Raw genomic sequence first — 55,429 nt, forward strand, 5'->3', positions numbered from 1 at the left:
AGTCCAGGCGAAGGATCGCATCGTCGAAGCCGGATACGCCGACGTTACGGATCTGAAGCTCGACGAGAAGGGTGTCTGGCAAGGCAAGGCCACCAAGGACGGCAAGGCCGTGATGGTATCGTTGGACTACCAGGGCAACATTGTCGCCAACTAATTTGCAGCCAAGAACAATAACAAGGAGACACCAAATGACTAAGACAGTCACAGGACTATTCGATCACTATTACCATGCAACTTCCGCAGTCGACCAGCTCAAGGCGGCGGGCATTTCGGAGGACGATATCAGCATTGTTTCGAACAATGCGGATGGCCGCTACAAGGACAGCGATGTCGGTGAAGATGCAGGTACGGGCGCTGGCATCGGCGCGGCCGTCGGCGGCGTCGGAGGCCTGCTGACGGGGCTGGGCATTATGGCAATTCCAGGTGTGGGCCCGGTCGTTGCTGCTGGCTGGGGCTCGCTGCCACGGCTGCTGGCGCAGTCACTGGTGCCGTTGTCGGCGGTGCTGCTGGCGGCCTCATCGGCGCGCTGACTGATTCAGGCGTCGATGAGCGCGACGCCCATGTTTACGCCGAAGGCGTGCGACGCGGCGGCACGCTGGTCACCGCCAAGGTTGACGAAGGGCGCGCCGCCGAGGCCGAGGCAATCCTGCAGCGCTCGAACTGGGTCGATCTGCCGACGCGCCGGACCGCGTACGAAGGACAGGGCTGGGCCGGCTTCGATGATGCGTCCGAACCGTATAGCCAAGCGGAGATCGACGCAGAGCGCGCTCGTTACGCAGGTCGCGCTTCAGCGCTGTAGTCGGAAACTTCGCCAATGGAATAAATGGTGTCGGGGTCGTCGAGAGACGGCCCCGAAATCTCTAAAGGCGGTGATTCCCAGCATGGTCATTCCCCTTTTTTGGTTTGATGAGGCATCTTCGCGCGTGGTCGCTATTCCCGGCCTTTGGAGAAAATGTAGGGCCGCTCGAGGGTCTTGCTCCATTTGCCCATGGCAAAGCAGAAGACGAAGTTGACCGCAATGAACACGTAGACCTCGATGAAGTGCGTCCGCCAGACCGGTATCGACACCGCCTGGTGTGCTGTCATCAACCCGCCGAGTGCCAGCCGGAATGCTCGTTGAAGAAGGCGTCTTTCAGGCCGTCGGTCAACATGCTGTCGAGGACCTGGGCCGGTCCCATGCGATAGCCTCATCGGCCACCGTCCATCAAATACGGCGCGCGGTCTGCGGCTCTAGCGATTGAACCAGCCTCACCCACTGCGACAAAGTATTCGAGCTGCCTCAAAGTGAAGCGCAGCGGCATGCGTTCCCAATCTCCATTGGCAGTAAATCGAACGGGCTCGGACGAGTTGATCGCCAACAGGCTACACAACGCGAGACATAGTCTCAGCACATTCACCGCCCCTTCGAGCGCTAATCCCAGTATCAGTTAAGGCAGGATGGTACCGTCGAAGGCACCACCACCAAAAAAATCCATATCCGTAATCTTTGCCGACCCGCGTCAGCAGCATCTGATGCATTTTCTTCCATGGGTTCAAGGATTGCGTAGTTTAGCTTTTCTAAACAAAAACCCATCGATGGCAGGATTGTCTCCTCGTGCTGTCGCGCGAATAATCTCCTGTATCAAAGGAGAAATTGCGAAACACTTCTGGCATCAGGCCTGAAAACTCAGCGCCGGCTGATTTTCAACCGTTTCTCCCCCCACGGATGTCAAAGCGGTGTTGGCGCATCGGCCGAGCACGTGCAATCAAAAGGATGATCGATTTATGCCGAATACCCTCGACCCACGCTTCCGACCCTTTACGGTCCTCAGGAAGGTGCGCGAAAGCACGACGATCACATCCTTTTATCTGGAACCTATCGATCCCGCAGCGTGGCGCCCCTTCGAAGCAGGCCAGTTTCTCACGATCCAGATGCCCCATCCGAAAGGCGGGGAACCTATGATCCGGAACTACACGGTGTCTTCTGCCCCAAGTGATGAGGGCGTGTATCGAATTACGGTCAAACGGGAGACCGGCTTAACGCCAGACATGCCCAACGGGATTGCTTCTTGCTGGCTCCATGACTCGGTAGAGGAAGGAACGATCGTCCACATCGACGGACCGCGCGGCGCTTTCAAGCTCAACAAAGTCAGCCACAAACCGGTCATTCTTCTTTCGGGCGGGGTCGGGCTGACGCCGACCGTTTCTATGCTGAAGGTGTTGGTCAGGGAAAGCGATCGACCTGTATGGTTCATACATGCCTGTGACCAAGGAAGCACCCACGCGCTACACGAAGAGGTCCAGGCACTCGCTCAAGAACGGAGCGGTGTTTACGTCCATTACTGTTATCGCTTTCCGACGGCTGATGATAAAAAAGCGGGCCTGCACCACTCGACCGGCTTTGTCACACGAGAGACACTACAGTCGCTCCTGCCGCTAGACGATTATGAAACTTATATGTGCGGACCACCGCCGTTCATGCAGGCGATGTATGACCTGCTTCTCTCTCTCGGCGTAGAAAAGAGCAAGATCGCATACGAGTTTTTCGGTCCTGCATCTCTGCTCACGCCATCGAAGCCAAAGGTGGACACAACTCCTGGCGCGAGTATCGCTCCTCCATCCGCGGAAACAAGGAGCGGAGGCATCGAAATCACGCTCGGAAAGTCAAATGCCAAATTCGCGTGGGATCCAACCTCGGAATCGATTTTGAGCTTCTTGGAAAGCAATGGAATCGAGCCAGAATTCTCCTGTCGGGCTGGCGTTTGCGGAAGTTGTGTCCAGGCCCTCGTTTCAGGCAACGTGGAATATGTGGAGGAGCCGCTGGATGACGTGCCCGCCGGGCGAGTTCTGCTCTGTTGTTCCAAGCCCGTGAATTCGGTCGTTCTCGACCTCTGAATCCAGTTTCCAGCATCCACTCGAATGAACGGGATCGATCTATGGCCGATACACTCAGACTGAATCCAAACGTTGCGGAACTCCCCCCGTACAACGCCGGAATGAACATCGCTGTGGCGCGTAGTAAGAGCGGTTTGAATGAAATTGCGGCTCTTGCCAGCAATGAGAATCCGTATGGTTGTTCGCCCAACGTATCCGCAGCATTGGCAGAACTTAATCCCTCCCGTTATGCGGACCCTGCCTGTGTGATATTGCGCGATGCGCTCAGCAAAAAGCTCGACGTTGCCGGAGACAGAATTGTTGTCGGGAACGGTTCCGAGGAGATGATCGCAGCGGTTTGCCGCGCAGTATTGCGTCCATTTTCTACCGTGGCCACGATTACACCCGGCTTTGGTCTCCACGAAATCGAGCCCCGTGCAAACGGTGCGAAGGTCGTCAAAATCCCCATGACAAAAGATCTTGGATTTGATCTTGAGGCCATGGCGATTGCACTGCGCAAGAAACCATCAATATTCTTCATCTCCTCGCCTTCCAACCCCGTTGGCCCAGCGCTCGACCAAGATCAACTCGCACGCCTAATCACGGCTGTCCCGAAGGAAACACTGCTTGTTTTTGACGAAGCATATTTTGAATTCGGCGATGATCAGACGCCTGACGGGCTCAAGGCGCTGGCTGACAGCGCCATCTCCTACGTCGTGTTGCGAACGTTCTCAAAGGCCTATGGCTTGGCAGGATTGCGCGTAGGCTATGCCGTTGCCTCCGATGCGCGCTTGGCACAAGCCATGTCATCGGCAAGGACGCCGTTCAACGTCAATGCTGCCGCGCAATTGGCTGCCGTCGCCGCGCTAAACGACGAAACGTGGATGCGTGTTTCGGTCGCCAGCGTCGTCGCCGAACGAAATCGCATGGCTGGCGAGATTGCTTCCCTTGACCTGTTCGCTCCTGAATCCCAGACAAACTTTCTGTTCATCGATGTCGGTTGTGACAGCTCAATCGCTTTCGATCATTTCCTCTCTCACGGCGTGATCGTCAAACCCTGGAAAGAACCGGCATTTGCTTCTTTTATCCGTGTGACCGTTGGTCTCCCAATGGAAAACGATCGCTTTCTTGAAACACTCCGCCTGCTGAGGGCCAAGCTCGCTGAGGCAAAAGTCGCGTCATGATCGACCAGAATGCTGGCGCAGTCGGAATTCTTTCCAAGTCCTTTCTGAACGAGATCGTTCAGATCATTGGCCCTTCGAACCTGAAGCAAGGCGATGCGATTGCCAATCTTGACTATGGCGTAACGCCGGCAAATTTCGGTGCCACCGCGTTGGCTTTCCCGTCATCCGTCCACGAAGTCGCATCGATCATACGAAGCGCCGTTGCGCATGGCGTATCGATAGTCCCACAGGGTGGACGAACCGGGCTTGTCGGCGGAAGTGTGTCAACACCTGGTCAGATCATATTATCGACCGCTCGACTGAATCAGACTGTCGCGATCTACCCGGTTGAGCGCGTTGCTGTCGTCGAGGCCGGCGTCACACTTCAATCACTACAGGCGGCCGCGTCAGAACATAATCTAGAGCCGGGCATCGATCTTCCCTCGCGTGGTTCTGCCACGATTGGCGGAATGGCCTCGACCAATGCTGGTGGTATTTCGGCTTTTCGTTACGGCGTGATGCGGAATCGCGTTCTTGGTGTGGAAGCTGTGCTGCCTGATGGCTCGATCTATTCCGATCTTACACGCGTTGTGAAGAACGCTACCGGATACGATCTCAAGCAGCTATTCATCGGGGCCGAGGGAACGCTCGGCATCGTCACCAAGATTGCCATGAAATTGGAGCCAGTTCCTGCAGCCACTGCTACGGCCCTCTTCGGCCTGCCTTCCGTCGAGGCGGCTCTTGAAGCAACCAGGCTCGGACTTACTGTTCAGTACGGTCACATGCGTGCGGCTGAAGCGATCTGGAGCTCGTTTTTTGCGTTGACGGCCAGCGAGCATCGTTGGTCGGCGATCGACTACGCCCCTGATTATCCCGTCAACCTCATCCTGTCGCTCGGCGGAGGTGACGAGGAACAGCTCCAAATGGAACTCGGCCGCATTTACGAGGAGCTATATGAAAAGTATCCGGAAATGTGCGCTGTTGTCGCAACATCGCAGGCGCAGGAAGCCGAGTTGTGGCGTCTGAGAGAGGACACGGACCTCATCTATCGCCGACACCCCGCAGCACCTTCTTTTGACGTCTCGGTCCCCTTGTCCCAAATCGATGAGTATATCGCTCGGTGCATGCCGGAACTGCGGTCAATCGATCCCGCCTTCGATCCCTACCTCTTCGGGCACATTGCTGATGGCAACCTTCATATTGTCCTGAACGCCGCAGGCGCGGATCTGGCACCTGAGAAGGCTTCCGCCGTCGAATCGGTGCTCTATGGGGGCCTGACGGAATCCGGAGGCTCGTTCTCGGCGGAACACGGGATCGGGTCCAAACGTATTCACTCTTTGCGTGAGACCGCCGACCCCGTAAAATTTGCGTTGATGATGCAGATCAAGCACGCCATCGATGGCGGACGCATCCTCAATCCCGGCAAAGTCACGGGCTGACATGGCAACGCCGCGCTCTTTGGGAGCGCGGCGCGAACAGGCGTAGCTGGTTGCGTTTCAATTCGTCAACATCGGCGGCTCTCACCTTGCCTCATGACGCATCAGGTGGCTTTCAAGCACTCGGATAAGCGCAATGAGGGTGAGGTTGATGATGAGGTAGATGGCGCCGGCCAACGCGAACACTTCGAAAATCGCAAATGTCTGACTCATCAGGCGCTTTGCATATCCCGTGACCTCAAGAACCGTGATCGTCGAGGCAAGGCTTGTGCCCTTGACGACAAGGATAAGCTCGTTGCCGTAAGCGGGCAGCGCCTGGCGAATGGCGAGCGGGAATTCGATCCGGCGAAAGCGCAGAAAGGGCGACATTCCAGTGGCCTTGGCAGCTTCCTTGAGACCTGCTGGAATCGACAGCAATCCGCCGCGCAGAATTTCGGATGTATAGGCCGCCGTGTTAAGGGCGATGGCCATGACCGCGCAACGCGCACCGTCGCTGATGATCCACCACGTTACGGCATTGTTTTTGATGAAGCCTATTTGGCCAAGCCCGTAGTAAAACAGGAACAATTGCACCAAGAGCGGCGTCCCGCGAAAGACCATGCTGTAGTATTTCGCAAACCCGGTAAGGAAGCGGTTTTCGGACAGTCTCATCAGCGCCAGGCCAAGCCCGAGATTGAAGCCGATTGCAACAGATATCGCGGTGATAGCCGCCGTTGTGGAGACGCCTTTCAACAGGAAAGGCATTGATGTTTCTAAAAATTCGATATCCATCACGCTACTTCCTTGACCTCAGTCCGACCAAGCGTTCCACCCTGTCAAATCCAGCCTGGCTGATCAGGGTGATCGCGAAATACACCAGAGCCGCGATGAGGAAGAAAATCAGGGGGTTTCGGGTGCTGCCGGCGCCAACGGAGGCGGTCCGCATCAACTCCTGCAATCCGACGACCGATACCAGCGCCGTATCCTTGATGGTTGTCTGCCAGACATTGTTCATTCCGGAAATGGCGATGCGCAGCATTTGCGGGATGATGATGCGCCTGAAGATCCGCCGTCCGGGAATTCCCAATGCCCGTGCAGCTTCGATGTGCCCCGCCGGGATAGATGCCAAGGCTCCCCTTATGACCTCTGTCGAGTAGGCACCGGAGATCGTACCCACGGCGACGACGGCAATGATGAAGGCGTATCCGCTGTCTGCAAGCGCCGCATATCCGAACGCGGTTGCGACCTGTGTGACGAATTCCACCGAGGAAAAGAACAGAAGATAGATGATCAGCAGCTCGGGCACTCCCCGCACCAGAGAGGTGTAGGCGTCGACCACCAGCGTCAGCGGGAATATCCGCGCCCATTTGATGACGCCGCACAGGGTTCCGATCAAAGCACCGGCAATCATGCTCACCGCGCCGACGGCAATCGTTATTGCAGCGCCTTGCAGAATGGCCCTTATCCAACCACCCTGCCAAACTAGGATCAGACTAGCATCCATGAGATTTGCCCTGAGTTTAGCTGCGCAATTCCATGCCTTGTCGGCAACGGGCGTTGTCAGCATGTTCGACCGTGTGCACCGTGTCGGATTACGGCGGAATGAGCGCCCCGCACGTTTGCGGCATGCGGGGCGGACGTCTTAGTTGCAGGGCCGTGAGATATCCATCTTGAACCATTTCTCGCTGGATTTTCCGATCGAACCGTCCGCGACGAGTTCACACAGCGCCTTGTCGATCTTCGCCTTCAGCTCTGTGTTCTCCTTGGCAATGCCGACGCCGATGCCTTCACCGAGGGTGGAATCGAATTTGCTCTGGACTTTGACATCGACGAACTGGAAGTCCTTGCCCTCAGGCTTGGCGAGAAAGTCCTGAAGGGCCGAGGCGTCTGCAAATGCTGCCTCGACGCGGCCGCTTGCGAGGTCAATCTGCATGTTGTCGAGTGTGTCGTAGGTCTTGAGATCGGCGGTCGGGATCCGCTTTTCGATGAAATGGGCGTGTGTCGTGCCAGTCTGAACGCCGATCGTCTTTCCGTCCAGGCCCTTCAACAGAGCGTCGATGTCCTTGATGCCGGCCAGATCGGACGTCTTGGGCACGAGGAACATGTTTGCCAGCTCCGCATATCCGACCGAAAAATCGATTTCTTTTTTGCGGTCCTGGGTAATCGACATGCCTGAAACGATCACATCGAAACGCTTCGCCTTGAGGGCAGGGATCAAGCCATCGAAGGCTTGCACGACGAACCGACATTTCACGGCCAGCTTCGTGCACAGCAGGTTGCCGACATCGGCGTCGAAACCGGTTACGTTTCCGGCAGCATCGGCCATGCTCCATGGCGGATAAGCGCCTTCGGTGCCGATCGATAGTTCACCTTCGGCGGCGTGGGCCGTGCTGACGCCAGCCAGAAGGATGGCGAGTGACAAGACTTTGAAATTCATTCTGCAAGTTCCCCTTTTTGGTTATCTTGATACATTCATCCTGCCGGGTTTTGGTCGGCAGTCGTTATCAGCAGAGATTATAAAGTCCGCGACAGGAACTGACGCAGACGTTCCGATCGCGGATTGGTGAACAACTCCGCTGGTGTACTCTCTTCCTCCACCTTCCCTTGGTGCAGGAACAGAATCTTGTGAGATACTTCGCGCGCAAACTGCATTTCATGCGTCACGAGGATCATCGTGTTACCTTCCTCCGCCAGTTGACGGATGACGCGTAGCACCTCGCCCACGAGCTCCGGGTCGAGAGCGGACGTCGGTTCATCGCAGAGAATGACTTTCGGCCGCATCGCGAGTGTTCTTGCAATCGCCGCGCGTTGCTGCTGCCCTCCGGAAAGCTGGCCGGGATACTGGGCATGCTTTTCCGACAGCCCGACCTTCTTCAAAAGCTGATGCGCGTGTTCGACCGCATCCTGGCGACGCTCGCCAAGAACATGGACGGGAGCCTCGATGATGTTCTCCAGCACCGACATGTGGGGCCAGAGATTGAAGTTCTGGAACACCATTCCCACCCGTGAGCGGATACGCTCGACCTGGCGCATATCCGCGGGATGAGATCGCCCGCCCTTCACGGGCTTCATTCGTATTTCCTCACCGTCTACGACAATCGTTCCACTGCTCGGTTGTTCGAGCAGGTTGATGCAGCGCAGAAACGTACTCTTGCCGGAGCCTGACGATCCGATCATCGAAACGACCTCACCGGGATCAGCGCTCAGGCCCACGCCGGACAGCACTTCGTGTGTGCCGAAGCTCTTGTGAAGATCATGAACTTCCACGGCTGGCCGTTCATGGCGTTTGGTGTTTAACGGAACCGCCGGGGGCCAGTCACCGACAGAGGCCGTGCTCTTTGCGATGGCGCCACCTGTTTCGGGACGGTCAATGGAGGCGAGGGCTGCCATCGCGCGGTCGAAGTATCGCAAGCTTGTCGCCAGACAGTTCTGCTGCCATTCGGGGTCTTGAGGGATGAACGCAGACCTCAATGTCTGCTTGATTTTCTGCCCCAGCGGAGATTCGAGGTTACCGAAGAGATGCAGCCAGTTATCCGCCTTTACGGCGTCCATCACCGCAGGGCCGTCAAGGGTTCCGCACTCGATCACGAGAGGCAGCACGCGGCTGTTCGGCAAGGCTTTTCGAACTGCGCCCGACACATATCCCGTGGCCGTTGCTGCAATCCCGGTATCGGTCTTTGCACCGTGACCGGTCATCACCACCTTGAGGGAATGCCCATAGATGCTCGTGCCCCATTGCAGGGCTGCATGGTCCTCTTCGGCGACCGAGAGCAGAGCGGGATATCCATAAGGTCCGGCACCGGTGTGCAGATCGAAGACGACGACATCCGACGCATCGCTGACAAATGTGCGCAAAATGTCGTTGAGGGTGCGGTTGGACCATGCCGGGCCATCTCCGCCATAAAACAAGCCATCGGGAAATTCGTACTGCCCGGCTCCCACGATCGCTGCGATCCCGGCATGCCCACCGGCTGCCTGCCTGGCTTGCGACAGCATCTGATCGGCACGATCGCGATCGGGCCCATCCCATTCTGCGCAAACGAAGGCCTCATGCAGTTTGCTATATTGATCGTTGCGCGGGGGAGCGCCCTCCCAGTCAACGAAGTTGCGATTGAGGTCGATATTGTCTTCGTTGACCCGTCGGCTCCAGGCAGTTCCCCAGGGATTGATCAGGTGAATGAAAACGATGGCCGTGTCGGCCGGAAGCTTCATAGGATTGTTGGCCGCAAGCCATGCCGCCTGACATGCCGATCCGAATTGCCCCTCTACCCCGTGTGTGCCAGACAAAATGACAAGTTTTCTCGATGCATTGCGATCACCCAGATAGGCGACATCGGTGAAGAGATTCTCGCCACCTGGGCCATGCAACGGGTGCTTGTACTCGAACAAGGCAGCATTCGCACGGCGCGCCGCGGAAAGAAAACGTTGCCGCAGCACATTGTAGTCCACAGAATAGAGCTCAGGCTGCCTGATGTGGCGCATCAAGGATACTCCCGATTTGTGGCAGGCGTCGGCTTTTGCCGATCACCAGCTATGTTCCCGATTATTATTTTTTGTCATCTCCGTCTTGCTCACTAAAGCAGGCGAAGATCGTATCGCTCAGTCATTCTAGCGGAGGCACCTATTCCGCGGCAGCGACGACATTCACGGTCTCGCTGTCGATCATCTGTGCAAGCTTGCGTCTGAAACGCAGCGGTCCGACATCGATCTTCAGATCGAGGTTAGGCGTCTTCTTGTTCGCGATACCATGATGGACCGCCTCCAGTACGACGCGATCCTCCTCGAATGCGCCGCGTACGGATGTTGCAAAGCGCGCCGAAACATCCGGGTCGTCGGGCGCGAAGTTTCGCATCTGAAACCAGTAATATTTCGTGCGGTTCTCATCGACCGGTGTCATGAAGTTGTAGCTGTCCATCAGGAACGTATTGTTCGGCAGCTCACGGCCCTCGCCACCGGCGCCTGATGGCGCAAAGATCGCCTTGATGATGGCATTGCTGGGATAGCGAACCTCGTAATGCTGCTTGCGATCGCATTTGCCTTCGAACTGCAGGAAAGGGGCGTAAAAGGGCGCAGGGTCCGAATCCAGCATCCAACGCCAGACGACGACGCCATCGCTCTTCACGGTCGTTTCCAGTGGCGTCTCTTCGCAAGCCGAACTGGCGAACGAACTCTGGTGCACCCATGCGACGTGAGACGGATCCAGCAGATTGTCCGTCATGTAAAGATAGTTGCAGTTGATCGTCATCGACTCGCCGCGGTTGATGCCCCAGGACGGGTCACCGAAATGCTCGACTTCGAAGATCTCGGCGGGATCGGCTTTTGCGGCATCGCCCATCCAGACCCAGACAAGCCCATAACGTTCTTCAACGGGGTATGACCGGACACAGGCGACATGGGGAATACGCTCTGCACCGGGAACGCGGGTGCAGGCGCCGGAACAGTCGAAGGTCAGCCCGTGATAACCGCATTCGACGTCGTCGCCCTTGAGCCTCCCCATCGACAAAGGAAGCTTGCGATGGGGACAGGCATCTTCAAGCGCTGCGAGCTTGCCATTCTGCAGACGATAAAGAACGATGTTTTCGCCGAGCATCGTTACGGGTGTCAGGTCGCGTCCAATTTCGTGATCCCACGTAGCGACGTACCAAGCATTTCTGAGAAACATCTTTTCTTCCCCGTTTTTAGCCTTGATAGGGACAGTATTTTCTTTGTTGCGCTGCGGGACAAGCTGATTTCAGTTGCGTTCTTGTTTAGAAAAACTTAACGATTGGTGGAACGGGAGACATCGTTATGGCTATGCCACCACTCCATGCCCTGCAAGCTTTCGAAGCCGTCGGACGGTGTGGCACGATGAGCACCGCTGCCAAAGAACTCGGCGTAACGCCCAGCGCTATCAGCCAACAAGTCCGCAAACTTGAGGGTCATCTCGGCGTTACGCTTCTCGAACGTATCGGACGCCGTGTGGAGCTGACATCCTGGGGTGTTATCCTTCACAAGGAAGTCGCCAAGGGGTTCCGCCAGCTCAATCACTCCGTCGATGTTCTGGAGCGGGCGCGAAGCCAGACTGGGATCGTGCTAACTGCGCTCAGCTCGGTCGTGAACAAATGGATCGGCCGTAAGATCTTCGAGTGGCAAGCCCTCTATCCTGAAGCCAATGTTCGGATCATTGGGAAGGATGACGAACCCAGCCTGTCGGATGGTCAGAGCGATTTTCGCATAACCTATGGAAAGCGCGCGGAGGTGCACGCGCATTTCGCGCCCCTTTATACGGACTGGGTGGTCCCCGCGTGCTCGCCGCGTCTGCTCGGGGGACGCACGTTATCCGCCGCTGCCGACCTTCTCAAATTCCCTTTGCTCAATATCGAGTGGGAATCCCACTACAGCCGCCCTCCACAATGGAACGAGTGGGCTCAACTCGTTGGCGCGACCGTGAATGAAAAACTTTCAAGCCTGTTTTTCGCGCTATCGAGCAATGCGATCGACGCTGCTGTCAACGGGCACGGATTCGTTTTGGGTCAGGTTTCGATGATCGAGGACGAGTTGCAGGCCGGTACTCTTCTCGTACCTTTCGACATCCGCCTTCCGCTTCCCGAGAGCTACTATCTGGCATGGGATCGTTCCGTTTTCGAAAAGCCCTATGGGAGAGAATTCCATATGTGGGTGATGGGGATCGCGAAAAAGCAGTCTATTGCATCATCCCCGAACCAAAGTGTTTGATCACCGGCATCCGCTCGGATGATCACTTTTTGACGTGTTGATACTCCCCGCGCCAGTAAAGAAGTGGTCGGGCATCGTCGTGGGTCCTTATCGACCGGAGACGGTCACGTGCTTTGGCCGGCGCGGCGCGATACGATCGAGGACATCCTTTACGCGGATATCAGGGCGATGGGCGGATCGTTCTCCGCCGAGCACGGCGTCGGCTCAAAGCGCATTCACGCTCTGCGAGCGACCTCCGACCCGACCAAGCTCGTCCTGATGGCCCAGATCAAGAAAGCGCTCGATCCGGCCAATCTTTTCAATCCTGGCAAGCTGTTCGATCGATCATAAGAGCACGGTTTCCGCCCCTCACCCTAGCCGTCTCCCCACAAGCGGGGAGACGGCTGGGGTGAGGGGCGGATCGACTCAGACCAGCATCGACGCGCCGCGGTCGAGATAGGTATCGAGAAACTGTTCGAGCCGGGAATTGCGCGGCTTGCGAAAAACATCCACCGGAGCGCCGGTGAACAGCAGCTTTCCCTGATCGAGGAAGCTGATCTGCTGGCCGACGGTGGCCGCAAAGCCGATTTCGTGCGAGACCACGATCATGGTCATGCCCTCGGCCGCCAGATCGCGCATGACGTTGAGAACCTCGCCCGTCAGTTCCGGATCGAGCGACGACGTCGGTTCATCGAACAGCATGATCTTGGGTTTCAGCGCCAGTGCGCGGGCGATTGCCACGCGCTGCTGCTGGCCGCCGGAAAGCTGGGCGGGGTAGTGACCGGCGCGGCTTTCAAGGCCGACCTTGATCAGTTGCGCCATCGCCCGGTCCTCGGCGTCCCCGCGGCTCATCTTATGGACCGTCTTCAGCGCCTCGCTGACATTGCCGAGCGCCGTCATGTGCGGCCAAAGATTGAACTGCTGGAACACCATGCCGATCCGTGAGCGGATCGCGCGGTTAGTCGCAGCGGGCAAACGTTCGCGCACGCCTTGCGCATTTTCCGAAAAGCCAAGGACCTCGCCGTCGATGGTGATCGTGCCGCGCGTCGCTTCCTCCAGAAAAGCCATGCAGCGCAACAGCGTGCTTTTGCCGGAGCCTGAAGGGCCGATCAGGCAGGAGACCTTGCCCTGCGGAATATCGAGGTCGATGCCATGAAGCACGGTGGTTTCTCCGAACTGCTTGACCAGATTTTTGACTGCGATCGCTGGAAGACTCATGATTGGGAAAACCTGTATCTGGACAATCGTGTTTCTACGAGATGGCCAAGCCACCCGGCTGCTTCGACCAGCGCCCAATAGATCAGGGCAAGCAGGAAGAGCGATTCGACGAAGGCATATTGCTGGGAGCCGATGGCGCTGACCGTGAGCGTCAGTTCCGGCACGGTGATGATCGACAGGATGGCCGTTTCCTTGAGGATGATCACCGCCATGTTGACCGACGGCGGCAGCACCAGCATCGTCATTTCCGGCAGCAGGATGCGACGGATGATCTGGCCCTGGGTGAGGCCGACGCATTGGGCTGCTTCGATATGGCCGATGGGTATGGCTGCAAATCCCGACCGGAAAATCTCGCTGAAATAGGCCGCGCCATAGACCGTCAGGCCGAGCAACCCGGCAGGGACCGGATCGAGCGAAAGTCCGATGAAGGGGCCGCCATAATAGAGCAGGAAAATCTGGATCAGGAACGGCGTTCCGCGCAAGATCTCCACGCAGAAACCGAGCGGCAGATTGATGAGCCTGCCGCCATAGCGCCGGCCGACCGCGACGAGAAAGCCGAAGAAGGCGCCGCCGATGGTCGCTGCAATCCAGAGGAGGATGGTGACACCCGCGCCTCTGAGGATTGCCGGCAACTGGTCGAAGATGACGTTGACGTCGAAGATCATCGCGGTATCCCCGGAAGCGACCGTTCGATCAGGCCGCCGGTGCGCGCCACCACCCAGTTGATCAAGAGATAGATGAGACCGGCGGAAGCGAAGATATCAAGTGGCAGGAACGTGCTGCCGGCCAGATCCTGCGCCATGCGCGTCAACTCGACGATGCCGACGACAGATACCAGCGACGAGGCTTTCAGGATGAGGATCGCTTCATTGACGAGGGCTGGAAAGGTCAGCCGAAGTGCGATCGGAACCTTGATGCGCCGGAACGCCTGACCGGGCGTGAAGCCGACCATCTCGGCGGATTCGATCAGGCCGCGCGGAACGCTGGCAAAGCCACCGCGCAGGTTTTCCGCCTGGTAGGCGGCGGTACACAGGGACAGGCCGACAATCGCCGCGACGATGCTCGGAACGTTGATGCCGATCACGGGCAGGAGATTGTAGATCAACAGAAGCTGCACCAGCAGGGGCACGCCACGAAAGAAGCTGATGAAAATCTGTGCAGGGACGCTAAAGAGTTTGCGGCCGGACAGCATCGCCCCGGACAACAGAATGGCGATAGCAAAACCGATGAGGATCGATATCAGGCTGATGCCGATGGTGTAGAGCGACGCTTTCAGGAGAAGCTCAAAGAGTTTCAGGGACATTGCATACTGTTCCGTCCGGTGGAGGCAAGCGCTTCAGCGCTGGCAAGGGATGCGCGCCGCTCCACAGGCCGGCGCGCATCGAGACTTGCAATGTCAGATCAGAATGCCGGATCCGGCACGGAATCCGGCGTATCGAAGCTGGCGCCGAACCACTTCTTCTGCGCTTCAGCCAGACGGCCGTCGCCCTTCATCTTCAGGAGGGCTGCATCAATGGCGTCCATCAGCGGGGCATGGTCCGCATCCTTGGTGCCGATGAAGCCGAAATAGGACTTCTGGCCGAAGGGTGGCAGGACTACCTCGAACGTATCCTTGCGCTGGCTGGCGACGAAGGCGATGTTCGGCAGCGAATTGGCAACACCGGCGATACGGCCGGCTGCGAGATCGGCATAGGATTCGGTAAAGGCCGGGTATTCGCGCACGTCCACCTTTGTCGGCAGCGTGTCGGAGTAGGCCGTCAGCTGGGCAAGCTGGGCGGTTGCCTTGCCGACGCCGATGGCCTTTCCGGCAATGTCTTCAGGCTTGGTGATCGTCGTGTCGCCCGCCTTTTTCAGGATCGCAACGGTTGCTTCGGCGATCGGCGGCGTAAAGCGGTAACGCTCCATGCGTGCCTTGGTGATCGTCGCCGGACCGGCGACCATATCGAATTTTCCGGCTTCCAGTCCCGGCAGCACCCCTTCCCATGGAAGGGCCACCCACTCGATGGTGACCCCGAGTTCCTTGCCGATCTCGGCAAAGAGATCAACGTTCAATCCGGCATGTTCGCCGGCGTCGATGAAGTCGAACGGCGCAAACGCGGTCTCCGTTCCGACCTTCAAAGTGCCTGCGGCCTTGACGCGCGCCAATGCATCTTCGGCATGCGCTGAAAATGTCGCGCCCAGCATAAGGGCGGCGGCGGTGAGACCCCGTACCAAGAAACCTGCTCTCATTGTCATCTCTCCAGTTTTACCCCTTCCATGATGGATCAGGGGAACGTTCCCTTTGGTTATTGAAATCTGCAGGTTTCTTTGTCCCGCATTTGACTAGACAAATAGACAGCGTCATACAGGGAGTGTCAATGCACCCTGTTTTGCAATTTTTGTGCCGGGATGTTTGATCGCTATGAAGCTCGATCGGAAAGGGCCAAAAAGCAGGTCCGATGGTCCCGCTTAAAACAGTGCACCCATACGAACGTCGAGGTGATATGTGACGCCGCTTCATCAGCGTATCTTCGAGGAGATCGAAGCAAATATCATGAGTGGCGCCTGGAAGCCCGGCCAGCGCGTTCCCACCGAGCAGGAACTGGTGGAGCAGTACCAGTGCTCGCGCATGACGGTCAGCAAGGCACTGACCGTTCTCACCCGCCGCGGCATGATTGTACGCCGCCGCCGTCACGGCACCTTCGTTAGCGCGCCGCAGATCGACAGAACCGTGATGGATATCCAGGACATCGGCGTCGAGGCGCAGCTGGCCGGCCACGAATATAGCTATTCAATCCTCACCCGGAAAATAGAGCGTTTGACGCCGCATGAGGCGATGAAGCTGGCCGAGACGCCGGATATGGAGGTGCTGCGGCTGCTGTGTCTGCACGTCGTCGACGGCAAGCCGAATGCGATCGAGCGGCGTGTGATCATGCTCGACGCCGTTCCAAGTGCTCGTGATGAAGCCTTCGCTTCCAGGCCACCGGGCGTGTGGCTGCTAGAGCAGGTCCCTTGGACCGAGGCCAAGCACATCATCCGCGCCGTTCCGGCCGATGCAGCGACAGCGCAGCTGCTGGAATTGCAAAGAGGAGAGCCCTGCCTGAGCCTGACGCGGCAAACGTGGCAGAACGGCCGCACAGTGACCCATGTCGAAGTCACGCATCCGGGCGATCGCTACCAATTCGCCGGCGTTTTCCACCCCTCGGCGCAGGATGTATGACGAGCGAGTCCAGGTGTTGCACGGGTCGAACAGCCTGATTTTTAAGCTAATTTGGCGCTTGACACTTTTTTAGGCGCTCCCTATGGTTTTTGAACCAAATGGTAAAAAGGGGAGCAAATCAATGACCAAAGACATCTTGATTTCACGCCGTGCAGTGATCGCATCGGGCATCGCCCTCGGCGTCAGCGGGTTCGCGCCGCTGGCAAGAGCCGCTACGCTGATGAAGGTTGCCGGCATTCATGCCTCTCCGGTGGAAAATGCCTGGAATTCCTGTCTGCACAAAGCCCTGCAGGATGCAGCCAAGGAAGGCGTCATTGAGTATGTTTTCTCCGAAGGAGTCTCCGGCACCGATTATCCGCGCGCCATGCGCGAATATGCCGAACAGGGCAACAAGCTGATCATCGGCGAGGCCTATGCCGTGGAAAAAGAAGCGCGGCAGGTCGCAGCAGATTATCCGGACACGGCTTTCGTGCTGGGGTCGAGCGGCGCTGAGGCCGGCGACAATTTCGGCGTCTTCGGCACCTGGAACCATGACGGCGCCTATCTTGCCGGCATGCTGGCTGGCACAATGACCAAGTCGAATATCGTCGGCTCGGTCGGCGCCATTCCGATCCCTGAGGTCAACATGCTGATCAATGCCTTTGCGGAGGGCGTCAAGGCCGTCAATCCGGATGCGAAGCATCTGGTCTCCTTCATCGGCACCTTCTTCGATCCGCCCAAGGCCCGCGAAGCCGGTCTTGCCCAGATCGACGCCGGCGCCGACATTCTGTTCGGCGAGCGCATTGGCACCGCGGACGCCGCGAAAGAACGTGGCATCAAGTCGATCGGCTCGCTGATCGACTATACGCCGCGCTACCCGGACACGGTGTTCGCCAACGCCATGTGGTACTTCCGTCCGATCCTCAACGCCGCGATCGCCGATGCCGCCGCCGGCAAGCCGGTCGGCAAGACCTACACGTCTTACGGCCTGATGAAGGAAGGCGGCAGCGATATCGTCTTCGTGAAGGGCGTGGCACCTGCCGAAGCAGAGGCTGCGATGGAAGCCAAGCGGGCGGAGATCAAGGCCGGTAACTTCGAAGTTCCGAAGATGATGGACGAACCGAAGTAGTTCAGCCCATGCGCGGTGACGCGACGGATCTGACCCAGGCGATCAAGAGCGGCCGCCTGACCGCATCGGACGCTATGCGGGCTTCGCTTGCCTTGGCGGAGGACCATAAAGCGCTCGGCACTATCGCCCATCTCGACGCAGCGATGGGCGTGGCGTCGGCGGAAGCCATGGATCGAGAACGGCGCTTGGAGCCGGGCCGCTTTGCTGCCCGGCCGTTTGCCGGCGTGCCGACGCTGGCGAAGGATCTGGGTGGACCTTTCGCCGGCTTGCCGGTGACGGCCGGTTCCCGTCTCTTCGAACGAGAGAGCAGCGAACCGGATTCGGCTTTCGCCGCTCGCTTCCGCGAAGCGGGCTTCTGCCTGTTCGGGGTGACGACGAGCCCGGAGTTCGGTCTTTCGCTGGCGAGCGAACCCGCTGCCGGACCAACTTGCAGCAATCCGCTCGATCCGGCGCGCACCCCCGGCGGCTCGTCCGGTGGCGCAGCGGCGGCGGTCGCAGCCGGCATCGTCGCAATCGCGCATGCCACGGATGCCGGTGGTTCGATCCGCGTGCCCGCGGCCTGCTGCGGCCTCGTTGGAATGAAGCCGACGCGAGGCGCAATCCCCGCCGGGCCAACCTTCGACAATCATCTCGGCGGTATTGCCAGTGAACTGGCCGTCTGCAGATCGGTAAGAGACACGGCGCTGGTTTTCGATGCTCTGAGGAGCAACGCCGGGGGACCGTTTCCGGACCCTTTTGCTGCAGACATCAAAAACGGCCATTTGCGTGTTGGCTTGTTGCTCGACACGGGAGCACAATACCCGATCGAGAATACCCGGCTGGAGGCTGTCGAAGCCGCCGCTCGCGCATTCGAGGCCGACGGACACGAGATCGTTCCGCTGAAATGGGCCAAATTCGCTGGACAAGTCGCGGCAAGCGGCCGCGCCTTCGGCGATATCATTTCCGTCAACCTTGCCGCCTTGATCGACACCTTGGCTCTCGACGGCCGGAGAGCCGAGCCTCTCACCCAAGCGTTCATAGCGCGCGGAAATGCCCTGTCCGCGACAGCGCTGTGGAATGCGCTGAACGGTGCGGTGCTGGTCAGCCGCGATTTCTGGAATCTTTTCGACAATGTCGATTGCATCCTCATGCCGATGCTGTCGACTGCGCCTCTTGCGATTGGCTCGTTTCCCTCCGATCATGCCGATACCGAGCTGCAGCTTGAGCGGATGGCTGCTTTTGCACCGCTTGCCTCTCTCGCCAATATTTCAGGATTTCCGGCCTTGACCCTGCCCTTTGGAACCGATGCGGACGGCCTGCCCTTGCCCGTGCAGATCATGGCGCCGATGGGCCACGAGCCGCTGCTGTTATCACTTGCCGCGCGTCTCGAGCGGGAAGAGCGCTGGCAACACCGTTTTCCAGTGGCGGGGCTTGCGGCATGACAGTTCCGGTTCTCGAAATAGATGGCGTCAGCAAGCGCTTCGGCAGCAACCTTGCAAATGACGATATCTCGATGACGCTTGCCAACGGCGAAGTTGTCGCCCTGCTCGGCGAAAACGGCGCGGGCAAGACCACGCTGATGAGCATCCTCTTTGGCCATTATATGCCGGACGCCGGCCGAATTCTGATCGATGGCGCCGAACTGCCGCAGGGCAATCCGCGGGCGGCAATCCGCGCCGGTGTTGGCATGGTGCATCAGCATTTCTCGCTTGCACCCAATCTGACCGTTCTCGAAAATGTCATGACAGGCACGGAAAAACTCTGGTCCTGGCGCTCCGGGACATCCGCGGCGCGGAAGAAGCTTCTGGCAATTTCGCAGCGCTTCGGCCTCAAGGTCGATGCGGATGCGCGTCTTGGAGACCTTTCGGTCGGTGAGCAGCAGCGCGTCGAGATCCTCAAGGCGCTCTATAACGACGCCCGCATCCTGATCCTTGACGAGCCAACGGCGGTGCTGACCAATATGGAGGCCGAAAAGCTATTCACGACGCTGAAGGAAATGGCCCGGCAGGGCCTTTCGCTGATCTTCATCTCCCACAAGCTCGATGAGGTCATGGCCGCCGCCGACCGCATCGTCGTGCTGCGCGGCGGCAAGATGGTCGCTGAACGCAAGGCGTCTAAGACCAGCAAGGCGGAACTGGCCGAACTGATGGTCGGCCGCCGTGTGACGCGGCCGGTGCGCGAGCCATCGACGCCCGGCGCGGTTGCGCTGGAGGCTGTCGATGTCACTGTGAAGGTCGACGGCGTCGAGCGGTTGAAGTCTGTCAGTTTCCGGCTGCGCGAAGGAGAAATCATCGGCATCATCGGCGTCTCAGGCAACGGTCAGGCGGCGCTGGCGCATCTTCTTTCCGGCACGCTTTCGCGCACATCCGGCGACCTCCTCCTTTTCGGAGAACCGATCGGCAATATCGGTGTCGCCGATGTCGTCGGCGCCGGCATTGGCCGCATTCCAGAGGACCGCAACGAGGAAGGCGTGATCGGTGAAATGGCAATCTGGGAAAACGCCGTGCTCGAGCGCATTTCCTCGCCTGCATTTTCGCGCTGTGGACTTGTGAACCGCAAGGCAGGCATGGCCTTTGCCAGGGAGATCATCGGCCAATTCGACGTCCGCGGCGGCAGCCCTGCAAGCCGCACGCGGTTGCTTTCGGGCGGCAACATGCAAAAGCTTATCCTCGGCCGCAATCTGCATCAGCGGCCGCGCATACTGATTGCCGCGCAGCCAGCGCGCGGCCTTGATGAAGGCGCCGTGGCAGCCGTGCATGCGCGTCTTCTGGAAGCCCGCCGGCAGGGTATGGCCGTACTTTTGATCTCGGAGGATCTGGACGAAGTGATCGCGCTTGCCGATCGCATCCAGGCTATCGCCGGCGGCCGGTTGTCGCCACCCGTCGAAGCGGAAGTGGCCGATGCACGCAGACTCGGCCTGATGATGGCCGGCGAATGGCATGAGGCCCGGAAGGCCGACCATGCGATTTGAGCGCCGCGAACATCGCCCGCTTTATCTGCTGATCGTCGCGCCGGTGCTCGCAGTCATTGCCGCCCTCGCCCTCTCCGGCATCCTGATCGCAATCGCCGGCGCGCCAGTGCTCGATGCCTATTGGCGCATCCTGACCGGTGCTTTCGGATCGCGCCTGTCCGCCACCGAAACGCTGACGCGTGCAACGCCGCTGATGCTGACAGGGCTCGCCGCCGCCGTCGCCTTCCGGGCAAGGCTCTGGAACATCGGCGCGGAAGGCCAGTTCTATCTCGGGGCCATCGCGGTTGCCGCAGCGAGTGCCAAAGTGTTGGGCGATCTGCCTGCACCGGTTCTTATTCCGTTGCTGCTTCTGGTCGGCGCCATCGCCGGCATGGTCCTGATCCTTATTCCACTCTGGCTCAGGCTGCGCTTCTCGGTCGATGAAGTCGTGACCAGCCTCTTGTTGAACTTCATAGCGCTGCTCTTCGTTTCGATGCTGATCGACGGTGTGCTCAAGGATCCGCTCGCTTTCGGCTGGCCGCAGTCGCAATCGGTCAGCGATCACGCCATGCTGCCGAAGCAGATTGCCCGCTCCCGCCTGCATATCGGCTTTGCGATCGCGATTGCGCTGGCGATCATCGTCCATCTCATCCAGTCGCGCACCGTGTTCGGCCTGCAATCGCGCGCCGCCGGGCTCAATCCCTCCGGCGCGGTTTTCGCGGGCGTTCCGCTTGGCAGAACGCTGGTGAAGGTCGCCTGCCTGTCGAGCGGGCTTGCCGGGCTTGCCGGTGCAATCGAGGTCATGGGCGTGAAGGGTTATGTCACGACCGATCTGTCACCCGGTTTCGGCTATGCCGGCATCGTCGTCGCTATGCTCGCCAATCTCAACCCGCTCGGCGTCGTCCTCGCAGCCATTTTCACGGCCACCATGTTCGTCGGCGCGGATGGCATGAGCCGTGGCCTCGGCATCCCCACTTATATTGCCGATGTCACGGTAGCACTGTCGTTGCTGGCAATGCTGATCGCGCTGTTCTTCACCCAGTACAGGATCCGCCGATGACCGTGCTGTTCGATATAATAGCATCCGTCGGGCTCTGGGGCGCCGTCCTGCGCATCGCGACACCCTTGATCTTCGGAACGCTCGGCGCACTGCTGTGCGAGCGCGCCGGTGTGCTCAATCTCGGCATCGAGGGTATCATGACCTTCGGCGCGATGATCGGCTGGCTCTCCGTCTATCACGGCGCCGATCTGTGGACCGGCCTGCTGATCGCCGCGATTGCCGGCGGGGTCTTCGGCCTGCTGCATTCAGGCCTGACGGTTACACTGGGCCTCTCCCAGCATGTGGCGGGCCTCGGCGTCACGCTATTCGCCTCAAGTTTCAGCTACTACGTCTTCCGTCTGATCGTGCCCACGGCAGGTACGCCGCCGACCATCGTGCCGTTCCAGCCGATCGCCATTCCCGGCCTGTCAACGCTGCCCTTCATCGGGCCGGCCTTTTTCACACAGACAGCACCGACCTATCTGGCGATCCTGATTGCGCTTATGATGGCCTACATCCTCTTTCGTACGCCGCTTGGTCTCGCGATCCGCATGACCGGCGAAAATCCGCATGCGGCCGAAGCGCAAGGGATCAATCCAATGAAGGTCCGCTACGGCGCGGTAATCGCCGGAAGCGCATTGATGGGGATGGGAGGAGCATTCCTCACTTTGTCGGCGTTCAACAGCTTCTTCCCGACGATGGTGCAGGGACGCGGCTGGATCTGCATCGCGCTTGTGGTGTTCTCATCATGGCGACCCGGACGGGCGCTGTTCGGCGCGCTGCTTTTCGCCTTCTTCGATGCGTTCCAGCTCAGGCTGCAAACCGTGGTGGAAGGCGTGCCCTACCAGATGTTCCTGATGACGCCCTATATCCTTTCCATCGTCGCGCTTGCCGTGATGGCCCGCCGCGCCCGCGTGCCGCAGGCGTTGATGCAGCCTTACCGACGCGGCGAGCGATAACCGCTTTTACTCAACGAGGTTTCCATGTTCGACCTGATCATCCGCAACGCAAATCTTCCCGACGGCCGCAAGGGCATCGACATCGGCATCACGGGCGGCAAGATCAGCGCGATCGATAGGACGATCGAGGCGCGGGCGGGAGAAGAAATCGACGCCACCGGACGGCTGGTGAGCCCGCCCTTCGTTGATCCACATTTCCACATGGATGCAACGCTGTCGCTCGGTCTGCCGCGCATGAACGTGTCCGGCACCCTGCTTGAAGGCATTGCGCTTTGGGGCGAGCTTCGCCCGATCGTGACAAGGCGAGAACTGGTCGATCGCGCGCTGCGCTACTGCGATCTGGCGGTGACGCAAGGACTGCTCTTCATCCGAAGCCATGTCGACACCAGCGATCCGAGGCTGGTGACCGTCGAAGCGATGATCGAGGTTCGCGAGAAGGTCGCGCCCTATATCGATCTGCAATTGGTCGCCTTCCCGCAAGATGGCTATTACCGCTCGCCGGGCGCGATCGACGCGCTTAACCGCGCACTCGACATGGGCGTCGATATCGTCGGTGGCATTCCCCATTTCGAGCGAACCATGGGCGAAGGCACGGCTTCAGTCGAGGCGCTCTGCCGCATCGCCGCCGACCGTGACCTGCCAGTGGACATGCATTGCGATGAGACCGATGACCCGCTTTCGCGCCATATCGAGACGCTTGCCGCGCAAACCATCCGCTTCGGCCTTGAGGGACGCGTAGCCGGCTCGCATCTGACCTCGATGCACTCGATGGACAATTACTATGTCTCCAAGCTCATTCCCCTGATGGCGGAAGCGCAGATCAATGTCATCCCCAATCCGCTGATCAACATCATGCTGCAGGGCCGGCACGACACCTATCCGAAGCGCCGCGGCATGACCCGCGTGCGCGAACTGATGGATGCCGGGCTCAACGTCTCCTTCGGGCATGATTGCGTCATGGATCCTTGGTATTCGATGGGATCGGGCGACATGCTGGAGGTCGGCCATATGGCCATCCATGTCGCGCAGATGGCCGGCATCGAGGACAAGAAGAAGATCTTCGATGCGCTGACGGTCAACTCGGCAAAGACCATGGGCCTGGAAGGCTATGGCCTGGAAACGGGCTGCAACGCAGACCTCGTCATCCTCCAGGCGCAGGATGCACTGGAAGCGCTACGGCTGAAACCGAACCGGCTGGCGGTGATCCGGCGCGGCAAGGTCATCGCCCGCTCGGCACCGCGCATCGGCGAACTTTTCCTCGACGGGCGCCCGGCAAGGATTGACGGCGGTCTGGACTACGCGCCGCGTTATTGAGATGCGGGCCGGCACAATTCAGACGCCGCGCTTGTTGCCCCAGAGCAGGACGTGCGGGATGTCGCCACGGTTATGGCCGCTTGGGATAGTTTCGGTCTAGCCAATGCAGGTAATGAACTTGAACACGGTGAAGACAGCGATTTTACCGTCGCCGATCTGAGACTCACGGGGCAACAGAGGCAAAACGCTTTCTTTTCTGCGATTGGCATCAATATTCCATCTCGCGCGTTCTACCGGCACTCGCCAGGATTACAAACATGCGCACAGATCAATGGCTCTCTCTACTGACGCTCGCCTTGCTGATGGCGGCATTCGTATGGGGCCGTTACCGTTACGACGTTGTCGCCGCCGGCGCACTTTTGGTATCAATCACACTCGGGATCGTCCCAACAAAGGAGGCTTTTTCCGGCTTCGCCGATGACATTGTCATCATTGTGGGAAGTGCGCTTGTCGTGAGTGCGGCAATTTCCCGGTCTGGTATTATGGACATCGCACTTAGACGTCTCTCCCCTGAGAAAGGAGGACCACGGACGCAGCTCATTATGCTCGTGATTATTGTCGCCGTGCTGTCTGCGTTCATCAAGAATATTGGCGCCCTGGCGATCATGATTCCGGTTGCCGTTCAGATGGCCCGCAAATCCCGCGTCTCTCCGTCGATGTTCCTGATGCCGATGTCCTTCGCATCTTTGCTCGGAGGTTTGATGACACAGATCGGTACATCGCCAAACATCATCGTCTCCCGCGTGCGCGAGGAAATCACCGGACAGCCGTTCACAATGTTTGATTACACACCCGTCGGCGCGGCGGTTACGGTCACTGGCATCATCTTTTTGGGTCTGTCCTACCGATTGTTGCCGGAGCGGGCGCGAGAAAAAACCTCGATGGACGAGGCCGTGACGATCAAGAATTATACCACAGAGGCAAAGGTGGCTGTTAACTCGCCTGCAGTTGGTCAATCGATCAGCTGGCTGCAGAAGCCAGCAGGCGGGGATGCCATGGTCACCACTATCATCGGTGACACCGGACTGAAACGCACCCCGCTTCCGGATACTGTTCTGAAGGCTGGCGATCTCCTTATCCTCGAAGGTGAACACGGTGCCCTTGATAAGATCGTCAGTGAAGGAAAACTGCAGCTGTCTGATCGCACCCACGAGAAAGACAGGCGTAAGGATATCAGCTCGGTGGAGGCCATCGTGGGCGAACACTCCCGACTGATCGGGTTGAGTGCAAAGGATCTTTCACTCTTCGAAAATACGGGTCTCAACCTCCTTGCTGTCAGCCGCCGTGACAGGCGCTTCACCGAGCGCCTTGGCGAAATCAAAATCCGGAACGGCGACGTCCTGGTGTTGCAAGGTTATCTTCAGCAGCTCCCGGATCTGTTGCGCGAATGGGGATGCCTGCCGCTGGTGGAGCGCGATCTGAAGCTGGGCAGCGCGCGCAACCGGCTTCTCCCCGTCCTCATTCTGGTGGCGGCGATGGGTGCCACTGCTTTTGGAGGCATTCCGGTTGCCATTGTCTTTTTTTCCGCCGCGTTCTCCATGGTGATATCCGGATCGATGCCAATACGTGATCTCTACAACCATATCGACGCGCCGATCCTCATCATGCTGGCGGCCCTTATCCCCATCAGCGATTCACTGAGGACCACTGGAACGACAGACGTCATCGCCGCCCTGCTGTCGCGCGCCGCCGAAATGCTGCCGCCCTATGGGGCGCTGACGCTTATCCTGATGGCGGCGATGGCCGTGACGCCCTTCCTTAACAATGCCGCGACGGTTCTGGTCATGGCGCCCATTGCAGCAACTTTCGCAGAAAAACTCGGCTTCCAGCCCGATGCTTTCTTGATGGCCGTCGCAATCGGCGCCGGCTGCGACTTCCTCACCCCCATCGGACACCAATGCAACACGCTGGTGATGGGGCCAGGCGGCTATCGATTTGGCGATTACGCCCGCCTCGGGCTGCCGCTTTCGATCATCGTGTTGATCGTCAGTGTTCCGATGCTATTGCTGGCCTGGCCGATATGATTTTGGGGCAAAAGTCTGGAAATTCAGGCTGCCTTTTGGCGGTTGGCGAGCGAAGGTCGCCTATATGGTTGCGGCCTTCAATTTCGCCTCACTGCCATCGCCTACAATATGAAACACAGTTTGAAGGTCATCGCTGTGCTCTGTCACGCTCACACGAGAACGTCACAGGCCACAGCTGACGACGTTGACGCTGACGGCTTTCTTTTACGTGGAGGGGGAAAAGACCAACAAAATCAACGAGAATGCTTCCCGCGGGCACGGTCGAGGTTACGCGCTCGGCGAAACTGGCTCGTGGAGCACCACGCGATTGCGACCGGCTTGTTTGGCAAGATAGAGTGCCGTGTCAGCGTGGTTCTGAAGCTGCTCTGGCGAGATGATATCGTTATCTGGAGCGTGAACCGCCACCCCAATGCTGAGGGTGACGTAGGGCGCCACGCGAGATGCATGGTTCGGAAGAGAGGCGGCTTCAACGCTCACTCGAATTCGTTCAGCCACAGCGATAGCCTCTCGCTCGTCCACCCCCGTCAGCAAGTCGAGGAACTCCTCACCGCCGTAGCGGGCCACAAGGTCGCGATTTCGCCCCACACAGCTCTCTATGATGCCGGCAACCTTCACAAGGCAGCGATCGCCCTCGGCATGGCCGAGACGATCATTTAGGTTCTTGAAGTCGTCAATATCGCACATCAGCATGACGGCACCCCCGCGGCGCTTTATACCCCCGCTGCAGAGATGATTGAGCGTTTCCATCATCCAGCGCCGGTTGGCGATCCCAGTTAAGGGATCAGTTCTCGCAAGCCGCTCAAGCTGAGCATTTGCGTCAGCAAGTTCTGCGACACGGCTCCGGTCTCGCTGCTCAAGAAGGAAGGTCTTCTGGGCGAGAATCGTCATGGTGCGCCGGGCAACGACGGTGGCGATGATGCCGCTGGCAAAAAATAGCGTCGCGGCTACGGCGCTCCCTTTTTCCAAGCCGGGGTTCTGCAGTTGAAAAGCCAGATAGAGACCAAGCGCAAAGGAGGCGACCGTCACTGTCCAAGCCAGTGGAATACCGAAAATGATAATGGCGGTAATGGCCACGAACAGCATGATATTCAAGTGCCTTTCGTAGAACTCCCCACCCGCGCTCACGCCCACTAGGCCGTGGTGACGATTTAACTATTTGAGCCAGATTGCGATGGCGGCGAGTTTGACGAAGCCCATGAAGTTTGCCAGCAATTTGTCGTATCGGGTTGCCACTCGTCGGAACTGTTTGAGTTTGCTGAAGAAGCGTTCGATACGGTTGCGTTCCTTGTAGAGGTCGGCGTTATAGGGATGCTGGATTTTGCGGTTTTGCTTTGGCGGGATGACGACTTCAGCACCCGCTTCGGCGATCTTGTCGCGTAAATGGTCTGCGTCATAGCCTTTGTCGGCGATTGCCGCATCCGTCTCGAAACCCTCGACCAACTGATGTGCAAGGGTGATGTCGTTGCGCTGTCCGGGACTGCCGATCAGGCGCACCGGAAGCCCCAGAGCCTCCGTCGCGGCATGGATCTTGGTGCTCAATCCGCCGCGAGACCGACCCAGGCCCTGGGCATCCGCCCCCCTTTTTCCTTGCGCGCTCCGGCGGCATGCTGGTGGGCTCGCACAATGGTGCTATCGATCATCAGCCATTCCAGGTCGGCTTCGCGGGCAAGGACGGCAAGCATGTCGTCGAGCACACCCATCTCGATCCAGCGATAATAGCGTCGCTTGACCGAGCGGTAATCGCCCAGCCGCTCAGGCAGGTCACGCCAGCGGCCACCAGAACGAGCCATCCATAGCAACGCATCCAGAAAAAGCCGGTTGTTGGTTCGCGGACCGCGTTTGCCCTTGGTCCCGCCGGGCACAATCGCCTTGATACGCTCCCACTGATCATCCCGAAGAGCATCGCAATCCATCACTGACCTCCAAAAGTCAGTGTTGAATCTGATTTGAAACCCTTTGGGAACCTTAAAACCTTAAATCGTCACCACGGCCTAGGGCGACCGACAAGAGGATGAGGAACATGCCTGCGAGAATAGAAATTCTTTGGAGCCAGAACGGGCGCGGTCTTCGCCAGACGAAGGCGGTGGCCAAAGCGGCGGGCGGGAGGATGCAGGCTGGCGGAAGCATCGACAGCGCGATCGCTTTTGGAAGCAGGACGGCGTTGACAACCAACGTCAATGCATCCAACACGGCCACCCACGTCATCCAGGCGCGAATGATCTTGGCAGTTCGCGGCCATGAGCACTCTTGAAATAGGCGGCGAAGCTCGCCTTTGATGCGGATATCTCGCGTGCGGCCCGCGAGAAGGCGCTCGACTTCAGCCATGATAGCGGGATTCTGTACCTGAAGCTGCGTCCGTGTGCACGGGTTCGCCCGACTCGCTGAAACTGCGCTCTCCTGAACATCCATCCTGGCCCAAGTAGCGGAGCATCTCTCGCAGGCAAGTAGGCGACCAAGCCCCATAAGCCAAATAACGGCCGCAGTTTCGGCAGCTCCACGGGCGTAAACTCGCCTTTTCGTGAACATTCTTGAATTCCGAGGGTTAATAGCAGACGTACGTCAAGAGGCACCTGCCATGGATTTCATGCAGATCGTTCAACCGCTTGAAATTTGGTTTAGGACATTCGTGCTGAGCGAATGGACGTTCTATCAGCTCGGGATTATCGCGGTCGGGTACATTTTCGCCTCCTTCATCGCATCCAGAACCGAGCCGGCGATGGAAACCAGAGCCAGGCGCATCAAGGGCAACCCAGATCTGTTGCGCGTCATCATCGCGTTCATGCGCCGCGTGAAATGGCTTTTTCTGATTCTTTGGCTGTGGCTTGCGAACGTCATTCTCACACAGGGTACCTGGCCCTCGCAGCGCTGGCTGGTCTCGACTGCGCTGACCCTGGCGGCCGCCTGGTTTGTAATTTCCGTGCTTACCAAGATCATCCGCAATCCAACCTTGTCGCGCATGGTCGCCATCGTAAGTTGGGGCTACCTCGCCCTATACGCCACCGGGCTTGACGGTCCTGTCCTGTCGACGCTGGATGGCGCCGCCGTCAATCTGGGCGCGACGCGTCTCTCGCTGCTGATCGTCCTAAAGGCGGTTGTGCTGACAACCGCCCTTATCTGGGTCGCAGTGCTCGTCGGCAATGTGCTTTCCCATTGGGTCCAACGTTCGGGCGATCTGTCGCCGTCGTTCAAAGTGCTGATCAGCAAGGTCATCAAGATCGTTCTGATCATGATCGCCGGCGCGATCGCATTGTCCGCAACGGGTATCGATCTCACGGCGTTAACGGTCTTTTCGGGTGCTGTCGGCGTCGGAATTGGCTTCGGACTGCAGAAGGTAGTGTCCAATTTCATTTCCGGGATCATCATCCTGCTCGACAAGTCGATCAAGCCCGGTGACACGATCACGCTCGGCGACACGTTCGGATTCATCCGCGATCTCCGTGCACGTTTCGTGTCGGTCATTACCCGCGACGGGAAGGAATACCTTATCCCCAATGAGGACTTCATCTCGCAGCAGGTGGTGAATTGGTCCTTTTCCAGCGACTACGTCCGTATCGATGTCGATTTCGGCACGTCGTACGATAGTGATCCGCATGAGGTGGTGCGGATTGCCATCGAAACTGCATCGGCCGTTCCCCGCGTCGCTAACGACTATAAGGACCCGGTCTGCTGGATGACAGCCTTTGGTGCCTCCTCGCTGGATTTCCGCCTCCGCTTCTGGATCTCCGATCCGGCAAACGGTCTGACCAATATTCGCGGCCAAGTTCTCATGGCATTATGGGATGCGTTCAAGCAGGCGGGCATAGCCATCCCCTTCCCCCATCGAGAAATCATCATGAAGACGCCTGTGGAGATTCAACGGTTACCGGGAGGACAGGCACCGTGAAGGGTTCGGACCGAAGGCTCCGCAATAGAGAGCAACGGCAAGCGCTGCGCCAACAGGGTCGGATGCAGGCCACCCAGGATCACATCGCGGACGCTGGCGGCGGCGCAATCGCAATACGTCCGTATGCTTCAGGCGGAGCATCATTGGCGCGCATGAGATCCTGCATGAGACGCGTCATAGCTTGCTCGATCTCCGGGGAGACAAGGGGCGTATTTTGCCCTGGATCGTCTGCGAGATCGTAGAGCCGTGTTTCACTCTCAAGGAGCGCGCCGGGACCGTAGTTGTCGAAGATGGCCGACCGCTCAATCACCGGTATCTTCAGGACCGGCGCTCCCTTCGTGAAGGGCATGGGCTGTGCAAGCGAGGCGCCTGCGAGTTCTTCTGGCGTGAACGGCTCCCAAATGTGCGTCGGCATCAGTGTGTATTGATAAAGCTCCTGGGAGCGAGGGTCGGGGGGAACCGGTGATAGGTATAGCGCCCGTCCGTCACATTGATCGCACCGCCGAAATAGCCGAACAGTTCCCCGTGCCGCAGCGAGCGATCGGCGTCGAGCATCGGGAGGAGCGAATGCCCCCGCATCTCGGCAACGGCTCGCACGTCGAACAGATCGAGGAATGTCGGCGCGAGATCGATGGTCTGGGTCAGAGCCGACCGCCGGACGCCGGCACTTCCCGGCCGGCGCGGATCGTGCACGAAAAGCGGGACGTGCACGATCTGCTCGCCGAGAAGAAAGCCGTGATCGGTGGTGACAACGAGCGCGGTGTCGCGCCAAAGGTCGTTCGCATCGAAATAATCGAGAAGCCGCCCGATGAGGAAATCGCAAAGCGCGACGACGGCGTAGTAGTTGGCGCGCAGTTCCTCGCACTCTTCCGGCAACTCGTCGACGCGGCCGTAGCGCGGCCAGTCGCGAACCGGGCCGTTCCAGCCCGTCCTGAATTCGTCGCGAAACCGCGCGGGCGCGGTGAAAGGTTCATGCGGGTCGAACGTCTCGATCTGCAGAAACCAGTTCTCCGCGGTCCGGTTTCGCTCGAGAAACTCCAGTCCGGTGTCGAAGCAGCGCACCGACGGGAACTCGCTCTCGTCCTTGATGAATTCGCGGTTTACGATGTTACGGCGAAACTTGTCGCGTGCCGACTGGCTGAATTGCCGCTCATGATACATCTGGCGCAGGCGCTCCCATGGTGGCTGCACCATGGCTTTCCAGGGGTCGCCCTCCTGCCCACGGATGAAGTCGTAGCTGTCATACCGGGTGTGATACGTGGCGCCGCCGTCCTCGAAATAGTGGAAGTGGTCGGTGACGAGGTGGCTGTAAGAGCCGGCCTGTCGCAGCAGCTCGGGAAAGGAATTGTCGAACGGCTCAAGCGGCCCCCAGCTCCGGTGGAGAAAGCTGAGCCGTCCGGTCTGGAGGTCGCGGCGCGCCGGCATGCAGGGCAGGCTGCCGACATAGTGGCGCTCGAATGTTGCGGTGCACTCGGCCAAACGGGAGAAATTGGGCGTGGGCACACGCTTTCCTCCATACGGAGCAAGTACGTGGCGGTTGAGCGAATCAAAGAGTACGAAAACGGCCTTAATCGAGCCTCGTCTGCCCCTCAATCAGAGCTGCCCAATGCAGCATGTCGTTAGGCCGTGTCGACCAAGTCCCGGCGTTACGGCGAGGATCTCGTTACCGTTGGCCAAGCGTGTCCCGGCCTCAGATCGTTGGTCCAGCCTCTGGCCCTTGCGGACCAGTCCTGCCGCCGCGTCGCACGCCTCATGTGGCGCTCTCCAGTAACAGCCGAAGCGCGCCGCCGCAGCCACCGGAAAGCAGTGGAGCGCGCGCGCGGCGAGCGTCCGCTGATAGCTGAAGCCGACGCAGGACCGCGTCGCGTCCGTTTTCGCAGCTCACGTTGATCGGCCGACCGTTCAGAAAGGCGCGGACATTTATTTTCGCCAAAAGGAACGCGGCCGCAAGTGGATTGTAGACAATCCCGAGCTCCAGTTCGCCGCCGACGACCAAACATAGGGCGACGCAGCAGAACAGAATTCCGGTGGCCTCATCCGGCGCGGCCGGCGCGCTTGACGAGCATCGCGATGAACGGCACGTCGTCACCAGAGACCGTGTCGATAAGCCCGTCAGCGATCCATTGCACGAGCTCGGGCAAGGGATCGCGTCCGCCGCGCCAATATTGGGCGAGCGCGTCGGGGCGAGGCACGTGTACGCGGTTGCTGAAGCCCGCTTCATGCAACGCCTTCGCATCGTCGGTGCGGAACATGTCGAGCTCGATCGAGACCGAGTTCGCGCTGCACGCCCTCAACACCCCGACGAGGTCGGCGTGGCGGGCGTGCGTTATGGCTTCGGTCCTAAGATCGGAATGGCGTTCGACCGCACGTTTCAGCATCACATGGTCGAAGCTGATGACAACGACCCGGTCGATGGTGCCCGTTGCTCGCAGCAAGGCTGCCACGCGGTCAACGGCGATGTCCGGCCGCTCTGCCTCCTTGATCTCGAGTACAACGCCCATATCGTCCGCCTTCGCCCAATCGAGCGCCTCCGCTACAGTCGGTACCTTCGTTCCGGCGAAAGCCAGATGAAACCGAACCCCCGCATCCAATGCGCGGATCTGCTCGAGGCTGAGGTCGGCTGCAAAGCCGCGTCCGTTTGTCGTCCTATCGACGGTCAAGTCGTGCAGGACGATCGGCTCACCATCCGCGGTCAAGACGACGTCGATCTCGACCGTGCTCGCCCCTGCAGCCTTTGCCGCCTCGAATGCCGGCAAGGTATTCTCCGGGTAATGGAGGCTGTAGCCGCGGTGGCCACAGACATGGACACGTCCCGCTTCGTGGGCAAGGAAGCTGAAGGCCATTTTCGATTTGATCCTCCATCGTGCGGCGCGAGTTCTCTACCGGCGCACTCTGACTGTTTCGCGAACAACGAGCTCGACGGGGAAGTACACCGAAATCGGCGGCGAGTCGGGTTCGGCGAGGCGCCGATCGAGAATCGATATGACATCCCGGGCAATCCGCCGAGGATCTTGCCTCAGAGTGGTCAGACGATAGGAGGACCATGCGGCCATGGGCACATCGTCGAAGCCAATGACCGACACGTCGTTGGGGACGCGCAGGCTCGCGCCGCGAAGGTGATCGAGCGTGCCGAATGCCATGAGATCATTCACGCAGAACACCGCGTCGGGCGCCGGGCCGCTCGCCAGGAGCTGTCGCGCCGCCTCTTTCCCGCCATCATAGTCGGCGCGGCCGGCCCGAACGCTCTTCGTCTGGAATCCGGAAGCGGCGGCAAATTCAACGAAGGCGTGCTCGCGGGCGGAGAGGCTCAGGCTCGGGTTCGCCCTGTTGACCACGGCGAAACGAGAGGCTCCTGCCAGGCGCAGGGCCTCAAAGGCCCGCTGCGCGCCGTCCCTGTCATCGCAATGGACGCTGTCGAGGCCGGTCTCGGCTCGATTGACCAGGATCAGCGGCTGTCCGTTTCGCCGCGTGAGCTCGACAAGACTGGCCGGCGGCGAGCCCGAGAGGAAGACGGTCGCCTCCGCCCGATAGCGCAACAACTGGCGGCTGGCATTCGCAACGTCGTCCGCCGTGGACCCGATGCTGATGATCGCCGGGACGTTGGAGCGCTCGATCAAAGCTTGCGAGATGGCGGCAACCAACTGGGCCTGGAATGGAGCATCGGCGTCGGAGGTCACGAGCCCGACCAGCCGGCTCCGATTGGCGAGAAGCCCGCGGGCGAGATCGTTGACCTGGTATCCGAGTGCCGCGGCTGCCTCCCGCACCTGCGCCAGCGTTGCTGGTGCGATGCTTGCACCAGGGGTGAAGGCCCGCGAAACTGCCGACCGGGACACGCCTGCACGCTCGGCGACTGCCTGGGCGCTCACGAAGCGGCCTTGGTTGCTGTCTCTATCCGACACCGGCTCGACTCCGCTGGACATTCCCCGAAACGCATTCATAATCGTGTTGCACAGCATTGCAACAATCAATGACGACACGATCAAAAAACGTGTCGCGGCTGGGAGGAAATCAGGATGATTCACTGGAAAATCGGAACTGCTGCGCTTCTGAGCGCGGCATTGGTGAGCGGCAGTGCGATCTTGCTTGTGGCGACGCCTCTGTTCGCGCAAGAAACCGTGAAACTCGAGCTCTGGTCGCGTCAGGATCCCTCGGGGCCGCTGCGCCCCGGCAATGTGATCAAGGCTGCCGAGCGGCTGAACAAGGAACTCGCGGCCGAGGGCACCTCCAAGCGCGTCGAGGTTGTCGTGCGCGAGAGCCCCGCCAAGGGCTTCGACGATGACGCACTACAACTGCTCAAGGTATTCGGCATCGGCGAAGGCCCCGATGTATTCATTGCCGCGCACGAATGGATCTGCGCCTTCCAGGAGGATGGCTTCGTTCTCAAGCTTGACGACTATATCGCCAAGTACCCTCAGCACTTCGGCACGATCTTTCCGTCGCTTTGGTCATCGGCGAAGTGCCCCGACGGCACCTACGCCATTCCGCAGGACGCCGAAGCGAGGATGTTCTTCTACAACAAGAAGCTGCTGCGCGAGGCCGGCTACGACGCTGCCTTCGTCGACGCCATGCCGGAGCGTGCGTTGTCGGGTGACCTGACGATGGACGAGGTGCTGGAGATCGCCAAGCAGGTCGTCGACAAGACAAAGGCGCAATACGGCGTGCTTCACCGGCCAAACAAGGGGCCGGACTACATCATGATCTTCCAGGCCTACGGCAGCGACTTCGTCGATCCGGCAACCGGCAAACTGCTCCTCGAGCGCGACAAGCTCGCTGCCGCCTTCGGTTGGTTCGAGCGCGGGGTGAAGGAAGGGGTCATCCCGGCCAACAACACGGCGATGGAATTCGATGCGCTGCGCAAGGAATTCTACACCGGCAACGCGGCGTTCTGGATGTACGGCATCTGGGATCTCGGCAGCGTCGCGTTCCCGACCTACGGGCTGCCGCAGGACGAAAAGGCCTTCTTCGCGGATTGGGGCTGGATTGCGGGGCCGGCGCCCCAGAAGGGCGGCTCGCCGGTCAGTCTGACCCATCCGATCGTTTATGCGATTGCTGCCGACACGAAGGAGCCGGAACTCGCCGTCCGCCTGCTTGGTCACGCCTCGGCGGCTGACGTCAACACCGATCACGCGGTCACAACGACGCATCTCGGCATCAAACCCGAGCAACTCGAAGACCCACGCTATGCCAAGGCCTGGCCGCTCGCCAGGGCAACCGAATTGCTCAAGATCACCAAGTTTCTGCCCAACAACTCGCAGTTCGGGGAGCTCAACGGCATCATCTATGCCGCAATTCAGGGCATAGAATCGGGGCGGTTGTCGGCGCAGAAAGCAGCCGATTTCGTCATCGAGGAGGCGTCGTCCACCCTCGAGGACGTGATCGTCAAATAGGTCCAATCTGTCTCGCGACCGTCGACCTGGCGCGCTGGGTCGGCGGCTGCGAAGTCCGCCGTGCGAGCCAAACGATGACGACGATAGCAGAAGAACTCACGATCGAGCGGCGCGGCCATGCGGGCTCGGTGGCGCGCAGGCGCACGAATTTTGTAATCTTTCTCGGCCCGGCGATCGTTCTGACGGTCCTCTTCTTCGTTGTCCCCGTGGTTATCGATATCGCAGTGTCATTCACCGACCTCAGCCGCTCGCTCCGCATCAGCGAGTTCACCACCGAGCAGTACGAGAAGGTCTTTCGAACTGACCGCCGCTTGTCGCAGGTCATAGGCCTGACCTTCATTTACGTCTTCGGCACGCTGGCGATCTTCAACGTGACCTTTGGCCTGATCCTCGCCATCACCACCACGGCGATCCGGAATGCATCCGGCAGCTTCTTCCGGGGTGTGTGGCTGCTGCCGCGGATGAGCCCGTCCGTCCTTTACATTCTGCTCTGGCTGTGGGCGGTGAGCCCCACCGAAGCCGGCCTCGTAAACCAGGTCCTCATGCAGGCGTTCGGCCTCGACGCTCCGCTCGACCTGCTGACTTCGGCGCCGATCGCGCTCATCATCATCTCGAACGGCTTCATCGGCGCTTCGATGGGCATGATCATCTTCACCGCCGCGATCCGCAGCATCCCCGAGCACCTGTTTCACGCCGCGGCAGTGGACGGCGCCGGAACGTTCGCAAAGATCCGCTTCATCACCCTGCCGGCGCTGCGTTGGCCGATCAGCTTTGTGACGATCTACCAGACACTCTCGCTGCTGGTCAGCTTCGAATACATCCTGCTCCTCACCAAGGGCGGTCCGTTCTACGACACGACTGTCTATGCGCTTTACGTGTACCGTCGCGCCTTCGAGAGCGGACAATATGGCTACGGAGCCGCGCTGGCGCTTTTTCTGATCGTCATCGGCGTCGTCGTCGCGCTGCTCGGCTGGCGCTTCTTCGATATGGAGCGCCTGCTCCAGCGCCCCCGTATCGAGGTGCATTGAGATGGCCGCGCAAGCGATCCCCACGGCGTCCACGGCGGCATCCGAGTCCGCGGCCGATTGGGATGCATTGGCTGCGCGGGCGCGGGCCGCCCGGCGCACCAAGGCTGTCGTCCTCTACGCCTTCCTCATCGCCGTGTCGCTGCCGATCATCCTGCCCTATTTCTGGCTCGTCACGATCGCCTTTTCGGCCAGGACGGGCGTCGCAGAAACAGCGGTTCTGTGGCGCTCGATGGCCGTGTTCATGCCGGTCGTCGTCGCCTTCTGGCTCACTGCCGCGCTCGCGCAAAGCCGGCGTCAGTCGTGGATCGGCATTGCGGCAGTCGCCGCGATCGGTGTCTTAGCCTTCGCCCTGCTGGTCGGCCCGGACCTTCACCTCGGCAATTTCATCTTCCTGTGGGAGCCTGACTTCGCCTCGGTCGTGCGGTCTCGGATCGGGGAAATCAAAGGCGCGGTGCAGTTTCCTAACGTCTGGCATGCCTTTGGCAACTCGATCCTGATCGCCGGCGCGCAGACCGCCATCGTCGTCACTGTCGCCTCATTGGCAGCCTACTACCTTTCGCGCTTCCAGTTCCCCGGACGGTCCTCGATGCTGCGCTCACTCCTGGTCCTTCACGCCTTCCCCGTGCTAACGCTGATCGTGCCGATGTTCCTGATGCTCTACTGGATCGGTCTGCTCGACACACTTTTCGGCGTCATCCTTGTGCTTGTCGCTTTCGAGCTGCCGTTTGCGATTTTCATCATGAAGGGCTTCTTCGACGCAGTGCCGTGGGACATCGAGATGAGTGCGCTGACTGACGGGGCGTCACGGCGGCAGGCATTCGTCAGCGTGGTGCTGCCGCAGGTGAGGAACGGCATCCTCGCCATCGCAGTCTTCACCTTCATCCGCGGCTGGGAGGAGTACATCTTCGTGTTCACCTTCCTGATCAGAAACAGCAACTGGACAATGAGCCTTTATATGTACTGGGTGCGCGATGACGTCATGGGTGTCGACTACGGCGTCGTATCTGCGGTCGGCGTCTTCTACCTTGTCCCGAGTCTCATCCTCTACATGGCCGCGCAGCGCTATCTCATGCAAATGTCGATCGGCGGCGTGAAGGGGTGAAGACGATGGCGAAGATCGAATTCCGTAACGTGGTGAAGCGCTTCGGCGCCGTCGAGGTCATCCCCGAACTGAACCTCGTCATTGAGGACGGCGAGTTCGTAGCACTTCTCGGCCCCTCCGGCTGCGGCAAGTCGACCAGCCTGTTCATGCTCGCCGGCATCTACCTTCCGAGTGGCGGCGAGCTGCTCTTTGACGGCCATGTCGTCAACGAAGTAGAGACACGCGACCGCAATGTCGGCATCGTCTTTCAATCCTACGCGCTCTACCCGCACATGAGCGTGCGCGACAACATCCTGTTTCCGCTGCGCTTCAAGAAAACGCCGCGCGACGAAGCTCTCGCCCGGGTGACGGCCGCTGCGGACCTTGTCCGGGTCGCGGAACTGCTGGACCGTCGCCCCAGCGAGCTTTCCGGCGGCCAGCAGCAGCGCGTCGCCCTTGCTCGCGCCCTTGTGAAGGAGCCGCAGCTGCTGCTGCTCGACGAGCCGCTTTCCAACCTCGACGCTTCGCTTCGTCTTTCGATGCGGACCGAGATCAAGTCGCTGCACGCGCAGCTCGGCGTGACGACCGTCCTCGTCACGCATGACCAAATCGAGGCGACCACAATGGCCGACCGTATCATCTGCATGCGTGCCGGCCGGATCGAGCAGGTTGGGACGCCGGACGACCTCTATCTCAGGCCCTCGAGCCTGTTCGTAGCCGGCTTCATCGGCTCGCCGCCCATCAACCTCGTTGCCGGCGAAGCCGAGGGCGGGATGGTCACCGTGAATGGCGCCAGATTTCCGGTCGAGGGCGCGTCGGGGTCGCTGACTGTCGGGCTGAGGCCGGAGCACCTCAGAATCGGGGATACCGGCTTTGCCGGCCGTGTCGCGCAGATCGAGCCGATGGGCCGCGAGATTCTCTATGTCGTCGAAACCGGCATGGGCGCCGTTCGCGTGCTTGAACAGGGTTCATCCGCCGGCCATTCGACAGGCGAGCAAGTAAAGATTGGTTTCCTGCCCGAGAATTCGCTCGTGTTCGAGACGGCGCGACAGAAACTCATTGCGGGCGCGCATGTCCGTGAACCGGCTTGACACAATCGAGCGACAGTCGCCCTATTTCCTGAGGCGGAGAGGAGGCGCGCCGGTGGACGCGTTTGAGACAAGCAACCAGACGTCGAATACGCCGGTGGCAGTCGAGGGCCCGTACGGCCCTGTCCGGCTCAAGTGGCACAAACTGCGCACGCACCTCGCTGAGGCGCCCTTCAAGCGTTCGAACCTCGCCCTCGGCTGGCAGCTCGGCGCGAGCCTCGAGGTCGACATACTCGCCACCGCCGATGGCCGCTTCGCGGTTCTTCACGATCCGACGCTCGGTCCCGCGACGACCGGCCGCGGCCGCGTTCCGCGCATGCCGATCGCATCGATGAGGGGGCTTTTCCACCGGGACGCCGACGGCTCCCCCGACCCCGACGCGCCGGTGCTGTCGCTCGCCGAACTGATAACCCCGCTTCGAAGACGGCCGAGAGCGCCATCAGCCAACCTTCAACTCGACCTCAAGCTGCTCGACGGACACCCGCTTCCGGATTCGGCGATCGCCGATGCGGCGGCGGCCGTCGCAGGGCTGGAAGGCGCCATCGTCGTCGGATCGCATCATCTGGATGCTGCACGCCGTCTCGTCGCTGCCATTCCCGGAGCCCGGCTCGGCTACGACCCGATGCTGGCGGTATCACGCCAACCAGGTCTGCGTGATCCGGAGCGGCTGCTGCGCCACATCGAGCGGCACAGGACCAGCGTGAGCCTCGTCTATCTCCGGTTCGATGTCATCGTAACCGCGGAAAACCAGGGCTTCCCCCTCGTTGCGCGCCTGCTCGACCTCGGCATCGAGACGGACGCCTGGACGATCAATCCCGGCCGGGACATCAGCGACGCCGTCATGCGTACGGTCGTGGAGGCGAAGGTGCGCCAGGTCACGACCGATGTTGCGAGCGAGATCTTCCGCCTGATCCGCTCGCTTTGAGCAGGTTCCGCCGCTCGCCGACGTTTCGGTCCCGTTCTGATGATGTAGACGCCAAGGCGGGGTCTGAGTATCAACGGATACTGCTGGCGAATTCGGAAGCTGCCCATCCTATGCTGCGATAGGCGACAGAGAGGCGAAGGCGGATCGTCTTGTTTTGGCAATGGGGTGTTCTGTTAGCCAAGCGTCCAGCCGTGCAAGATTGATGGCAATGGCGGTGAAGATGTGCTGCAATTTTGTCTTCGCCAACCCGCGATAACGACATTGCCGGAGGCCGAAGGCGCGGACGGCTTGGGACAGAGTGCCCTCTATTCCTGCCCGCTTACCGTACCGGGTACGCCATTCCTTGTTTTCCTGCTGACGGCGAACATCCTGCAACGCCTCATGCTGGCGTTGCAGGCGCAAAGTGAGTTCGCGCGGGTCTGACTTTGCCCGGGTACATTGTGGACGGCTTATGCAGGCGGCACAGGTTCTACGATGAAAGCCGACATGAATAGTGCTATTGCCCCACTTGTCGTGGGCCGGTGTCCAGTCGACGCTGGTCTGGCCTTGCGGGCAGATTGCCGTTTTGGCCTGCCAGTTAATGGCGAAGGCGGAGATGTCGAAACCCAGTCTCGCCTTGGCCTGCCAACTCACGTCGGGGCGTACCGGCCCCAGCAACTCGATACTCTGTTCTGTGCGGCTGGTGACAAGCAGATCGGCATCGACATAGCCAGCATCGACCAGATGGGTGCCAGGCGTCAGGTCCTTGTCAGCCAGAGCATTGTGGATCGGCGCCGTCAGTTCGCTGTCTGTGACCGGCGCCAAGGTAGTTTCTACATGCACCAGAAGATGCGGCAGATCGTCATCGCAGGTCTCGGTGAAGTGGACTTTATAACCGGTCCAGGTCGTGCTGCGCTTGTTACCGTAACGGGCGTCTGTGTCATAAGGACTGTCAAAGCGCGTCGTCGCAGGCGGCAGATCAGTCGCTTCTCGCCATCGGAGAGTGCTATCCTCAACGGAAAACTGATGCACCCAAGTTTGCCGCAAGGCTTGCACGGACGGGAGTTCGCGCAGCCAGGCTGGCGCAGCTGGTTCGTACACCGCCTTCAGGAGCGTGTGCCCGTCGGTGCCAATCCGTTCGGCCATTGCGGTGCGTGCCTCCTCGCCTTTGGGCAGGCGGTATTCTTCGACACGAACCGCATATCGCTCGATCCAGTCGGGCATGACCACGCCGGTCAACCAGTCCGGCGCAGCCGTCGCCAGGCAGTTTAGAGCCGCGCGCAAAGTTTCGCCGATGGTTTCCAGCCGGTTGAGGGTGCGGATCGCGGCCAGGACATGGGTGGAATCCGTGCGCTGCTGGCCACGGGCCTTCAAGAGGCCACGCACTTTGAACCGCGACAGCATCGTATCGAGCACGGCTGCCCCGACGCCACTATCAACGAGACGGCCGCGAAACTCGCACAACACCGAAGCGTCACCACCGGGATCGGTTAGTTCCAGGCCCAGAGCGTATTTCCAGTCGATCCGGCCGCGAACCGCGTCGGCGGCCTGACGATCGGACAGGCCCTCCGCGAATTGCATCACCGTGATCAACGCCAGACGCCAGGGGCTTTGGGCTGGCTGGCCACGGGCCGGGAACAGGGGCGCGAACATCGGATCGTTGAAGATTGTGCCTATCTCATCTCGCATGCGGATATAAATATTTCCTTTGGGAAAGGCCGCATGGGCGACACGGCGGGTATCCTCAGGAACCGGGGCGATTTCTCTTGGCTGAAGCGACATGGCCATCCTGTGCAGAATCAAAGGCGGGGACAACTTCGATTCTAATGGCGGCGCTGGTATTTGACTCGCAGGCGGCCACAATCCTAGGTGAGTCGTAGTGCCGCACCCAGCCAACCGTAGTTAACGCCAAAATGAATTCGCCAGCAGTATCATCAACGGAACAGACCTACATAAGGCTTCAAGGCCGTATACAATCTACGGGTTCTTGCGAGGCGCGGTGCACAACGGCTTCGAGTCCTTTGCAAGTTGACATTCTTCGCTGCCATGCCGATAGAGTATTGCAAACAAGGATTTCCCGATGAACACAGGCGTAACAGAACTATATCGCCCGCGAGCGGTAGCGCACTTAGGTTTTTGGGAAGTCGGTCATCTTAAGCTCAAGGTCTATGGCATTGTAGCAGCCGGAAAAGAGCTTACCAGTTCAATGATTGATGATGCCAATTCATTTGTTATGCAAGATTTACCGCCTCTTGTGTCGGCTGAAGGTGAAGACAATGGTTTGGGCTTCGTCATCATACACCCTGGCGATCTCGGTATATCAGTTCTGGCGCATTGGTGGATCCAAGGGTCAGTACTCTGCCAACACATCCGCCGCACGCTTTGGGGCGCCGATAAGCCCATGGATACGGTGACGAGACCCGTCATCGCGTGCGTATGGGAGTTGGGGCTCATTAACGCCGAGCAGCAAGTGTGGCGCGATACGATGATGACCGGTCGACCAGATGCTGGCTCGTATCTGAATGCCCGCGCCGCAACAGCCGTGGTTTAAATAGCGGCACTTTTCGAAAGTTCCTTTTTCCGCTGACCACGACCGTCACACTCGTGGCAGCCGTTGATGATTCAGCCTCGCATCGTATGGCACCTTGCGTGTCGTAACGAGGCCGTAGCCGCCGCATTTTTCATAAATACTCATCCAGAAACCTATAGCCGATAAACCCTCCCCGTCTAAGTTAATATGGAAATGGGGAGCGACCATGCTGATTGGATACATGCGCGTATCGACTGGTGAGCAAAATTTCGATCCTCAGCGTGATGGGCTGGAGCGTGCCCGATGCGAGAAGATTTACGACGACGTGTGCTCGGGCCGCGCAACCGAACGACCTGGCCTCGCAAAGGCGCTTGAGATCGCCCGGGCAGGCGATGCGCTGGTCGTATTGAAACTCGATCGCATCGGCCGCTCGCTTCCGCATGTAGTCGACCTAGTGAGCGACCTGCAGAAACGCGGGATCGGGCTCAAGGTGCTGACCGGCGACGTAGATACCACGACGACGACGACCGGCTCGTTTTCGGCATCTTCGCCACGTTGGCTGAGTTTGAGCGCGATCTCATACACGAACGCACCATGGCGGGGCTGGCTGCGGCTCGCGCCCGTGGCAGGGACGGCGGCCACCCGCGTGTGATGACCCGGCAGAAACTGAAAGCGGCGATTGCGATGATGGCAGACCGGGACAATGCCGCGCGCGATGTCGCCTCTCAGCTCGGTGTGTCGACGGTGGTACTCTTCGGTGCGCCGGCCTATCGCTCGGGTACCGACGTGGAGGTGCTCGGCTTCCAGGCGAGCGCCGAATATCGCCGACGAGTTCGCGCTCCCCGACAAGGACGCGCGGCAGGCAGCCTGCGCCTCGTTGGTATGACCGACTTTCTATTGTCGGGTGACCCGGCAACACCGCATGGTCCGCGTGGATCGAGCGAGTGTTCCGATTATGGTGTCAGCTTTTTAAAGAAACTGTGACCGCAGTTCTCCATCGGGACGGTCCGCCGCTCGGTAATGCTTCTGCGACGACCCGAACCCCTCAGAAACCTTAGGCCGCAAGGGTGACGCGTTGTGTCACATGGGCTCTAACGGCTTCGCGCGCTTCGGCAGCCGACGAAAAGCTTCTGCCATCAAGCTCCATGACATCGTATTTCACTGCCATGAAGGCAAGGCAGCCGTCACGCGGTATAAGAACACCAACCGGGATACCCTGGTATTCGACAACCTGCTTCATCACTGAATTCTCCGATCAAGGCGCAATACTGATTGACACGGATTCGAGCGGACGCGGTTTGCGTCACATTCGATCGCGACAACCACGCATCTTCCGGATGGAAATGAGCGACAAGTTTCTTTTGAAAATATTCAAGATACTCTCCTCGTCATCTCGGGTCTGACCTGTCGGCTGACAGGGGGCAGAAAGTACATTACATCTGGGGTTTGTCAATTCGATAACAGTAGATAGTAGAATAAAATTTCAATAGTATGACATTTGGCGGGATTTTTAGGAACTACGTTCCCCAATGCCTTATTGCAGCGCAACATAATTCCGTGCGGCGCAATATGCCCTGCAGGTGGATCAGTCTGCTGTCTGCAGTCAACGGAGTCGCTATTGACAATCATGTTCGCCGCTTCAGGATGAGCAAACGTCCTATATCCGCGAGCGATGAACGCGGCGCGGCGGGAATGATTATGTGGCTGGTTTAGCCGTCTACTGGAACATCAGCCTCGCTGATTCGCAAACGAAGTCCGACGCGGGGAAGAGGCTGCGACCGGCGCCAGTCGTGAAGGCTGCGCTTCGCCAGCGAGGGTCAACCTTCCCAGAGGTAGCGACGTCGACACTTCTGCCGCCGAACTGTGGCTTCAAAGGTCCTGTCGCAAGCCGAATACGAATCTCCGGGCCGAACGAGCCCGATTTCGTACGGCCGGGAGAGTTCTTGAAGACGGCGAGGCTTCAAGATTCAGGCGAATAGTCCGCGCAAGCGGCCCCAAACGCCTTGCCCCCTGTCAATATGCTTTGCCCGGATATAGCGCGCGACCTTTGCAGCGCTTACTATCGCGCCGAAATGGCAGGAGCAGACAATTCTGTGCAACTGCCTGTCGGACAGCTCGAAAAACCGCTTCGCCTCCCCGTAAGTGTCGTTCCCCAGCCCAGCTGCCCGAAGGAGCGGGTCACTGAAGGCAACGGAGATCGCCGAATTGTTGCAACGGATAGCCGCTCGCACCGTCGCTGGCTGATATTCGGTCTCATGCAATGTCGAGAGGACCCGGTCGGGATCCCCTTCGAGAAGCTCGACCCAACGTTGGAGACGTTTGTCGCACGGCATGAGCTGAGGGTAATCCTGGCCGATCCTGGCAAGGCTCTGCAGTTGATCGTGTTCATGGTGCTTCATATCGTCCTCCCGACGAGCAATGTTGACCACCGTTCCGATCAAAAGGCAGGTTGCGTACCGATCGGGGCTATAATTTTAGAGCTATGGCATATACCTGCAATATCAAGAGCTATCGTCATGCTGGCTGAGGAGAATTTGTGCTAAACTAGCCGGATGAGCGCCTATTACATCTTTCAAGAGAGTTTGCACGACCCGGCAAAATTCGAAGCCTATCGAAAGGTGGTCATGTCGACGCTGGCGCCGTTCGATGGAAGGATCGTCGCCCGAGGCGGCGAACTCACCGTGGTCGAAGGCGAGTGGCCGTTCGATCGGACAGTGATCGTGGAATTCCCCTCCCGGACTGCCGCTGAGGCCTGGTACAACTCTCCCGCATATCAGGTGATCCTACCACTCCGTCTGCAGAGTATGATGTGCAATGCGATCTTGATTGACGGAGTGGAATGAAGCCCTGAAACGCATAAGAACGCCGCTGATGCCGGACCAGCGCGTCCGCTACGTCGATGCGCTAGCCATCGCGGCTACATAATCCACCAGCGGCCATGTCAGGATTTTCGCATCACATCTTTGCCGAGCAGCGAGACCGCCACGTCGTCGGAGAGACGGTCGGCCATGATGCCGGAGCCGACGACCGTGGCAACCAGGAGGGCCGTGCCCAGGGCCTCCGCGGCGAGGCGGCGTTTCAGGTCGAACGCCATGTGTCAGCCTGCCTTCGGAATGGTTCGGCCGATCTCGTCCAATCGCTTCTGCAGGGCGAGCTTGTCGAGGCTCGTCTCGGCAGGCTGGTGAAGATCGAGAGGCGGTTGTTGAGCATGCGGTAGGTCTCGGCGAAGGCAAAGTGGCGCTCGGCCTCGCTGCCTTCGGCGGCCGCCGGGTCGGGCACACCCCAATGCGCCGTCATCGGCTGACCAGGTCAGACCGGACAGGCTTCGGCGGCGGCGTTGTCGCAGACGGTGAAGACGAAATCCATTTGCGGCGCACCGGAAGCGGCGAACTCGTCCCAAGCCTTCGAGCGGGCGAAGGATGTGTCGTAGTTCAGTCCCTTGAGGAACTGCAAGGCAAACGGATGCACTTCTCCCTTTGGCTGCGACCCTGCCGAATAGGCCTTGAACCTGCCCATGCCGAGCCTGTTGAGGATGGCTTCGGCGATGATCGAGCGGGCTGAATTGCCCGTGCACAGAAAGAGGACGTTGTAGACTTTGTCGTTCATGAGCGCTCTCCCAGTTTGGCTTGAGGAGTCTGCGTCTCCTTCGCAACGCTGATCACACTCCGAGTGGGCAACGTCCGCTGTCCCACGGGAATTTCCCCGAACTCGGACCAAAGTCGTGATGCATATAGGACCAAAGGCTGAAGCGCGCGGATTGAATTCAGGCCAGTATACACCCGATACGCAGCTCGACTCGGGCGGGCGCAACGCAGTCCTGAGGCAGGTTATGGTGATGAAAGCGGATCCGGTCTGGTATCCCTTCCTGGAGCGCATTCATCCACCCTCGCCCGATCGCGAGTTTGCCTCGATCGAGTTCGAACTGGCTTTTGCCGTCAATATTCGAACGGCCTTGGCGCTTGTTGAAGCCACGCCTGCTTGTCGCCGGTTTGCCGACATCGCCATAAGCAACGCGGTCAACTACAGCTGTTTACGCCACGGAGGGAAAAAGGGCGAGATTCTCGCCGATGCCCTGCGCGCGATTAACGAGGCACTGTGGCGACTAACAACGGAATTGCGCAATTGTGAAATGAAGCTGGACGCTTTCGTTGATCGCACCGCGCTCTTTATGACCGAGATGACCGGACGCAGACACAGTCGTTTTGACGTCCACGTTATGCGCCACGAGATAATGGAAGATGATTTGTCTCCCGCCTGGTAACGGCGAAAGTTCGTCTTTCATCGAGTGTGATCCGTTCGCAGCGAACTGAAAAACAAACGCTTTTCCGGCTCCGTAACATGCACTGACCATTGCTGCGGCCGATGGCCGGTGCGCACTGCTGGCGACCAGTGGTCGCCAGCAGTGCGCACGCTATTTACAGGCCATTGCTCCTGCTGGCAGAGCATGATGTTAGCAATAAGGACCAGCATCAAATCGCGAGGATGAAAGATGCAATTGAGCGCTTTGAAGGTCGGTCTCGGTGCCATCGCGCTTGTGAGTTTTCTCGCAGCGGCAACAGCCGGAGATGAAGTTCAAAGCAGACCTCAAGGGAAGCGGGGAGGTGCCGCCTGTCCAGACCAGCGCAACTGGTACCGCCGACATCACCTACGATTCCGACAGTAAAAATCACTCCTGGACAATCGAACATTCCGGATCGAGCGGCGACGTCACGGCAGCTCATTTCCACGGCCCGGCCGCGGTCGGGGTGAACGCGCCGCCTGTTGTTCCGATCGACGTCTCGGCGCTGGCGAAGGGTTCTGCCACGCTTGACGACGCCCAAGCTGCAGACCTTGCCGAAGGACGCTGGTATCTGAATCTACACACCGCCGCCAACCCGGATGGGTGCACTTTCTCTCCGGCGTTCTCATCCGGACCGGTTTGATGTATCTGGACGCGGCAAACGCGCTGGCAGGCGGCAGCAGGCATGTTTCGCAGGAGGTGCTTTCCGATGAGGTGTTTGCGGGCCTGGAGGCGCAGCGTGCCCTTCATATAGGTGGTGACCTGCTATCAGGCGGACTTTGTGGCCCAAGTTGCCGATCTCACGCGCCCAATAATGCGCACCGCCACACGCTTCCATAGCGACAATACATGGCGATTGCCTGGCGAAAAACTCAAGGAGCCTGTTCCGACGAAGCTGTTTGCGCAAAACAACCGCGCCAGATGCATCAGCCCCGTGCGCCTTAAAAACTGTCTTCGCCAGATCAAGACCAATTGTGTTAACTTCCATTGCGGACGCCTCCTCTTCGCCGCGTACGAACTACAGACCGCTTCCTGTATGAACGCTCCTTCCAGTGCACGCTCGCGCTGACGACGAAACTGAGGCCGGATACCCTGACCGCCTGGCTCTCGAATGACCCTTCACCGATTTCACCGCGTTTGTGGAACAACACAGCGCGTTTGAACTGGTGGCAGATCAATTTCACCGGCGTCTACTTCTCGTATGGCAAACTCCACACATGCCCGAAGGCTTCAGGGCGCTTCGCCTTCCATCCGTGGCAACATTTATGGTTCCGCCCCTTTCAGATGTAGTCGCCAGTTCGAAGCCCCGCGCCGAACAGCCTGCGGGTCTCGAACTTCACCTGCGGCGCTTTGCTGGCTGGCTAGTTGCGGAGAAAATCCAGAAGCACCGCGTTGAACGCCTGCGAGTCTTCGACATTAACGATATGGCTGCCACGCAACGATAAGTGCCGGCCCCACTGCACACGGGCGGCGATGTATTCCAGATCGGATGGCGCGCATACCGGGTCGTCATCGCCGGAGATGGCAAGTAGCGGATTGGCGATCTGCTCGATTTCTTCCCTTAGGTCGGCGCCGGCAAGCGCCGCGCAGCACCCGGCGTAGCCGTCGACCGATGTCGCTGCAAAGCCTTCCAGCACCGCGCCGACGACACCGGGTTCGGCGGCCCTGAACGTCGGGGTGAACCACCGCTCGGCCGTGGCGGCGGTGAGAGGCGCAAGCCCGTTCGTCCGCACATCATCCATCCGCGCGGCCCAGCCTTCGGCGGTACCGATCTTCGCCGCCGTGGCGCAGAGGATGACCTTGTTGAGGCGCTGGCCGGCGTTGATGGCCAGCCACTGCCCCGTCAGGCCGCCGATCGACAAACCGCAGAAATGCGCACGCTCGATCTCCCGGGCGTCAAGCAGGGCCATCACGTCGCTGCCGAGATCGGCCAATGAATAGGGTGGTGGCGGGGCCGACGACTGGCCGTGACCGCGGCAATCGTATCTCAGAATGCGAAAGTGCCGTGACAACACGGCCACCTGCGCGTCCCACATGTGAAGGTCGGTTCCGAGCGAGTTGCAGAATACGAGCCAGGGCGCAGCCGGGTCGTCTCCGTCGATGGTGTGATACAGGCGATGGCCGGGAAGATCGAGGTAATACATGAATTCAGTCACCCGCATTGGCGGAAGCCGCGCTTATCGCGGTTCCCGTATTGACCTTGTCGCACGGAAGAAGACGGTGCGATGGCGAAAAAGTACATGGCGGGGGCCAGCGGTTCGTGCGGCAACCCGGGCAGAGGCCGCCCCGGCCACAACGACCGGAGAGATGCATCCGCACGCCGGTTCCCCTGACCGCTGGCCGTCGCCTTATGCCGCCGCCAGGGCTATGGCGCTCGAGCGGCGCGCGTTGCTGACCGCGAACACCAGCATCGCCACTGCCGAGATGACCGCCGGAATGGCGAAGATCAGGAAGTTATGCTGCAGCGGAAATTCCTTCGCCAGCAGCAGGCCGCCAAGCGTGGGGCCAACGATCGCGCCGATGCGTCCGACGCCGGAGGCCCAGCCGAGACCTGTGGAGCGCACGGAGAGGTTATAGAGCTGCGCCACGCTGGCATAGAGCAGGATCTGCGTGCCGATCGTGGTGGCACCGGCAATGAACACCATCAGGAACAGCACTCCGGCAGGCAGATTGAAGCCGATCAGCGCGATCGATACCGCGGCAGCGGCGAAGAAGCCGACCACGACCTTCGGAAGCCCGAACCGATCACCAAGCCAGCCGCCGGCGATTGCCCCGGCCATGCCGCCGAAATTGAGGGAGAAGAGGCTCAGCAGGCTGGCCCTTTCGGCATAACCGGCTTCCTGCAGCACCTTCGGCAGCCACGAGGACAGAAGATACACCAGCAACAGGCAACAGAAGAATGCCACCCAGAGCATTGCCGTGCGCAAAGCGCGCTGATGCCGGAAGAGCTCCGCGACCGAGGCGGCGGCCCCCTTCGTTTCGGTAAAGGTCAGCTTGTCGTCGGCGGACAGACGCGCGGACGGGGTGATCTTCGCATAAATCCGCTTGGCCTGCTCCTGCCGGCCCTGACGGATGAGGAAACCGAGCGACTCAGGCAGTTTCCATAGGATGACGGGAAGCATGAGCAGCGGGACCGCGGCGATGTAGAACATCGGCTTCCAGCCGAATTGCGGGATCATGCCGATGCCGAGCGCCGCGGCGACCATGCCGCCGACGGAGTAACCGGAGAACATCAGCGCGACCATGGTGCCGCGAAGGCGCTTGGGAGCGTATTCGTTCATCAGCGCCACGGTGTTCGGCATCAAGCCGCCGCAGCCGAGACCAGCGATGAAACGGAAAATCTTGAATTCCGTCGGTGTGCTGGCGAAACCGGTCAGCAGGGTGGAGACGGTGAACAGCAGGAAGCTGATCGCAATCCCTTTCTTGCGGCCAATCTTGTCCGCCAGCGGGCCGAAAATGAGCGCGCCGAACATCATCCCGAACAACGCCCAGGCCTGTAGCGCGCCCGCCTCCGGTTTGCTCAGCTGCCATTCGGCCATCAAGGTCGGCAGCACGGTTCCGGCGACGAAGACATCGTAGCCGTCGACGATAAGAAGTAGGGCGCAGAGCCCGACCACCATCCACTGAAAGCGTCCGACCGGGCTGTTGTCTATGGCTTCATTCACATCGATAGCGCGCATGTTCGCTCCTCCTCGAGTCGTTATGCAGGTCAGTCCAGAAATTTCAGCCGAGATCTCCTCCGGCGACCGGCAGCACGCTGCCGGTGATATAGGACGCCTCGTCCGAGGCGAGAAACAGGATCGGCGCGGCCTGCTCGTCGATCGTGCCGTAGCGCTTTATGAAGCTCGAATGCTTCACCTGCTCCACGACGTCGGCCATCCAGCCCTGCTCCGCCGCCGTGTCGCCGGCGGCATTGCGGGGGATGCGGCGCGGCGGTGCTTTCGTACCGCCGGGCGCCGTGGCGACCACGCGGATGTTGCGCTCGGCCAGTTCCATGGCCAGCGAGTGGGTGATGGCATTCACGCCTCCCTTTGCCGCCGAATAGGGCACACGATGGATGCCGCGCGTGGCATTCGAGGACACGTTGACGATCGTTCCGCCGTCGCGCTCGAACAGATACGGAAGAACCGCATGGCAGCAGTAAAGGGTCGGCATCAGGGAACGATGGATTTCGGCGTCGATCTGCTCTGGCTCGAACTCCGAATAGGGGCGCATTCGGATCGCGCCGCCGACATTGTTGATCAGAATATCGATGCCGCCGAATTTTTCCCTGGCAAAGCGCATCGCCGCCGCTGCGCCCTCATAGGTCTCAAGATCCGCGCTGAAGGCCACCGCATCCTCGCCCTTCACTTCAGCCGCCACGTCGGCGACGAAGGCAGCGCGGTCGACGAAGAGCACCTTGCCGCCCTCCTCGGCGGCGCGTTGCGCCACCGCGCGACCAATGCCTTGCGCGGCGCCCGTGACGACCAGCACCTTGCCCGCGAAGCGGTCCGTGAAGCGTGCCGTGCTCATGCGGCCTCCTTCGCCACGGCGTTTGGCGTGAACTTTTCGTAGTGGAAGCTGTTGGGCTTGACGCCGTTGTCGTCGAAATGCTTGCGAACCGCATCGACCATCGGCGGCGGGCCGCAGAGATAGACGTCGACATCGCCGCCGTTGAGCGCCTCGCCCGGCATGTGGTGGGTCACCCAGCCCTTGCGGGGATGGCTGGAGGCTTCCTCGGCGACCACTGTGGTGTAGGTGAAGTTGGGCAGCCGGCCGGCATAGGCCTCGACCTCGTCAACGAGGACCAGGTCCAGATCGCGAGTCACGCCGTAGATCAGGTGAACCTGCTGCTGCGAATTTTCGCGGGCCAGCACCTCCAGCATGGACAGGAACGGCGCAAGCCCCGTGCCGCCGGCCAGGAACAAGAGCGGTCGTTCGACCTTGCGCATGTAGAAGCTGCCGAGCGGGCCGGTCAGGTCGAGTTTCCCTCCCGCTTCGGCGCGCTCCAGCCAGCCGCTCATCACGCCGCCCGGGATCTTCTTGATCAGAAAGCCGATGCGCTTCTCGCCGGGCGCGGTGCTGAAGGAGTAGGAACGGTGCTGGCCGCTGCCCGGCACGTCGATATTGACGTATTGGCCGGGCAGAAAGGCTGGCGCATCGGCATCCACGTCCAGTTCCAGCATGATCGCCGCATCTTTGTGCGGCGCCACCCTGGCGACCGTGGCGGCAAAGGTCTGCTGTCCGGTCTTGCAGGCGACGGAGGTCGTCGGCACGGCGATGACGCAATCCGACGTCGGCTTCATCTGGCAGGCAAGGATAAGGCCGCTCTCCGCCTCGTCCGCGGTCAGCGCATCGTCGATATAGTCGTCGCCGAGTTCGTAGGAACCGCTTTCGGCACGGCACTTGCAGGTGCCACAGACGCCGTCGGAACAGTCCATCGGCAGGTTGATCTTGCTGCGGTAGGCGGCATCGAGCACCTTCTCGCCGTCCTTGCAGTCGATGAAACGGGTAACGCCGTCCTCGAAGTTCAATGCGATGTTGTAGCTGGCCATGGAACCCTCCTCAAAAGTTTCCTGCCCGCCCGGCGACGCTCGTCAGATGTGATAGACGTCGATGACCTGGCGGATGTAGTCGTTCTTCAGCACGATCTTCTTGGCTGAAATCAGCAGCTGGTCGCCGCTGCGGCGCAGCGTGACGAACATGGTCCCGAAGAAGTGATCGGTGACCTTGTAGCGATGGTTGAGCGTGTTGAAATTGTAGCGGACGTCCACCTCCTCGCCGCGCACGTCCAGCACCTCGACATTGGTGACGTTGTGGCTGGTGCGCGGCTCCGGCGTCGATGCGCCGGATCGCTCCGTCTTGATCCGGAAGACCCGGTCTTCCAGGCCCTCGCGATTGGGATAGTAGATCAGCGAAATCTGCGCGTGCGGATCCTCGGTGATCTGGTCATCGTCGTCCCAGGCCGGCATCCAGTAGGTCACGTCCTTCGCATAGCAGGTGAGCCACTCATCCCACTCGCGGTCGTCCAGCAGGCGCGCCTCCCTGTAGAGGAAGGCGCAGATGGTTTCGTAGGAGATGCTCATGCCGCCACCTCATTCCGCTCGCAGGCGAGCGCTTCGCGCATCACCCTGGCCCAGTATTCGTGCTGGCGCACGAAAAGGCCCTCGTCCTCGCTGCGCTCGCCCGAAAGCAGCGGGTTCATTCCCATCCGCCTTGCATTGTCGTCCGGACCTTCGATCCAGAGCGGCGCGCCGCGCGACATGTCGTTCCAGAGCGCGGCGATACCGGCATAACCGGCCTGGCAGGCTCGGAATTCCTCGAGGTCGTCGGCCGTGCCCATGCCTGAGACATTGAAGAAATCCTCGTACTGACGGATGCGAAGCGCGCGGTTCTCGGCGCTTTCGCCCTTCGGCGCAAAGCAGAAGATGCTGATCTCGGTTTTGTCTACGCTGATCGGCCGGGTGACGCGGATCTGGGTGCTGAACTGGTCCATCAGGAAGACGTTCGGATAGAGGCAGAGATTGCGGGTCTGGTTGACGATGAAGTTCGCCTTGTCCTCGCCCACGCGCGCCGTGATCTCCTCGCGCGCGCTGTAGACGGGGCGCACCTCCGGGTTCATCGTCCGGGTCCAGAGCAGGATATGGCCGTTTTCGAAGCCATAGACGCCGGCGGTCGACTTGCTCCAGCTGTTGGCATCCACCGCCTTGGTGCCCTCTTCGGCGCGGCGGCCCATGGTCGCGGCGTAGTTCCAGTGCACGGAGCTGACATGGTAGCCGTCGCAACCGTTCTCCATCTGGAGCTTCCAGTTGCCGTCATAGATGTAGGAGGAATTGCCGCGCAGCACCTCCAGCCCGTCCGGCGCCTGGTCGACGATCTGGTCGATGATCACCCTGGTTTCACCGAGATAATCCTCGAGCGCGGCGACATCGGCGTTCAAGCTGCCAAACAGGAAGCCGCGATAGCTCTCGAAACGAGCAACACGCTTCAAATCGTGCGAGCCGTTCTGGTTGAACTGCGGCGGATACTGGGTTGTCTTCTCGTCCTTCACCTTGAGCAACTTGCCGGTGTTTGAGAAGGTCCAGCCATGGAAGGGACAGGTGAAGCTGCCCTTGTTGCCGTGCTTGCGACGACACAGCATGGCACCCCGATGGGCGCAGGCATTGATCACGGCATTGAGTATGCCGGTCTTGTCGCGCGTGATGACCACCGGCTGACGGCCGATATAGGTGGTGTAATAATCGTTGTTGTCGGGGATCTGGCTCTCATGGGCCAGATAGACCCAGTTGCTCTCGAAGATGTGCTTCATCTCGAGCTCGAACAATTCGGCATTGGTGAAGATGTCGCGCCGGCAGCGAAACACGCCGGCCTCCTTGTCATCCTGCACCGCCGTTGCAAGCAACTGGTCGAGGTCATGGGCCTTTTCGATAGACATAGTTCTTCTCCCGCTCGCGGCGCACCTCTTCCCGTGCGGCCGTTGCAACAATGTCGAATTCGCGATGTTCGGGCGGCGGCCTCTTTCAGCCGCCGCGGGGGGTCTTACGCCGCGGCGCGCTGGCGCTGCTCGTTGACCTGATTGTCCACGCCGTTCACGAGCGCGGTGAGATGAATGTCGAATTCGATCTCGGCGAACGGACCGGTGAGATTGTTGGCCTTTATGCTGGCCTCGTCGGTGCGCTCGGTGATGGCCGGAACGAGACCGTCACGGGTTGCGTAGGCGAAGTCGTCGTTGACCAGCGGGTCGCCGTCGATGTTGATCTGGGTGGTCAGCTTGCGGTGGCCATCGGCACTGATGAAGAAGTGGATATGCGCCGGACGCTGACCATGGCGGCCGAGCGCGGACAGCAGCTTTTCGGTCGGGCTGCCCGGAGGAACACCGTAACCGTGCGGCACGATGCTCTGGAACTTATAACAGCCCTTCGCATCGGCGATGATCGTGCGGCGCATATTGAACGGCGCCTGTAGTCCGGTCGGGTCGAAGTGTGAGTAGAACCCGCGGGTGTCGCAGTGCCAGACTTCAACGGTCGCGCCCGGCAGCGGCTTGCCGCCGGCGTCGTAAACGGTTCCGTGCATGATCAGAGTACGGCCGTTGGTGTCCCTGCCGTCGTCAAGACGGGCAAAGCCTTCCAAGGCCGGGGCGCCGGCCACATAGAGCGGGCCTTCGATGGTGCGCGGGGTCGGATTGCTGATGCCGAGCGCCGCGTCGATCGCGTCGAGGCGCTCGTCGAGGAAATGGTCTAGGCCGAGACCGGGCGAGATCAGGCCGGCCTGTCCCGCAGCACCGAGTTCGTTGAGCCAGGCAATGCCGGTCCAGTATTCGTCAGGGGTGATGTTGAGGTCGTCGATTGCCTTGAACAGGTCGGACATCACCCGATGAACGATCTGCTTCATGCGCGGATTGCCGCCGTCATTGTTCAAGCCGCTCAGAACCTTCAGGAAGTCCTGCACCTCGGGCTTGTCGAAAATCTTTACTTCCATTGCCATACTCCTCCTTCTTGGGTGTTGTGAAAGCCGATCGGGACGCTCGCCATCCGGGCAGAACGCCGCTCCCGGCGCCTTGCTCAGCTGTCCTCGTCGCGGATCGAAGACGGATGCCGCACCAGCGGCGTGACAGTGATGGTCATGAACTTGAACAGGGGCAGACCCGACAGGATCTGGTGCAGTTCGTCGTTATCCTTCACGTCGAAGATGCTGTAGTTCGCGTACTCGCCGACGATCCTCCAGATGTGGCGCCATTTGCCGCTGTGCTGCAGTTCCTGCGAATAGGCCCGCTCCCTCGCGATGATGTCCGCCGTCTCCTCCGGGGCGAGGTCTCGCGGGATGCTGACATCCATGCGAACTTGAAACAGCATGGTCTGGCTCCTCTACTTCGCGATGCTTACGGTCTTGCGCAGTCCATCGCGCTGGAAGAACCTGACGCGGTCCTCATCCAGCGTGATGCCCAAGCCGGGTCCATCGGGAATGGTCAGTTGGAAGTCGCTGTAATCCAGCGGCGTCGCGAGGATCTCCTCGGTCAACAGGAGGGGCCCGAACAGTTCCGTGCCCCATTGCAGGTTGGCGAAGGTGGAAAAGGCATGAGCCGAAGCGACCGTCCCGAAGGCGCCTTCCAGCATGGTGCCGCCGTAAAGTTCGATCCCGGCCGCATCGGCGATCGCTGCCACGCGCAGCGCATTGAACAGGCCGCCGCTCTGCTCGACCTTGACCGCGAACACATCAGCGCCGTGCACCCTGGCGATCTCGAAGGCCGATTCCGAGCCGTGCAAGGATTCGTCCGCCATCAGCGCCACGGAGAAGCGGCGCATCAGACGCGCCAGCCCCGCGGCCGACGCGACCGGTTGCTCGACCAGTTCGCAGCC

At 60.0% G+C, this 55,429-nt stretch carries 53 protein-coding genes and 8 pseudogenes (2 of these 61 running past the window's edge); 27 read left to right on the forward strand and 34 right to left on the reverse strand.

The annotated features are described in order from the left end of the window. Together ACSQ3F_RS26545 and ACSQ3F_RS26550 are read left to right on the forward strand one after the other, a co-directional pair. On the forward strand, positions 1-154 hold the final stretch of the coding sequence (locus ACSQ3F_RS26545) for a PepSY domain-containing protein (protein WP_436103180.1). The gene continues 167 nt to the left of window position 1, outside the view; 154 of the gene's 321 nt are visible here — the last part of the coding sequence; its start codon lies beyond the left edge, outside the window; its stop codon occupies positions 152-154. A gap of 34 nt (positions 155-188) precedes the next feature. Beyond that, a pseudogene (locus ACSQ3F_RS26550) lies at positions 189-799 on the forward strand (general stress protein). Between the two features lie 131 nt (positions 800-930). Here ACSQ3F_RS26550 and ACSQ3F_RS26555 read toward each other — a convergent pair. Beyond that, positions 931-1,086, reverse strand: a complete 156-nt coding sequence (locus ACSQ3F_RS26555; protein WP_436103181.1) for a hypothetical protein — start codon at positions 1,084-1,086, stop codon at positions 931-933. Positions 1,087-1,217: 131 nt separating this feature from the next. Continuing rightward, positions 1,218-1,301, reverse strand: a pseudogene (locus tag ACSQ3F_RS26560) (helix-turn-helix domain-containing protein); the annotation flags it as partial. 463 nt (positions 1,302-1,764) lie between these two features. Between ACSQ3F_RS26560 and ACSQ3F_RS26565 the strand changes: the two are divergent. The 3 genes from ACSQ3F_RS26565 to ACSQ3F_RS26575 are packed head-to-tail and all read left to right on the forward strand — an operon-like array spanning position 1,765 to position 5,455. After that, a complete protein-coding gene (locus tag ACSQ3F_RS26565; RefSeq protein ID WP_436103182.1) occupies positions 1,765-2,874 on the forward strand; it encodes a 2Fe-2S iron-sulfur cluster-binding protein in 1,110 nt (369 codons plus the stop codon). Positions 2,875-2,915: 41 nt separating this feature from the next. Continuing rightward, positions 2,916-4,037: a histidinol-phosphate transaminase gene (hisC, locus tag ACSQ3F_RS26570; RefSeq protein ID WP_436103183.1), complete on the forward strand. Its 1,122-nt coding sequence runs from the start codon at positions 2,916-2,918 to the stop codon at positions 4,035-4,037. After that, positions 4,034-5,455 carry an FAD-binding oxidoreductase gene (locus ACSQ3F_RS26575; RefSeq protein WP_436103184.1) on the forward strand — a complete coding sequence of 474 codons (1,422 nt, stop codon included), beginning with the start codon at positions 4,034-4,036 and terminating at the stop codon, positions 5,453-5,455. The genes hisC and ACSQ3F_RS26575 overlap by 4 nt, the downstream gene beginning before the upstream one ends. An 81-nt stretch (positions 5,456-5,536) precedes the next feature. On the opposite strand, the gene ACSQ3F_RS26580 is transcribed toward ACSQ3F_RS26575, so the two are convergent. From ACSQ3F_RS26580 to ACSQ3F_RS26600, 5 genes are all read right to left on the reverse strand, one after another. Then, the gene (locus ACSQ3F_RS26580) at positions 5,537-6,223 is read right to left on the reverse strand and encodes an ABC transporter permease (RefSeq protein ID WP_436103185.1); all 687 of its coding nucleotides are present in this window, start codon (positions 6,221-6,223) and stop codon (positions 5,537-5,539) included. Between the two features lie 4 nt (positions 6,224-6,227). Then, positions 6,228-6,935: an ABC transporter permease gene (locus ACSQ3F_RS26585; protein ID WP_436103186.1), complete on the reverse strand. Its 708-nt coding sequence runs from the start codon at positions 6,933-6,935 to the stop codon at positions 6,228-6,230. Between the two features lie 138 nt (positions 6,936-7,073). Beyond that, entirely contained in the window at positions 7,074-7,868 is a 795-nt protein-coding gene (locus tag ACSQ3F_RS26590; protein WP_436103187.1) for a transporter substrate-binding domain-containing protein, read from the reverse strand. Between the two features lie 77 nt (positions 7,869-7,945). Continuing rightward, a complete protein-coding gene (locus ACSQ3F_RS26595) occupies positions 7,946-9,913 on the reverse strand; it encodes a DUF2817 domain-containing protein (RefSeq protein WP_436103188.1) in 1,968 nt (655 codons plus the stop codon). A gap of 139 nt (positions 9,914-10,052) precedes the next feature. Beyond that, a complete protein-coding gene (locus tag ACSQ3F_RS26600; protein WP_112858630.1) occupies positions 10,053-11,093 on the reverse strand; it encodes an aromatic ring-hydroxylating dioxygenase subunit alpha in 1,041 nt (346 codons plus the stop codon). Positions 11,094-11,218: 125 nt separating this feature from the next. On the opposite strand from ACSQ3F_RS26600, the gene ACSQ3F_RS26605 reads away from it, so the two are divergent. Both ACSQ3F_RS26605 and ACSQ3F_RS26610 read left to right on the forward strand, forming a co-directional pair. Further along, positions 11,219-12,145, forward strand: coding sequence for a LysR family transcriptional regulator (locus ACSQ3F_RS26605; RefSeq protein WP_436103189.1), 927 nt, complete (start codon positions 11,219-11,221; stop codon positions 12,143-12,145). Positions 12,146-12,253: 108 nt separating this feature from the next. Then, the gene (locus ACSQ3F_RS26610) at positions 12,254-12,475 is read left to right on the forward strand and encodes an FAD-binding oxidoreductase (protein WP_436103190.1); all 222 of its coding nucleotides are present in this window, start codon (positions 12,254-12,256) and stop codon (positions 12,473-12,475) included. A 75-nt stretch (positions 12,476-12,550) separates the two neighbouring features. On the opposite strand, the gene ACSQ3F_RS26615 is transcribed toward ACSQ3F_RS26610, so the two are convergent. The 4 genes from ACSQ3F_RS26615 to ACSQ3F_RS26630 all read right to left on the reverse strand — a co-directional run bounded on the left by ACSQ3F_RS26615 (position 12,551) and on the right by ACSQ3F_RS26630 (position 15,577). Continuing rightward, positions 12,551-13,342 carry an amino acid ABC transporter ATP-binding protein gene (locus tag ACSQ3F_RS26615; protein WP_436103191.1) on the reverse strand — a complete coding sequence of 264 codons (792 nt, stop codon included), beginning with the start codon at positions 13,340-13,342 and terminating at the stop codon, positions 12,551-12,553. Continuing rightward, positions 13,339-14,007 carry an amino acid ABC transporter permease gene (locus ACSQ3F_RS26620; RefSeq protein WP_436103192.1) on the reverse strand — a complete coding sequence of 223 codons (669 nt, stop codon included), beginning with the start codon at positions 14,005-14,007 and terminating at the stop codon, positions 13,339-13,341. The genes ACSQ3F_RS26615 and ACSQ3F_RS26620 overlap by 4 nt, the downstream gene beginning before the upstream one ends. Beyond that, a complete protein-coding gene (locus tag ACSQ3F_RS26625; RefSeq protein ID WP_436103193.1) occupies positions 14,004-14,645 on the reverse strand; it encodes an amino acid ABC transporter permease in 642 nt (213 codons plus the stop codon). Before ACSQ3F_RS26625 ends, ACSQ3F_RS26620 begins: the two co-directional genes overlap by 4 nt. A gap of 98 nt (positions 14,646-14,743) precedes the next feature. Beyond that, positions 14,744-15,577, reverse strand: coding sequence for a transporter substrate-binding domain-containing protein (locus ACSQ3F_RS26630; RefSeq protein ID WP_436103194.1), 834 nt, complete (start codon positions 15,575-15,577; stop codon positions 14,744-14,746). A 250-nt stretch (positions 15,578-15,827) separates the two neighbouring features. Here ACSQ3F_RS26630 and hutC point away from each other — a divergent pair, with 250 nt between their 5' ends. The 8 genes from hutC to ACSQ3F_RS26670 all read left to right on the forward strand — a co-directional run bounded on the left by hutC (position 15,828) and on the right by ACSQ3F_RS26670 (position 25,914). Beyond that, entirely contained in the window at positions 15,828-16,541 is a 714-nt protein-coding gene (gene hutC, locus ACSQ3F_RS26635; protein WP_436103195.1) for a histidine utilization repressor, read from the forward strand. A gap of 121 nt (positions 16,542-16,662) precedes the next feature. Further along, a complete protein-coding gene (locus tag ACSQ3F_RS26640; RefSeq protein WP_436103196.1) occupies positions 16,663-17,649 on the forward strand; it encodes a BMP family protein in 987 nt (328 codons plus the stop codon). Positions 17,650-17,657: 8 nt separating this feature from the next. Then, entirely contained in the window at positions 17,658-19,070 is a 1,413-nt protein-coding gene (locus tag ACSQ3F_RS26645; protein ID WP_436103197.1) for an amidase, read from the forward strand. Continuing rightward, positions 19,067-20,599: an ABC transporter ATP-binding protein gene (locus ACSQ3F_RS26650; RefSeq protein WP_436103198.1), complete on the forward strand. Its 1,533-nt coding sequence runs from the start codon at positions 19,067-19,069 to the stop codon at positions 20,597-20,599. Before ACSQ3F_RS26645 ends, ACSQ3F_RS26650 begins: the two co-directional genes overlap by 4 nt. Then, positions 20,589-21,638: an ABC transporter permease gene (locus ACSQ3F_RS26655; RefSeq protein ID WP_436103199.1), complete on the forward strand. Its 1,050-nt coding sequence runs from the start codon at positions 20,589-20,591 to the stop codon at positions 21,636-21,638. Before ACSQ3F_RS26650 ends, ACSQ3F_RS26655 begins: the two co-directional genes overlap by 11 nt. Continuing rightward, positions 21,635-22,576, forward strand: a complete 942-nt coding sequence (locus ACSQ3F_RS26660; protein ID WP_436103200.1) for an ABC transporter permease — start codon at positions 21,635-21,637, stop codon at positions 22,574-22,576. Before ACSQ3F_RS26655 ends, ACSQ3F_RS26660 begins: the two co-directional genes overlap by 4 nt. Positions 22,577-22,600: 24 nt before the next feature. After that, positions 22,601-23,890, forward strand: a complete 1,290-nt coding sequence (locus tag ACSQ3F_RS26665) for an amidohydrolase family protein (protein ID WP_436103201.1) — start codon at positions 22,601-22,603, stop codon at positions 23,888-23,890. Positions 23,891-24,147: 257 nt separating this feature from the next. Beyond that, on the forward strand, positions 24,148-25,914 hold the full coding sequence (locus ACSQ3F_RS26670) for an SLC13 family permease (RefSeq protein ID WP_436103202.1): 1,767 nt from the start codon (positions 24,148-24,150) through the stop codon (positions 25,912-25,914). 267 nt (positions 25,915-26,181) lie between these two features. On the opposite strand, the pseudogene ACSQ3F_RS26675 reads toward ACSQ3F_RS26670, so the two are convergent. The 3 genes and pseudogenes from ACSQ3F_RS26675 to ACSQ3F_RS26685 all read right to left on the reverse strand — a co-directional run. Continuing rightward, positions 26,182-27,048 (reverse strand): annotated as a pseudogene (locus ACSQ3F_RS26675) (GGDEF domain-containing protein); the annotation flags it as partial. 18 nt (positions 27,049-27,066) lie between these two features. Then, positions 27,067-27,827 (reverse strand): IS5 family transposase gene (locus tag ACSQ3F_RS26680; protein WP_436099515.1). Its coding sequence is split into 2 segments (ribosomal slippage): positions 27,067-27,488 and positions 27,488-27,827, totalling 762 coding nucleotides; the frame shifts between segments, so codons are not numbered across the junction. Between the two features lie 79 nt (positions 27,828-27,906). Continuing rightward, a pseudogene (locus tag ACSQ3F_RS26685) lies at positions 27,907-28,323 on the reverse strand (GGDEF domain-containing protein); the annotation flags it as partial. Between the two features lie 166 nt (positions 28,324-28,489). Here ACSQ3F_RS26685 and ACSQ3F_RS26690 point away from each other — a divergent pair. Further along, entirely contained in the window at positions 28,490-29,797 is a 1,308-nt protein-coding gene (locus ACSQ3F_RS26690; RefSeq protein WP_436103365.1) for a mechanosensitive ion channel family protein, read from the forward strand. 79 nt (positions 29,798-29,876) lie between these two features. Here ACSQ3F_RS26690 and ACSQ3F_RS26695 read toward each other — a convergent pair whose 3' ends face one another. The 5 genes from ACSQ3F_RS26695 to ACSQ3F_RS26715 all read right to left on the reverse strand — a co-directional run bounded on the left by ACSQ3F_RS26695 (position 29,877) and on the right by ACSQ3F_RS26715 (position 33,819). After that, positions 29,877-30,212, reverse strand: coding sequence for a hypothetical protein (locus ACSQ3F_RS26695; RefSeq protein ID WP_436103203.1), 336 nt, complete (start codon positions 30,210-30,212; stop codon positions 29,877-29,879). Further along, positions 30,212-31,300 carry a sulfatase gene (locus tag ACSQ3F_RS26700; RefSeq protein ID WP_436103204.1) on the reverse strand — a complete coding sequence of 363 codons (1,089 nt, stop codon included), beginning with the start codon at positions 31,298-31,300 and terminating at the stop codon, positions 30,212-30,214. The genes ACSQ3F_RS26695 and ACSQ3F_RS26700 overlap by 1 nt, the downstream gene beginning before the upstream one ends. A 247-nt stretch (positions 31,301-31,547) precedes the next feature. Further along, positions 31,548-31,886 carry an inositol monophosphatase family protein gene (locus tag ACSQ3F_RS26705; protein ID WP_436103205.1) on the reverse strand — a complete coding sequence of 113 codons (339 nt, stop codon included), beginning with the start codon at positions 31,884-31,886 and terminating at the stop codon, positions 31,548-31,550. Beyond that, positions 31,831-32,640 carry a glycerophosphodiester phosphodiesterase gene (locus ACSQ3F_RS26710; protein ID WP_436103206.1) on the reverse strand — a complete coding sequence of 270 codons (810 nt, stop codon included), beginning with the start codon at positions 32,638-32,640 and terminating at the stop codon, positions 31,831-31,833. The genes ACSQ3F_RS26705 and ACSQ3F_RS26710 overlap by 56 nt, the downstream gene beginning before the upstream one ends. A gap of 36 nt (positions 32,641-32,676) precedes the next feature. After that, a complete protein-coding gene (locus ACSQ3F_RS26715) occupies positions 32,677-33,819 on the reverse strand; it encodes a LacI family DNA-binding transcriptional regulator (protein ID WP_436103207.1) in 1,143 nt (380 codons plus the stop codon). Here ACSQ3F_RS26715 and ACSQ3F_RS26720 point away from each other — a divergent pair. The 5 genes from ACSQ3F_RS26720 (at position 33,811) to ACSQ3F_RS26740 (ending at position 39,306) form a co-directional block, all read left to right on the forward strand. Further along, the gene (locus ACSQ3F_RS26720; RefSeq protein ID WP_436103208.1) at positions 33,811-35,184 is read left to right on the forward strand and encodes an ABC transporter substrate-binding protein; all 1,374 of its coding nucleotides are present in this window, start codon (positions 33,811-33,813) and stop codon (positions 35,182-35,184) included. The genes ACSQ3F_RS26715 and ACSQ3F_RS26720 overlap by 9 nt on opposite strands. Positions 35,185-35,258: 74 nt before the next feature. Further along, entirely contained in the window at positions 35,259-36,212 is a 954-nt protein-coding gene (locus tag ACSQ3F_RS26725) for a carbohydrate ABC transporter permease (RefSeq protein ID WP_436103209.1), read from the forward strand. 1 nt (position 36,213) lies between these two features. Next, positions 36,214-37,314, forward strand: coding sequence for a carbohydrate ABC transporter permease (locus ACSQ3F_RS26730; protein ID WP_436103210.1), 1,101 nt, complete (start codon positions 36,214-36,216; stop codon positions 37,312-37,314). Positions 37,315-37,319: 5 nt separating this feature from the next. Continuing rightward, complete coding sequence (locus ACSQ3F_RS26735) at positions 37,320-38,384, forward strand: ABC transporter ATP-binding protein (protein WP_436103211.1); 1,065 nt, start codon at positions 37,320-37,322, stop codon at positions 38,382-38,384. Between the two features lie 52 nt (positions 38,385-38,436). Beyond that, positions 38,437-39,306 carry a glycerophosphodiester phosphodiesterase gene (locus tag ACSQ3F_RS26740; protein WP_436103212.1) on the forward strand — a complete coding sequence of 290 codons (870 nt, stop codon included), beginning with the start codon at positions 38,437-38,439 and terminating at the stop codon, positions 39,304-39,306. A gap of 108 nt (positions 39,307-39,414) precedes the next feature. Here ACSQ3F_RS26740 and ACSQ3F_RS26745 read toward each other — a convergent pair whose 3' ends face one another. After that, complete coding sequence (locus ACSQ3F_RS26745; RefSeq protein ID WP_436103213.1) at positions 39,415-41,067, reverse strand: IS1182 family transposase; 1,653 nt, start codon at positions 41,065-41,067, stop codon at positions 39,415-39,417. A gap of 298 nt (positions 41,068-41,365) precedes the next feature. On the opposite strand from ACSQ3F_RS26745, the gene ACSQ3F_RS26750 reads away from it, so the two are divergent. From ACSQ3F_RS26750 to ACSQ3F_RS26760, 3 genes and pseudogenes are all read left to right on the forward strand, one after another. Next, positions 41,366-41,836 (forward strand): hypothetical protein, encoded by a 471-nt coding sequence (locus tag ACSQ3F_RS26750; protein WP_436103214.1) that lies wholly within the window; start codon positions 41,366-41,368, stop codon positions 41,834-41,836. 220 nt (positions 41,837-42,056) lie between these two features. Further along, positions 42,057-42,385 (forward strand): annotated as a pseudogene (locus ACSQ3F_RS26755) (recombinase family protein); the annotation flags it as partial. An 81-nt stretch (positions 42,386-42,466) separates the two neighbouring features. Further along, a complete protein-coding gene (locus ACSQ3F_RS26760) occupies positions 42,467-42,799 on the forward strand; it encodes a hypothetical protein (RefSeq protein WP_436103372.1) in 333 nt (110 codons plus the stop codon). 70 nt (positions 42,800-42,869) lie between these two features. Here ACSQ3F_RS26760 and ACSQ3F_RS26765 read toward each other — a convergent pair whose 3' ends face one another. Both ACSQ3F_RS26765 and ACSQ3F_RS26770 read right to left on the reverse strand, forming a co-directional pair. Then, positions 42,870-43,055: a hypothetical protein gene (locus ACSQ3F_RS26765; RefSeq protein WP_436103215.1), complete on the reverse strand. Its 186-nt coding sequence runs from the start codon at positions 43,053-43,055 to the stop codon at positions 42,870-42,872. Between the two features lie 727 nt (positions 43,056-43,782). Next, the gene (locus ACSQ3F_RS26770) at positions 43,783-44,214 is read right to left on the reverse strand and encodes a hypothetical protein (protein ID WP_436103216.1); all 432 of its coding nucleotides are present in this window, start codon (positions 44,212-44,214) and stop codon (positions 43,783-43,785) included. Between the two features lie 153 nt (positions 44,215-44,367). Between ACSQ3F_RS26770 and ACSQ3F_RS26775 the strand changes: the two genes are divergently transcribed. Next, positions 44,368-44,658, forward strand: coding sequence for a DUF1330 domain-containing protein (locus ACSQ3F_RS26775; protein ID WP_436103217.1), 291 nt, complete (start codon positions 44,368-44,370; stop codon positions 44,656-44,658). Positions 44,659-44,780: 122 nt separating this feature from the next. Here the strand turns inward: ACSQ3F_RS26775 and ACSQ3F_RS26780 are convergent. Continuing rightward, positions 44,781-44,909: pseudogene (locus ACSQ3F_RS26780) on the reverse strand (aquaporin family protein); the annotation flags it as partial. A gap of 3 nt (positions 44,910-44,912) precedes the next feature. Continuing rightward, positions 44,913-45,421, reverse strand: a pseudogene (locus ACSQ3F_RS26785) (arsenate reductase ArsC). 229 nt (positions 45,422-45,650) lie between these two features. On the opposite strand from ACSQ3F_RS26785, the gene ACSQ3F_RS26790 reads away from it, so the two are divergent. Both ACSQ3F_RS26790 and ACSQ3F_RS26795 read left to right on the forward strand, forming a co-directional pair. Then, positions 45,651-46,076, forward strand: coding sequence for a hypothetical protein (locus tag ACSQ3F_RS26790; protein ID WP_436103218.1), 426 nt, complete (start codon positions 45,651-45,653; stop codon positions 46,074-46,076). 304 nt (positions 46,077-46,380) lie between these two features. Continuing rightward, positions 46,381-46,737, forward strand: coding sequence for a CHRD domain-containing protein (locus tag ACSQ3F_RS26795; protein ID WP_436103219.1), 357 nt, complete (start codon positions 46,381-46,383; stop codon positions 46,735-46,737). A gap of 123 nt (positions 46,738-46,860) precedes the next feature. Here the strand turns inward: ACSQ3F_RS26795 and ACSQ3F_RS26800 are convergent. The 10 genes and pseudogenes from ACSQ3F_RS26800 to ACSQ3F_RS26845 form a co-directional block, all read right to left on the reverse strand. After that, positions 46,861-47,082 (reverse strand): annotated as a pseudogene (locus ACSQ3F_RS26800) (IS110 family transposase); the annotation flags it as partial. A 373-nt stretch (positions 47,083-47,455) separates the two neighbouring features. Next, on the reverse strand, positions 47,456-48,238 hold the full coding sequence (gene pcaD / locus ACSQ3F_RS26805) for a 3-oxoadipate enol-lactonase (RefSeq protein WP_436103220.1): 783 nt from the start codon (positions 48,236-48,238) through the stop codon (positions 47,456-47,458). A gap of 204 nt (positions 48,239-48,442) precedes the next feature. Further along, on the reverse strand, positions 48,443-49,774 hold the full coding sequence (locus ACSQ3F_RS26810) for an MFS transporter (protein WP_436103221.1): 1,332 nt from the start codon (positions 49,772-49,774) through the stop codon (positions 48,443-48,445). A 43-nt stretch (positions 49,775-49,817) separates the two neighbouring features. Next, entirely contained in the window at positions 49,818-50,606 is a 789-nt protein-coding gene (benD, locus tag ACSQ3F_RS26815; RefSeq protein WP_436103222.1) for a benzoate diol dehydrogenase BenD, read from the reverse strand. Then, on the reverse strand, positions 50,603-51,628 hold the full coding sequence (benC, locus tag ACSQ3F_RS26820) for a benzoate 1,2-dioxygenase electron transfer component BenC (RefSeq protein ID WP_436103223.1): 1,026 nt from the start codon (positions 51,626-51,628) through the stop codon (positions 50,603-50,605). The genes benD and benC overlap by 4 nt, the downstream gene beginning before the upstream one ends. A gap of 42 nt (positions 51,629-51,670) precedes the next feature. Next, positions 51,671-52,159, reverse strand: a complete 489-nt coding sequence (gene benB, locus ACSQ3F_RS26825) for a benzoate 1,2-dioxygenase small subunit (protein WP_436103224.1) — start codon at positions 52,157-52,159, stop codon at positions 51,671-51,673. After that, a complete protein-coding gene (locus tag ACSQ3F_RS26830) occupies positions 52,156-53,508 on the reverse strand; it encodes a Rieske 2Fe-2S domain-containing protein (protein WP_436103225.1) in 1,353 nt (450 codons plus the stop codon). The genes benB and ACSQ3F_RS26830 overlap by 4 nt, the downstream gene beginning before the upstream one ends. A 104-nt stretch (positions 53,509-53,612) precedes the next feature. Further along, a complete protein-coding gene (gene catA, locus ACSQ3F_RS26835; RefSeq protein WP_436103226.1) occupies positions 53,613-54,551 on the reverse strand; it encodes a catechol 1,2-dioxygenase in 939 nt (312 codons plus the stop codon). Positions 54,552-54,634: 83 nt separating this feature from the next. Next, the gene (catC, locus tag ACSQ3F_RS26840) at positions 54,635-54,925 is read right to left on the reverse strand and encodes a muconolactone Delta-isomerase (protein ID WP_436103227.1); all 291 of its coding nucleotides are present in this window, start codon (positions 54,923-54,925) and stop codon (positions 54,635-54,637) included. Between the two features lie 12 nt (positions 54,926-54,937). After that, on the reverse strand, positions 54,938-55,429 hold the 3' end of the coding sequence (locus tag ACSQ3F_RS26845) for a muconate/chloromuconate family cycloisomerase (RefSeq protein WP_436103228.1). Its footprint extends 690 nt past the window's final position; only the last 492 of its 1,182 coding nucleotides appear in the window; its start codon lies off the right edge, out of view; its stop codon occupies positions 54,938-54,940.

It is taken from the genome of Pararhizobium sp. LjRoot238 (genome assembly GCF_964252955.1).
In the GTDB taxonomy this organism is placed as follows: domain Bacteria; phylum Pseudomonadota; class Alphaproteobacteria; order Rhizobiales; family Rhizobiaceae; genus Pararhizobium.

Bases quoted from the DNA above. Each gene is read 5' to 3' on its own strand.
- ACSQ3F_RS26555 (WP_436103181.1), bottom strand. From the start codon at position 1,086: ATGACAGCACACCAGGCGGTGTCGATACCGGTCTGGCGGACGCACTTC.
- ACSQ3F_RS26565 (WP_436103182.1), top strand. From the start codon at position 1,765: ATGCCGAATACCCTCGACCCACGCTTCCGACCCTTTACGGTCCTCAGG.
- hisC (WP_436103183.1), top strand. From the start codon at position 2,916: ATGGCCGATACACTCAGACTGAATCCAAACGTTGCGGAACTCCCCCCG.
- ACSQ3F_RS26575 (WP_436103184.1), top strand. From the start codon at position 4,034: ATGATCGACCAGAATGCTGGCGCAGTCGGAATTCTTTCCAAGTCCTTT.
- ACSQ3F_RS26580 (WP_436103185.1), bottom strand. From the start codon at position 6,223: ATGGATATCGAATTTTTAGAAACATCAATGCCTTTCCTGTTGAAAGGC.
- ACSQ3F_RS26585 (WP_436103186.1), bottom strand. From the start codon at position 6,935: ATGGATGCTAGTCTGATCCTAGTTTGGCAGGGTGGTTGGATAAGGGCC.
- ACSQ3F_RS26590 (WP_436103187.1), bottom strand. From the start codon at position 7,868: ATGAATTTCAAAGTCTTGTCACTCGCCATCCTTCTGGCTGGCGTCAGC.
- ACSQ3F_RS26595 (WP_436103188.1), bottom strand. From the start codon at position 9,913: ATGCGCCACATCAGGCAGCCTGAGCTCTATTCTGTGGACTACAATGTG.
- ACSQ3F_RS26600 (WP_112858630.1), bottom strand. From the start codon at position 11,093: ATGTTTCTCAGAAATGCTTGGTACGTCGCTACGTGGGATCACGAAATT.
- ACSQ3F_RS26605 (WP_436103189.1), top strand. From the start codon at position 11,219: ATGGCTATGCCACCACTCCATGCCCTGCAAGCTTTCGAAGCCGTCGGA.
- ACSQ3F_RS26615 (WP_436103191.1), bottom strand. From the start codon at position 13,342: ATGAGTCTTCCAGCGATCGCAGTCAAAAATCTGGTCAAGCAGTTCGGA.
- ACSQ3F_RS26620 (WP_436103192.1), bottom strand. From the start codon at position 14,007: ATGATCTTCGACGTCAACGTCATCTTCGACCAGTTGCCGGCAATCCTC.
- ACSQ3F_RS26625 (WP_436103193.1), bottom strand. From the start codon at position 14,645: ATGTCCCTGAAACTCTTTGAGCTTCTCCTGAAAGCGTCGCTCTACACC.
- ACSQ3F_RS26630 (WP_436103194.1), bottom strand. From the start codon at position 15,577: ATGACAATGAGAGCAGGTTTCTTGGTACGGGGTCTCACCGCCGCCGCC.
- ACSQ3F_RS26640 (WP_436103196.1), top strand. From the start codon at position 16,663: ATGACCAAAGACATCTTGATTTCACGCCGTGCAGTGATCGCATCGGGC.
- ACSQ3F_RS26645 (WP_436103197.1), top strand. From the start codon at position 17,658: ATGCGCGGTGACGCGACGGATCTGACCCAGGCGATCAAGAGCGGCCGC.
- ACSQ3F_RS26650 (WP_436103198.1), top strand. From the start codon at position 19,067: ATGACAGTTCCGGTTCTCGAAATAGATGGCGTCAGCAAGCGCTTCGGC.
- ACSQ3F_RS26655 (WP_436103199.1), top strand. From the start codon at position 20,589: ATGCGATTTGAGCGCCGCGAACATCGCCCGCTTTATCTGCTGATCGTC.
- ACSQ3F_RS26660 (WP_436103200.1), top strand. From the start codon at position 21,635: ATGACCGTGCTGTTCGATATAATAGCATCCGTCGGGCTCTGGGGCGCC.
- ACSQ3F_RS26665 (WP_436103201.1), top strand. From the start codon at position 22,601: ATGTTCGACCTGATCATCCGCAACGCAAATCTTCCCGACGGCCGCAAG.
- ACSQ3F_RS26670 (WP_436103202.1), top strand. From the start codon at position 24,148: ATGCGCACAGATCAATGGCTCTCTCTACTGACGCTCGCCTTGCTGATG.
- ACSQ3F_RS26690 (WP_436103365.1), top strand. From the start codon at position 28,490: ATGGATTTCATGCAGATCGTTCAACCGCTTGAAATTTGGTTTAGGACA.
- ACSQ3F_RS26695 (WP_436103203.1), bottom strand. From the start codon at position 30,212: ATGCCGACGCACATTTGGGAGCCGTTCACGCCAGAAGAACTCGCAGGC.
- ACSQ3F_RS26710 (WP_436103206.1), bottom strand. From the start codon at position 32,640: ATGGCCTTCAGCTTCCTTGCCCACGAAGCGGGACGTGTCCATGTCTGT.
- ACSQ3F_RS26720 (WP_436103208.1), top strand. From the start codon at position 33,811: ATGATTCACTGGAAAATCGGAACTGCTGCGCTTCTGAGCGCGGCATTG.
- ACSQ3F_RS26725 (WP_436103209.1), top strand. From the start codon at position 35,259: ATGACGACGATAGCAGAAGAACTCACGATCGAGCGGCGCGGCCATGCG.
- ACSQ3F_RS26730 (WP_436103210.1), top strand. From the start codon at position 36,214: ATGGCCGCGCAAGCGATCCCCACGGCGTCCACGGCGGCATCCGAGTCC.
- ACSQ3F_RS26735 (WP_436103211.1), top strand. From the start codon at position 37,320: ATGGCGAAGATCGAATTCCGTAACGTGGTGAAGCGCTTCGGCGCCGTC.
- ACSQ3F_RS26745 (WP_436103213.1), bottom strand. From the start codon at position 41,067: ATGTCGCTTCAGCCAAGAGAAATCGCCCCGGTTCCTGAGGATACCCGC.
- ACSQ3F_RS26750 (WP_436103214.1), top strand. From the start codon at position 41,366: ATGAACACAGGCGTAACAGAACTATATCGCCCGCGAGCGGTAGCGCAC.
- ACSQ3F_RS26760 (WP_436103372.1), top strand. From the start codon at position 42,467: ATGACCCGGCAGAAACTGAAAGCGGCGATTGCGATGATGGCAGACCGG.
- ACSQ3F_RS26765 (WP_436103215.1), bottom strand. From the start codon at position 43,055: ATGAAGCAGGTTGTCGAATACCAGGGTATCCCGGTTGGTGTTCTTATA.
- ACSQ3F_RS26770 (WP_436103216.1), bottom strand. From the start codon at position 44,214: ATGAAGCACCATGAACACGATCAACTGCAGAGCCTTGCCAGGATCGGC.
- ACSQ3F_RS26775 (WP_436103217.1), top strand. From the start codon at position 44,368: ATGAGCGCCTATTACATCTTTCAAGAGAGTTTGCACGACCCGGCAAAA.
- ACSQ3F_RS26790 (WP_436103218.1), top strand. From the start codon at position 45,651: ATGAAAGCGGATCCGGTCTGGTATCCCTTCCTGGAGCGCATTCATCCA.
- ACSQ3F_RS26795 (WP_436103219.1), top strand. From the start codon at position 46,381: ATGAAGTTCAAAGCAGACCTCAAGGGAAGCGGGGAGGTGCCGCCTGTC.
- pcaD (WP_436103220.1), bottom strand. From the start codon at position 48,238: ATGTATTACCTCGATCTTCCCGGCCATCGCCTGTATCACACCATCGAC.
- ACSQ3F_RS26810 (WP_436103221.1), bottom strand. From the start codon at position 49,774: ATGCGCGCTATCGATGTGAATGAAGCCATAGACAACAGCCCGGTCGGA.
- benD (WP_436103222.1), bottom strand. From the start codon at position 50,606: ATGAGCACGGCACGCTTCACGGACCGCTTCGCGGGCAAGGTGCTGGTC.
- benC (WP_436103223.1), bottom strand. From the start codon at position 51,628: ATGGCCAGCTACAACATCGCATTGAACTTCGAGGACGGCGTTACCCGT.
- benB (WP_436103224.1), bottom strand. From the start codon at position 52,159: ATGAGCATCTCCTACGAAACCATCTGCGCCTTCCTCTACAGGGAGGCG.
- ACSQ3F_RS26830 (WP_436103225.1), bottom strand. From the start codon at position 53,508: ATGTCTATCGAAAAGGCCCATGACCTCGACCAGTTGCTTGCAACGGCG.
- catA (WP_436103226.1), bottom strand. From the start codon at position 54,551: ATGGAAGTAAAGATTTTCGACAAGCCCGAGGTGCAGGACTTCCTGAAG.
- catC (WP_436103227.1), bottom strand. From the start codon at position 54,925: ATGCTGTTTCAAGTTCGCATGGATGTCAGCATCCCGCGAGACCTCGCC.